The sequence below is a fragment of the Chromatiales bacterium 21-64-14 genome, from assembly GCA_002255365.1.
Taxonomy (GTDB): Bacteria; Pseudomonadota; Gammaproteobacteria; order 21-64-14; family 21-64-14; genus 21-64-14.
In genome coordinates, this window is the sequence record NCBI01000007.1 from 1 (window position 1) to 57,515 (window position 57,515).

At 65.7% G+C, this 57,515-nt stretch carries 51 protein-coding genes; 30 read left to right on the forward strand and 21 right to left on the reverse strand.

The genetic code is table 11. The annotated features are described in order from the left end of the window. A partial coding sequence (locus B7Z66_05660) for a hypothetical protein (protein ID OYV77074.1) occupies positions 1-200 on the forward strand: 200 nt, incomplete at its 5' end. A 209-nt stretch (positions 201-409) separates the two neighbouring features. On the opposite strand, the gene B7Z66_05665 is transcribed toward B7Z66_05660, so the two are convergent. The 3 genes from B7Z66_05665 to B7Z66_05675 all read right to left on the reverse strand — a co-directional run bounded on the left by B7Z66_05665 (position 410) and on the right by B7Z66_05675 (position 3,551). Beyond that, positions 410-1,888 carry a hypothetical protein gene (locus tag B7Z66_05665; GenBank protein ID OYV77075.1) on the reverse strand — a complete coding sequence of 493 codons (1,479 nt, stop codon included), beginning with the start codon at positions 1,886-1,888 and terminating at the stop codon, positions 410-412. A gap of 340 nt (positions 1,889-2,228) precedes the next feature. Continuing rightward, a complete protein-coding gene (locus tag B7Z66_05670; GenBank protein OYV77076.1) occupies positions 2,229-2,963 on the reverse strand; it encodes a hypothetical protein in 735 nt (244 codons plus the stop codon). 138 nt (positions 2,964-3,101) lie between these two features. Further along, on the reverse strand, positions 3,102-3,551 hold the full coding sequence (locus B7Z66_05675; protein OYV77077.1) for a hypothetical protein: 450 nt from the start codon (positions 3,549-3,551) through the stop codon (positions 3,102-3,104). Between the two features lie 408 nt (positions 3,552-3,959). Between B7Z66_05675 and B7Z66_05680 the strand changes: the two genes are divergently transcribed. Together B7Z66_05680 and B7Z66_05685 are read left to right on the forward strand one after the other, a co-directional pair. Further along, entirely contained in the window at positions 3,960-4,913 is a 954-nt protein-coding gene (locus B7Z66_05680) for a hypothetical protein (GenBank protein ID OYV77078.1), read from the forward strand. A 55-nt stretch (positions 4,914-4,968) separates the two neighbouring features. Next, positions 4,969-5,760 (forward strand): hypothetical protein, encoded by a 792-nt coding sequence (locus B7Z66_05685; GenBank protein OYV77079.1) that lies wholly within the window; start codon positions 4,969-4,971, stop codon positions 5,758-5,760. On the opposite strand, the gene B7Z66_05690 is transcribed toward B7Z66_05685, so the two are convergent. Together B7Z66_05690 and B7Z66_05695 are read right to left on the reverse strand one after the other, a co-directional pair. Then, positions 5,684-6,376 (reverse strand): haloacid dehalogenase, type II, encoded by a 693-nt coding sequence (locus B7Z66_05690; GenBank protein OYV77080.1) that lies wholly within the window; start codon positions 6,374-6,376, stop codon positions 5,684-5,686. The two genes, B7Z66_05685 and B7Z66_05690, sit on opposite strands and share 77 nt — an antisense overlap. A gap of 405 nt (positions 6,377-6,781) precedes the next feature. After that, complete coding sequence (locus tag B7Z66_05695; protein OYV77081.1) at positions 6,782-7,468, reverse strand: hypothetical protein; 687 nt, start codon at positions 7,466-7,468, stop codon at positions 6,782-6,784. A 164-nt stretch (positions 7,469-7,632) separates the two neighbouring features. Between B7Z66_05695 and B7Z66_05700 the strand changes: the two genes are divergently transcribed. Both B7Z66_05700 and B7Z66_05705 read left to right on the forward strand, forming a co-directional pair. Further along, positions 7,633-8,493 carry a sulfurtransferase gene (locus B7Z66_05700; protein OYV77157.1) on the forward strand — a complete coding sequence of 287 codons (861 nt, stop codon included), beginning with the start codon at positions 7,633-7,635 and terminating at the stop codon, positions 8,491-8,493. A gap of 56 nt (positions 8,494-8,549) precedes the next feature. Further along, positions 8,550-9,119 (forward strand): hypothetical protein, encoded by a 570-nt coding sequence (locus tag B7Z66_05705; protein ID OYV77082.1) that lies wholly within the window; start codon positions 8,550-8,552, stop codon positions 9,117-9,119. 74 nt (positions 9,120-9,193) lie between these two features. Here the strand turns inward: B7Z66_05705 and B7Z66_05710 are convergent, their stop codons facing one another. From B7Z66_05710 to B7Z66_05725, 4 genes are all read right to left on the reverse strand, one after another. Beyond that, on the reverse strand, positions 9,194-9,457 hold the full coding sequence (locus tag B7Z66_05710; protein ID OYV77083.1) for a hypothetical protein: 264 nt from the start codon (positions 9,455-9,457) through the stop codon (positions 9,194-9,196). A gap of 427 nt (positions 9,458-9,884) precedes the next feature. After that, positions 9,885-10,550 carry a hypothetical protein gene (locus B7Z66_05715; GenBank protein ID OYV77084.1) on the reverse strand — a complete coding sequence of 222 codons (666 nt, stop codon included), beginning with the start codon at positions 10,548-10,550 and terminating at the stop codon, positions 9,885-9,887. Between the two features lie 345 nt (positions 10,551-10,895). Further along, positions 10,896-11,375: a hypothetical protein gene (locus B7Z66_05720; protein OYV77158.1), complete on the reverse strand. Its 480-nt coding sequence runs from the start codon at positions 11,373-11,375 to the stop codon at positions 10,896-10,898. Positions 11,376-11,717: 342 nt separating this feature from the next. After that, entirely contained in the window at positions 11,718-12,020 is a 303-nt protein-coding gene (locus B7Z66_05725; protein ID OYV77085.1) for a hypothetical protein, read from the reverse strand. Positions 12,021-12,443: 423 nt separating this feature from the next. Here B7Z66_05725 and B7Z66_05730 point away from each other — a divergent pair, with 423 nt between their 5' ends. Then, entirely contained in the window at positions 12,444-13,820 is a 1,377-nt protein-coding gene (locus B7Z66_05730; protein ID OYV77086.1) for an amino acid permease, read from the forward strand. Between the two features lie 30 nt (positions 13,821-13,850). Here the strand turns inward: B7Z66_05730 and B7Z66_05735 are convergent, their stop codons facing one another. Continuing rightward, on the reverse strand, positions 13,851-15,299 hold the full coding sequence (locus B7Z66_05735) for a hypothetical protein (GenBank protein OYV77087.1): 1,449 nt from the start codon (positions 15,297-15,299) through the stop codon (positions 13,851-13,853). A 727-nt stretch (positions 15,300-16,026) separates the two neighbouring features. Between B7Z66_05735 and B7Z66_05740 the strand changes: the two genes are divergently transcribed. The 7 genes from B7Z66_05740 (at position 16,027) to B7Z66_05770 (ending at position 26,722) form a co-directional block, all read left to right on the forward strand. Beyond that, the gene (locus B7Z66_05740) at positions 16,027-17,727 is read left to right on the forward strand and encodes a hypothetical protein (protein ID OYV77088.1); all 1,701 of its coding nucleotides are present in this window, start codon (positions 16,027-16,029) and stop codon (positions 17,725-17,727) included. Beyond that, positions 17,724-18,599, forward strand: a complete 876-nt coding sequence (locus tag B7Z66_05745) for a hypothetical protein (protein ID OYV77089.1) — start codon at positions 17,724-17,726, stop codon at positions 18,597-18,599. The genes B7Z66_05740 and B7Z66_05745 overlap by 4 nt, the downstream gene beginning before the upstream one ends. Positions 18,600-19,131: 532 nt before the next feature. Continuing rightward, positions 19,132-19,359 carry a hypothetical protein gene (locus tag B7Z66_05750; protein OYV77090.1) on the forward strand — a complete coding sequence of 76 codons (228 nt, stop codon included), beginning with the start codon at positions 19,132-19,134 and terminating at the stop codon, positions 19,357-19,359. 895 nt (positions 19,360-20,254) lie between these two features. Continuing rightward, positions 20,255-23,764: a pyridine nucleotide-disulfide oxidoreductase gene (locus B7Z66_05755; GenBank protein ID OYV77091.1), complete on the forward strand. Its 3,510-nt coding sequence runs from the start codon at positions 20,255-20,257 to the stop codon at positions 23,762-23,764. A 237-nt stretch (positions 23,765-24,001) separates the two neighbouring features. Further along, positions 24,002-24,247, forward strand: a complete 246-nt coding sequence (locus B7Z66_05760; protein OYV77092.1) for a hypothetical protein — start codon at positions 24,002-24,004, stop codon at positions 24,245-24,247. 222 nt (positions 24,248-24,469) lie between these two features. Further along, positions 24,470-24,694 carry a hypothetical protein gene (locus tag B7Z66_05765; protein OYV77093.1) on the forward strand — a complete coding sequence of 75 codons (225 nt, stop codon included), beginning with the start codon at positions 24,470-24,472 and terminating at the stop codon, positions 24,692-24,694. Between the two features lie 348 nt (positions 24,695-25,042). Continuing rightward, positions 25,043-26,722 carry a hypothetical protein gene (locus tag B7Z66_05770; GenBank protein OYV77094.1) on the forward strand — a complete coding sequence of 560 codons (1,680 nt, stop codon included), beginning with the start codon at positions 25,043-25,045 and terminating at the stop codon, positions 26,720-26,722. Between the two features lie 138 nt (positions 26,723-26,860). On the opposite strand, the gene B7Z66_05775 is transcribed toward B7Z66_05770, so the two are convergent. From B7Z66_05775 to B7Z66_05790, 4 genes are all read right to left on the reverse strand, one after another. After that, positions 26,861-27,748, reverse strand: coding sequence for a hypothetical protein (locus B7Z66_05775; GenBank protein ID OYV77095.1), 888 nt, complete (start codon positions 27,746-27,748; stop codon positions 26,861-26,863). Between the two features lie 26 nt (positions 27,749-27,774). Continuing rightward, complete coding sequence (locus B7Z66_05780) at positions 27,775-28,140, reverse strand: hypothetical protein (protein OYV77096.1); 366 nt, start codon at positions 28,138-28,140, stop codon at positions 27,775-27,777. A 523-nt stretch (positions 28,141-28,663) separates the two neighbouring features. Further along, on the reverse strand, positions 28,664-29,086 hold the full coding sequence (locus B7Z66_05785; protein OYV77097.1) for a hypothetical protein: 423 nt from the start codon (positions 29,084-29,086) through the stop codon (positions 28,664-28,666). Continuing rightward, complete coding sequence (locus B7Z66_05790) at positions 29,061-29,489, reverse strand: glyoxalase (GenBank protein OYV77098.1); 429 nt, start codon at positions 29,487-29,489, stop codon at positions 29,061-29,063. The genes B7Z66_05785 and B7Z66_05790 overlap by 26 nt, the downstream gene beginning before the upstream one ends. 216 nt (positions 29,490-29,705) lie before the next feature. On the opposite strand from B7Z66_05790, the gene B7Z66_05795 reads away from it, so the two are divergent. The 7 genes from B7Z66_05795 to B7Z66_05825 all read left to right on the forward strand — a co-directional run bounded on the left by B7Z66_05795 (position 29,706) and on the right by B7Z66_05825 (position 37,847). Further along, positions 29,706-30,218 (forward strand): hypothetical protein, encoded by a 513-nt coding sequence (locus B7Z66_05795; GenBank protein ID OYV77159.1) that lies wholly within the window; start codon positions 29,706-29,708, stop codon positions 30,216-30,218. 271 nt (positions 30,219-30,489) lie between these two features. Then, positions 30,490-32,574, forward strand: a complete 2,085-nt coding sequence (locus B7Z66_05800) for a hydrogenase 4 subunit B (GenBank protein ID OYV77099.1) — start codon at positions 30,490-30,492, stop codon at positions 32,572-32,574. Beyond that, on the forward strand, positions 32,559-33,518 hold the full coding sequence (locus tag B7Z66_05805) for a formate hydrogenlyase (protein OYV77100.1): 960 nt from the start codon (positions 32,559-32,561) through the stop codon (positions 33,516-33,518). Before B7Z66_05800 ends, B7Z66_05805 begins: the two co-directional genes overlap by 16 nt. After that, positions 33,515-34,195, forward strand: a complete 681-nt coding sequence (locus B7Z66_05810; protein ID OYV77101.1) for a formate hydrogenlyase — start codon at positions 33,515-33,517, stop codon at positions 34,193-34,195. The genes B7Z66_05805 and B7Z66_05810 overlap by 4 nt, the downstream gene beginning before the upstream one ends. Then, positions 34,192-35,661, forward strand: coding sequence for a hydrogenase 4 subunit F (locus tag B7Z66_05815; protein OYV77102.1), 1,470 nt, complete (start codon positions 34,192-34,194; stop codon positions 35,659-35,661). The genes B7Z66_05810 and B7Z66_05815 overlap by 4 nt, the downstream gene beginning before the upstream one ends. A 5-nt stretch (positions 35,662-35,666) precedes the next feature. Then, the gene (locus tag B7Z66_05820) at positions 35,667-37,277 is read left to right on the forward strand and encodes a Ni,Fe-hydrogenase III large subunit (protein ID OYV77160.1); all 1,611 of its coding nucleotides are present in this window, start codon (positions 35,667-35,669) and stop codon (positions 37,275-37,277) included. Between the two features lie 24 nt (positions 37,278-37,301). Continuing rightward, positions 37,302-37,847 carry a hydrogenase gene (locus B7Z66_05825; GenBank protein OYV77103.1) on the forward strand — a complete coding sequence of 182 codons (546 nt, stop codon included), beginning with the start codon at positions 37,302-37,304 and terminating at the stop codon, positions 37,845-37,847. Here the strand turns inward: B7Z66_05825 and B7Z66_05830 are convergent. Further along, positions 37,835-38,416 carry a thioredoxin family protein gene (locus B7Z66_05830; protein OYV77161.1) on the reverse strand — a complete coding sequence of 194 codons (582 nt, stop codon included), beginning with the start codon at positions 38,414-38,416 and terminating at the stop codon, positions 37,835-37,837. The two genes, B7Z66_05825 and B7Z66_05830, sit on opposite strands and share 13 nt — an antisense overlap. Positions 38,417-38,559: 143 nt before the next feature. Between B7Z66_05830 and B7Z66_05835 the strand changes: the two genes are divergently transcribed. From B7Z66_05835 to B7Z66_05850, 4 genes are read left to right on the forward strand one after another with little or no spacing between them, the layout of a single operon-like run. After that, positions 38,560-39,699, forward strand: a complete 1,140-nt coding sequence (locus B7Z66_05835) for a hypothetical protein (protein ID OYV77104.1) — start codon at positions 38,560-38,562, stop codon at positions 39,697-39,699. A 1-nt stretch (position 39,700) separates the two neighbouring features. Then, positions 39,701-40,489 (forward strand): ABC transporter ATP-binding protein, encoded by a 789-nt coding sequence (locus B7Z66_05840; GenBank protein OYV77105.1) that lies wholly within the window; start codon positions 39,701-39,703, stop codon positions 40,487-40,489. Continuing rightward, positions 40,474-41,397, forward strand: coding sequence for a hypothetical protein (locus B7Z66_05845; protein OYV77106.1), 924 nt, complete (start codon positions 40,474-40,476; stop codon positions 41,395-41,397). Before B7Z66_05840 ends, B7Z66_05845 begins: the two co-directional genes overlap by 16 nt. After that, positions 41,394-42,116 carry a hypothetical protein gene (locus tag B7Z66_05850; protein ID OYV77107.1) on the forward strand — a complete coding sequence of 241 codons (723 nt, stop codon included), beginning with the start codon at positions 41,394-41,396 and terminating at the stop codon, positions 42,114-42,116. Before B7Z66_05845 ends, B7Z66_05850 begins: the two co-directional genes overlap by 4 nt. 62 nt (positions 42,117-42,178) lie before the next feature. Here B7Z66_05850 and B7Z66_05855 read toward each other — a convergent pair whose 3' ends face one another. Genes B7Z66_05855 through B7Z66_05865 form a run of 3 tightly spaced genes read right to left on the reverse strand, consistent with a single transcriptional unit; the run spans position 42,179 to position 44,489 of the window. Then, positions 42,179-42,754, reverse strand: a complete 576-nt coding sequence (locus B7Z66_05855; GenBank protein ID OYV77108.1) for a hypothetical protein — start codon at positions 42,752-42,754, stop codon at positions 42,179-42,181. 46 nt (positions 42,755-42,800) lie between these two features. Next, on the reverse strand, positions 42,801-44,114 hold the full coding sequence (locus B7Z66_05860) for an ammonia channel protein (GenBank protein OYV77109.1): 1,314 nt from the start codon (positions 44,112-44,114) through the stop codon (positions 42,801-42,803). 36 nt (positions 44,115-44,150) lie between these two features. Further along, positions 44,151-44,489, reverse strand: coding sequence for a transcriptional regulator (locus B7Z66_05865; GenBank protein OYV77110.1), 339 nt, complete (start codon positions 44,487-44,489; stop codon positions 44,151-44,153). Between the two features lie 231 nt (positions 44,490-44,720). On the opposite strand from B7Z66_05865, the gene B7Z66_05870 reads away from it, so the two are divergent. The 3 genes from B7Z66_05870 to B7Z66_05880 are packed head-to-tail and all read left to right on the forward strand — an operon-like array spanning position 44,721 to position 47,592. Further along, the gene (locus B7Z66_05870) at positions 44,721-45,404 is read left to right on the forward strand and encodes a hypothetical protein (protein ID OYV77111.1); all 684 of its coding nucleotides are present in this window, start codon (positions 44,721-44,723) and stop codon (positions 45,402-45,404) included. Between the two features lie 41 nt (positions 45,405-45,445). Next, complete coding sequence (locus B7Z66_05875) at positions 45,446-46,036, forward strand: hypothetical protein (protein ID OYV77112.1); 591 nt, start codon at positions 45,446-45,448, stop codon at positions 46,034-46,036. Further along, positions 46,036-47,592, forward strand: a complete 1,557-nt coding sequence (locus tag B7Z66_05880; GenBank protein ID OYV77113.1) for a hypothetical protein — start codon at positions 46,036-46,038, stop codon at positions 47,590-47,592. The genes B7Z66_05875 and B7Z66_05880 overlap by 1 nt, the downstream gene beginning before the upstream one ends. Positions 47,593-47,627: 35 nt before the next feature. Here the strand turns inward: B7Z66_05880 and B7Z66_05885 are convergent, their stop codons facing one another. Further along, complete coding sequence (locus B7Z66_05885) at positions 47,628-48,146, reverse strand: hypothetical protein (protein OYV77162.1); 519 nt, start codon at positions 48,144-48,146, stop codon at positions 47,628-47,630. Between the two features lie 305 nt (positions 48,147-48,451). Between B7Z66_05885 and B7Z66_05890 the strand changes: the two genes are divergently transcribed. The 3 genes from B7Z66_05890 (at position 48,452) to B7Z66_05900 (ending at position 51,744) form a co-directional block, all read left to right on the forward strand. Beyond that, positions 48,452-48,676: a hypothetical protein gene (locus B7Z66_05890; protein OYV77114.1), complete on the forward strand. Its 225-nt coding sequence runs from the start codon at positions 48,452-48,454 to the stop codon at positions 48,674-48,676. Positions 48,677-48,856: 180 nt separating this feature from the next. Beyond that, a complete protein-coding gene (locus B7Z66_05895; GenBank protein ID OYV77115.1) occupies positions 48,857-49,531 on the forward strand; it encodes a hypothetical protein in 675 nt (224 codons plus the stop codon). A 197-nt stretch (positions 49,532-49,728) separates the two neighbouring features. Next, positions 49,729-51,744, forward strand: coding sequence for a hypothetical protein (locus B7Z66_05900; protein ID OYV77116.1), 2,016 nt, complete (start codon positions 49,729-49,731; stop codon positions 51,742-51,744). A gap of 45 nt (positions 51,745-51,789) precedes the next feature. On the opposite strand, the gene B7Z66_05905 is transcribed toward B7Z66_05900, so the two are convergent. Together B7Z66_05905 and B7Z66_05910 are read right to left on the reverse strand one after the other, a co-directional pair. After that, positions 51,790-55,596: a hypothetical protein gene (locus B7Z66_05905; protein ID OYV77117.1), complete on the reverse strand. Its 3,807-nt coding sequence runs from the start codon at positions 55,594-55,596 to the stop codon at positions 51,790-51,792. Beyond that, positions 55,593-57,479 carry a hypothetical protein gene (locus B7Z66_05910; protein OYV77118.1) on the reverse strand — a complete coding sequence of 629 codons (1,887 nt, stop codon included), beginning with the start codon at positions 57,477-57,479 and terminating at the stop codon, positions 55,593-55,595. The genes B7Z66_05905 and B7Z66_05910 overlap by 4 nt, the downstream gene beginning before the upstream one ends. Positions 57,480-57,515: the final 36 nt, after the last annotated feature.

Consider the following 57,515-nt stretch of genomic DNA (forward strand, 5'->3'; position numbering starts at 1 on the left):
GGCTACCCCCCATCCTATCTCGACTGCGGGTCGAGCCGGCCTGCTGGCTGAGCCACATGGCGCGCTGCGGGCCGCGGTTCTACCATGCCATTGGGCGCCGCGATCGGCTGCGGGACATGGCGGCGACGGTCGGTCGCGCGTGGCTTTGCGGGCTCGCCGCGAGTGCACAGATGTTTCGGGAGGCCCGCGTGACCGTGTAGCGGAATACGTCTTCTGGTTTCGGGTCGGGCGTCAGCTTGAGGGCGATGAATTGTGGGTGTCCCAGTTTTACCTCCAGTTTTACCTATTACCAGTTTATGTCGAGCCAAAGCATTGGTCAGTGGTTGCACTGGTTATTGACTGCAAAGATTTGTCCGAGATGTGGTGCAGACTACTCTGGCCGTCATGTCCCAAGGAACGATGAAACGGGCTAGCGCTGTTTTTGTGAACCAACGGGGACACCCATTGGCCGGCCCTGTGTCAAGAGCGAACGGCGTCCAACGCCGCTGGTTGTGGCGGCGGCGAGGTTATGGGCGTTGGATTCGGCCTGACCGTCAGTCCGGTCCGAGCCCCTTTCTCCCACCTGACCGGTGTCGACGGCGGCGGCGAGGGTTTCCAAGTATTCGTGGGCACTGAACTGATTGCCGATCAGCCAACGCCCGGCGAGTACCAGTTCGGCGCGCAGAGCGTCATCGCGTAGTAGCCGCAGTATCGCGCGGGCCATCGCGTCGGCGTCGCGGGGTTCTACCAGCAGCCCAGTCCTGCCGTCCTTGATCCACTCGCCGATCTCGCCGACGTTGCTGGCGATAACCGCGGCGCCGCGGACCAACGCCTCCGCAGCGACGGTATTCATGGGTTCGCTCCACAGGCTGGGGATGAGCACGAGGTCCGCGGTGGCATACAGGGTGTCGCGTTGCGGATCGTCCAGGGTACCCACATATTGCACTTGGATCCGGTGGTGCGTGGTTTCCAACTGGGCGATGCGTTTTTGGCAATGGGCCCAGTAGCCAGCATCCGCGACTTGTCCTGCAATGGTGAACGCGAGGGTTTCCTGGGACGGCAGCAGGGACAGCGCGGCGATCGCAACGTGCAGGCCCTGCTCGTAGGCCAACCGTCCGTGGAATGCTATAACCGGCGTGGCACCGTTGCCACGACCGGGTGCGGTGGGCCGGCCACCGACGGGCGGCGTCACCAGATGGATGCGGGGTTCGATTTCCGGGAGGTTGCCGACGAGCATATTCTTGAGGAATGCATTGGATACGATGATGCTGTCCACGCAACGTACGGATTCCAGCAATTTCAGGCGCAAGAATAGCTCCCCCATCTGGTAGGTCCGGCCCGCTTGGGCGCTGACGCAATGGCCGCGTTCGGCGTCTAGCAGGCAGGACATCGAAAGCCGCCGGCGGCAGACGGGGGCCGCGGAGTCGCGTAAGGCGCGCATTGCGGTCAGGCAGGTGGGGAAGTGGTCGTGGATCTGCCAGAGCAATCGATAGTCCCGGGGCTGTGCCGCCAGGGCCCGGACGATACGGGCATCGAACACGTTGTGGAGGAATACCAGATCCGGGGAGAGATTCGCGACCCGTGCGCGGATCTGTTCCGCGACGGTGTCATCCGCTGCGGGCCGGTCGCCCAGGCCGGGGCATGCAGTCTGGGAGCTCAGGCTGTCGGACGTTATGGGCCCGCGGGTATCGTGTATCAGGTGAGAGCGCGTGCCCAGCGGGGCAAGAAGGGCGCTGAGGCGCAGGATGTCGGCCTGGGCTTCGGCGGACGCTGCGCCTCCCCCATCCACATGGACGATCTCGCGGACCCCGGGCAGGCCCCGTGCGAGCACCGGGAACCGGTCGCCGCGGGCGCGGGTGTCGGTGGGGCCGGCAGGGCGGGTTTGGGATCGGGGAGTGGCGCGTTTCATGGGCGCTCCTTGCGGCTCATAGTGGTCGGTCCGCCCTGGGCATCCCGCCTAGGGCTGCGGATTAGGTCGCGGCTCCGCTACGCGTTCCGTCCCATAACGGCGGGGGCTGATTGAAATTAAGGGCCAGTGTAGGTGCGGTCTATGACGGCTGCTTGAATCCCATGTGACGCTCCTATGACCGGCCCGGCAGATGTGTGCGTGCAGTTGCGCCGTGTGCCTGATCGGGGGCTCGTCATTAAGGTGTCACATGGAGATGTTATGCTTTCCGGCGCGTTGATCAGGTACGTTATGGTTAGCGGTCGAGTACCGCGGCATCCTGACGAAGCATGAGTGGTTGAACCTAGTGTAAGTGAAGCAACCCAGGCCGGTACGCCACATGGATGCGGCGGACCGGTCTTTCTCGTTGGCACGGTTTCTCCCGATTCCCCCGACCGATTGCTGAAGTGCGTCCACTGGGCGTTGTGCGCCGCGTAACCGGGCTCCGAACCCCCTGGGGCACGGATGGATGCCACTTAGGCAAACCAATAGACGATGACGCTGGGAACCGCGTGACCCATAGTGTCCGCCACGATGCCGGTCTGGTGTCGTGGATCGAAGTGGATCCGTAGCGGTCCCGGCGGTATCGGAGATTGCCCCGCGGTGCTTGGCCAGTTCTACGGAGGGGTAGGGCATGGAAACTCCGTTCAGCACCGGGCCAATCTCCTGGTCGTTTGGGGGATAGCACGGGTCCCGGGGTGGTTACCGGGAGCCCGATGGTGCCGCTGTTCCCGTAACCCCTAGAGATCCCAGGTATAGGGACGCGGCGCGTCGGTGTGCGGTGCAAGCACCAGGGTATCCGCGTGGCGGTGGCCCCAGTCCTCCTTGGTAGTGTGCCGGAGGGGGGCAGCGCGAGGCGGTAGCCGCTGAGGGGGGTAGGCGAGCCCTGGGCGCCGATTTGTGACCACAGGGATTGGGTTTGGTGGTCGTACATCAGGACGCCGTTGTTGTATAGGAGCCCGGATACACCGAAGTCCAGCGCGTGGCCGTGCACCGTGGCGTGGCCTGAAACGCCATCCCGGTGCCGCACAGGGGGCAGAAGTTAATCACCACCGGTGCGTCGCTGGCCAGGGATCATTCACGATCTCATGCCAAGTCGGAATTGCCACCGGATGGGCCTAGGCATCGCGGTTGCGGGCGATGCCTGGCACCCGGCCCTCGGGTGTGAGGCAGTGCGCTAGGCGGGCGCGGTCCAGGATCGGACGATGGTCAGCCGGTCGAATGCGATGCCCAGTATGCCGCCGTAGATCAGCTGCAGGGCGAGGGCGATCAGGGGCGCTTCGGGGCTCAATTGGCTCGCAAAAAGCCCGTGGCCGGCCAGTGGCATGACCACGATCATCAGGAACAGCCAGAGCATTCCACCGAAGAACATCCCGCGGGTGGCACAGCTGCGTCCCGGCAGGGCGTCCCAGAGGAGTGCGAAGAGGATGCCCCCGCCCAGGGTGCCGAGGAAGAAGTGCAAGAACCAACCCGTTCCCAGGCTGTGGGGGTGACCCGACAGCTGGCTCAGCATAACGATGGGATCCAGCGCGGGCACTAAACCCGACACGGTTTTGACGATCAACAATGCGGAAAGGGCGCAGGTCGCAAAGAATGCCGCGATCAGTGAGTTACCGATGTGATTCATTCCACTTTCTCCGATGGCTCAGGATCGGGTTCCGTGGCGGCCGGGTTTATCAACGACGTTCGGTCGCCACGAGATCGGTTGGATTCCAACCCGTAGTCGCCGGACCAAGTGCAAACCTTACACGCTGATATGCCCGATGTGTGCGGTTCCGGGGAACGATCGCGTCCGGTGGGCCACCCTTTGCCAGATCCTTGTCAACGGCGGTTCTTTGACGCGTGGTGACACGCGGGTGAGAACGCATGGGCCGATCGCCAAGTCCGGTTGATCGGCCTGGAGTCCCATTTCCGGCTTTGTTACGCTGCCCTTGCCGCTGGTTGGCGGCGGGTCAGGATGCCGCGCATGTTTTCCATGATGCGCGCTGGGCGCAATCGACCTGACCGACGGAGGACGACTGCACTTTAAATTGAGATGAAGATACGGATCGCACCGCTATGGCGATGGCTCGGGCTGCTCTTGTGGATGGTGCCCGTCGGCGCGGCGTTGGCGGTTTGCGGCACCGCGCAGGTGGCGGTGCAGGTGCTTGGTTCCGGCGGTCCGGTACCGGATGGCGACCGGGCCAGTTCCGGCTACTTGGTGTGGATCGACGGGCGCTCGCGGCTGCTGGTGGATGCGGGGGGTGGGACTTTTCTGCGTTTCGGCCAGGCGGGGGCGAAGATCGCGGATCTGGATTTCATCGCGATCACCCACCTGCACACGGACCACGTCGCGGATCTGCCCGCGCTGTTGATGGGCGGTTTCTTCGCGGACCGCGCCCGGCCCTTGCCCCTGAGCGGGCCCACGGGTGGCGGCGCCTTCCCGGGCATGCGGGAATTCGTTGTCGGCCTGTTCGACCCTAAACACGGTATCTTCCGCTACCTCGGCGGGTTCACGGACGGTTCCGGCGGATTGTTCGAGACCCCGGTGACGGAGGTGGATGCCTCGCGCACCACACCGCAGCGGATCTATGCCGACGCGCGCATGCAGATCGCGGCGATCGGCGTTCATCACGGTCCGGTACCGGCCCTGGGCTATCTGGTGACGGTGCGCGGCAAGCGCATCGCGTTCAGCGGCGACCAGAACGGACAGAACCCGCAGTTCGCGCGGATGATACGCGGTGCCGACGTATTGATCATGGACCACGCGGTTCCGGAATACGCCGGACCCGTCGCACGGCGGTTGCACGCCATGCCCAGCGAGATCGGCGCGCTGGCCCGGTCCGCCGGCGTCAAGGAATTGGTGCTCTCCCACTGGATGGCGCGCAGTCTCGTTACCTGGGACCGCGGCCTCGCGTTGATCCGCGAACGCTACCAGGGTCCGGTGGTGTCCGCCAAGGACCTGCAGTGCATCGTGGTGACGGCCGCGCAGGACCCGCGCGGAAAGTGAACGGCGGCTGCGCGCGCCACACCGGCGTGCCGCGGTGCCGCGGGAGGAGGCCGTAATGAGCGATGCGCAACGGCCCGAGCTTCGGGTCACGGTATTCTCGGACTACATCTGCCCGTTCTGCTACATCGGGTTCGTGCGGCTCGAGCGGCTGCGCACCGACTATGACCTCAAGGTCAACTGGTGCATGCTGGAGATCCACCCGGACAATCCTCCCGAAGGCCGTCCGGTGGCGGACCTGGGCTATTCCGATGCGCAGTGGGCGGACATGATGGGGCACCTCGGGGACATGGCCCGCGAGGAAGGCGTCATCATCAGTCCCCACACCCGCACCACCAACTCGCAGCGTGCGTTGCGGCTCGCCGAGGCGGCCAAGGAGGATGGCCCGGCGGTCTTCTATGCCCTGCACCGCCGGTTGTTCGAGGCGTACCTGGGGGAGGGGCGCAACATCGGGGATCCGGAGGTGCTGAGGGCGATCGCCGAACAGACCGGGGTGGGGCCGGAAACCCTGGAGCGCGCGTGGAGCGATCCGCGTTACGGTGCGCGGCTGGAGCAGAACTTGGCGGCTGAGGGTGGCGGTTCCCGGCGCCTTGGGCTGGTGATTGCGGGCGCGTCGGATGCTACCGGGGTTGCGGCTATCCCGTCGTCTGCCCACGATTCCTACGTGCCGCGCTACGCGCAGATTGCTCGCGTAGGTGCCGCAGGTGTTTTCTCACCGATCTTGTGTCGCGGCCGACGCTGCCCGCGTCACGAGCACCGGCAAGAAACCCTGGCTAGGCCTGAAGGACGCGTCCCGTCCCGTCCCGCTCCAGGATCTGTTCCGCCACATTGTCCAGATCCGGGCCGGTGATGTCGGGGATCTCACCGATTGGACCTGGAACGGTCCCGTCCCGAGCCACGTAGGCGGCGGCGCACCCGGCCCGGATGGCGCCGGTGGTGTCCCATTCGTGGGCCGCCACCAGCCGGACCTGCGCGACATCGACGCCGAGGCGGTAGGCGGCCATGCGGTAGGGCTCCGGGGCGGGCTTGTAGCGCCGTACGTCGTCCACCGAGAAGATGTCCTCGAAGTAGGGTAGCAGCCCGGCGTTGTGGATCTGTGCGTGGGCGGTTTCCGGCGCGGAGTTGGTGAGACATGCCAAGCGCAGCCCGCCCTCACGCAGCCGTGCGAGGGCTCGGGGGACCTCCGGGTGCGGCGGCAGCGTGCGCATTCCACCCAGAATACGGTCCCGTTGCGAGCGCGACAGGCCCACGCGATGGCGCGCCGCTATCCGCTCCAGGGCCGCCGCGGTTACCACGCCGAAGTCGGCATAGGCGCCGGTCAGGCTCGTGGTCATGGCACACAGCAACACCTGCGCGAACCATTCCCGGCGCACCTCGGCGTTGCCGAAGGCGGATGTGAAGAGCGGGTCCAGGGCGGCGAGGTCCAGCAGGGTCTCATTGACATCGAACACGATCACACGGTTCATGGCGCGAGTCTCCCTGGGGAAGTGACGGCAGAGCTGGGGGGAGCGATTCCGGTTCTCAAAGCATTCTTGGCAGCGCGTATTATCCATGAGGAGGCGGGTTCGGGGCCTGGACGAATCCTGCCCCGATACCGGATCGTGCGCCCGCCGCGCACCATGCACCGGAACGGAGCTTGATCACCAGCACAGACGTGCGCTTGACATCCGTTCGATTGGAGCGATGCCCGGTGGTTTGGTTCCGCGCCGCGCGGGAGAAAACCGGAGGCGGTTGTTGCCGGTCCGCGCGTCGGGGCCGACGCCGTTCCAGCCTTCAGTGCTGCGGTGGTCTGGTGCGCCGCGCACTCCCGGCGCTTCCATGCCGGCTCACCGCTGCGCCGGGAGGCCACCGGAACGACGGCGATCCCCGGTCTACTTGACTGCCTGCCAGGAGCCGTTCGGTTGACGGCAGGCGGTGCCATAGGCTTGCTGTTTGCGACCACCCACGTCTACGTCGGTGACGTATTCGCGGCAGTAGCGCCCGTTGTCCCGGTAGGTTTTCACTGGCGTCACGCTGTAGTCCGCCCCGGTATCCGGATTGCGCCAGCGCACCGGCTGGCGGGTCTCGCCGTACTCCAGGGTCTGACCCAGGCAGTACCGATCGGTGCGGTCCATGTCGCGGCCGATGGAATTGCCCAGCAGGGCCCCGATGATGGCACCGGCCACCGTGGCTGCGGTGCGCCCGTCCCCTTTGCCGACGGTGGAGCCCAGCACCCCGCCGGCGACGCCCCCCAGTAGCGTGCCGACTGCCGCTCGGTTGCAGCGGCCCCCTGCGATGACCACCGGGGCCGGCGCATGCCGATCGCCCTCTTGGCCATCGTAAGATCGGCGGTAGTTGTCGTCAGACCGCCGGTAGTTCCCGTGGTCCTCGTCCTCGTTGTCATCCTCGCCATGGTCGTGCTGGTGCCGGTAGCCGTAGGCCGGTGCCCAGGGAGGCGGATCCGCGAAGGCGACGGTTGGGGCCACGAAGAGCAGCGCCAGCGGCGCGCAGGCCAAGGCGGACACCGCCGGGGCGATGAGGGCCTGGAGACGACGAAGTAGTGGCGGGTTACGGCGCATATTGGAGACTCTCCCGGAAGGTTGAACCTAGTAGCTTATATCGGTTGGCAGGGCGTTCCGCCGAAGGGGAGGCGGTGACAGCGGAATTTGTGACGGTGTTCACGCAATGGCTGGGACCTGGGCGGGGGGGACGGTCGCTGCGGGCCCGACTATACTTTATCGTGATGCCATATCCGACCCTCCTTCCCCCTGCCATTCTGGCCGCTCATCTCACCGACCCTGCCTGGGTGGTGTTCGATTGCCGGTTCAACCTCGCCGACCCCGGATCAGGGGTTCGCGCCTATCGGGCGGGGCACGTCCCGGGGGCCCATTACGCCGATTTGGACCAGCACCTCTCTGGGCCCAAGGCGCCCGGGTCCGGCCGCCACCCGCTGCCGGATCCGGCTGCGTTGGCGGCCCGGCTCGGTGCATGGGGTGTTGGCGCCACGACCCAGGTGGTGGCCTACGATGATCAAGGCGGTGTCTTTGCCGCCCGCTTGTGGTGGTTGCTGCGCTGGCTCGGTCACGACGCGGTGGCGGTGCTCGACGGGGGCTGGGCGCGGTGGCGGAGGGAAGGGGGCCCGGAGGCAACCGTCGTACCGGTCGCGTCGCGTGCTGATTTCCCGACGCGACCGCGGCCGGATCGGATCGTGGATGCGGCGGCCGTGCACGCCAGCCTGAGTAGCGGGCGCTACCGGGTGGTGGACGCGCGCAGCCCGGAACGGTTCAGGGGTGAGGTGGAGCCCCTCGACCCGGTGGCGGGCCATATCCCCGGCGCGCGCAATCACCCCTATCAGGCGAACCTGGACGCGGACGGGAACTTCCTGTCCGCCGACCGCCTGCGGGAAGGATTTGCGCACTGCCTGGAGGGTTGTACGGCGGCCCAGGTAGTGCAGATGTGCGGCTCCGGAGTCAGTGCCTGCCATAACCTGTTGGCCATGGAACGGGCCGGATTGTCCGGGGCCCGGTTGTATCCGGGGTCATGGAGCGAATGGGTCGCAGACCCCGGACGCCCGATCGACCGCGGCGTGGGTGATCGGGGGTGACGCGTCCCGGGACGACACACGCCGGTTCCTGTTATCGACAACGAGGGGGAACGGAGATGCAACTTCCGCTGCAGGTCACTTATCGCGATTTCGAACCTTCCAAGGCCGTGACCGCGAGGATACGCGGGAAGGCCGACAAGCTGGAACATTTCTATGATCGGATCACCGGGTGCCGGGTGGTGATCGAGGCGCCGCACGCCCATCATCACAAGGGCCGGCTGTATCACGTGCGGATCGATCTCACCGTGCCCGACGGGGAACTGGTCGTGAGCCGCGACCATCACGACCGGCCCGCGCATACCGATCTCTACGTTGCGATACGGGATGCGTTCGAGGCGGCGCAACGCCAGCTCAAGGCCTATGCCCGGCGCCGCCGGGGCGACGTCAAGGCCCACCAGATGTCCCGTCACGGCGATGCCGCGGAAGCGGCTGCGCAAGAATCCGACGCCGGAGACACGGAGATCTCCGGCGATCACAAGGTCGACCCCCATCGCACCACATCGCAGGGCCGCGGTCCGGATCACCCGGGTACGCGCGCCAAGGTCCGTGCCGCGAGGGAGCGCGCAGCGCGAGCCTCCGGTAGCGGCGCGGTGCGCGCGCTGCGCAGAGGTCTAGCGCCGGGGTGACCCGATTTCCCACGCGCCGCGCTACGCGCGGATTGCTTGGTCAATGTGACGGGCGGTCTCAGCCCTAAGGCCGATCAGGGTTGATGGGAATAGAATTGTTTTGCCTGGACCTTGTCGTCCAGGAACTGAATCGTGATGGTGGCGCCGTCCCGCGCTTTCCAAGTGGCGGAGGTGCCGGAGAAATCGCCGAACTGGATGCCAGAGGATTCCGTCGGTTTTCCAAGGATCCCGCGCACTTGCTCCAGCGTCATGCCGGTCTTTACCTGGTCAAAGTTGGATTGGGTGATCTTTGATGCGCAGCCCGTGAGGGCCAGCGCCAGCAGGACGGGGAGGATCACGAGCCGCAGGGTTATCTTCCATCGGTCCGTAGTCCCACCCGACCCGATGCGTCCCCGCACGAGGGTTACAGGTCCGCGCGGTATAGGCGCGGCGGATCGAACGGCGCCGGTGCCGGAGAGTGGGCGGGCGGTGCGGACGGAAGATGGCTGCACGTATCAGACCTCGAAGACGATGAAGGACGGTAACGCCCAGTATAACTGGAGGTCGCGTGCGGTCCCAGGCTCATGGGGGTCTGTCTGTATCCCGTGGCGAGCGATGCGAGCCGAAAAAAACGTTCTGTCGTCGTTTGGCACTTGCACGGGAAGAATTGCCAAACCGCCTCTGTTAACGTAATCGATCAGACATTCCGAGGGTTGTTTAGCCACAAAAAAAGGGGCCGCGGCGGCGGCCCCTTGTCAGGACAGACCGGGAATGCCCGGCGGGCTGTTATTTGACTTCCTCGAACGCGGAGAAGTCCACGACGGTGCGCCGGTTGGGCGCCAGGCAGCCGATGAGCGCGTTACCGCGTTTGCCGTGGCAGCTCACCACCGGTGAGGCATCGCCGGCTCCGGTGACGGTGATGTAACTCGTCGGGATGCCCTTGCTTACCAGGTAGCTCTTGACCGCTTCGGCGCGGCGCAGGGAGAGCTTCTGGTTGTAGGGTTTGGAGCCGATACGGTCCGTGTAACCCGTGATATGAATCTGCGGTTCCTTGACGTCCTTTTTCAGCGTCGCAACGATGTCGTTCAGTTTATGTTGGCCAATGGTGGTGAGGGTCGCGCCGTTGAACGCGAAGTACGCGTCCGCACCCAAGGTGATCGGCTTGAGTACCGTCTTCGGTGCCGGTGGGGCGGTTTCCACTGCGGCCATGGGTACCGACTCTGGAACCTTCGCCATCAGCCCCGGGTCGCATTGGGCGTTGGCATCGGCACGGACCCATTGCGAGGTACGTACGCACTGACCGGCGCTGTCGCGCACGTAATGACCTTCATTGTTGACGACATAGCCGGTGGGGCCGGCCGCGACCGCGGTGCCTGCGACTATACTGAGGCACGCGGCGATCGCTGCGCTGACGATGGCGGGACGTGTTGCGGCTCTTCTGTGAACTTTCATGACGCTCTCCTATTTCAAAGATATTTTTTTGTAGTGGGTGGATTGCCCCGCTGCGCTCGGGGCCAGACAGTTCGAAATCTTGCGCCGGCATTACCCGCTGCATTTGAGGATTCGATGGTGAAGCTGCGGACCAGGAAACTACGCGATGGACATTGCTTTAATTGTATCCGGTGGACGTATCGCGGCGAATGGCAGGGAACGACGCAGTACGGCCTCGGTCCCCTCACGGTAGAAGCTTACACCGGGGATTGGCCCTGTCAATATGCGTCGGCGGCACCAATAGCGGGTTGCGCGCCGTCAAATTTCCAGCGGTTCGCTAGCAGGGGAATTCCGGTACCGTGGGATTCAGGAAGTCGTGGCGCAGTGACTCAGGACGAGCTTGGGGGGGTTGGTGGAAAAGACGAACGGCGCGGTCTTCTCCAGGGCGCTGAGTCCCAGCAGGAGCCGCGTACGCTGGGGAAACACAGCGGCGTCTACGTTATGCAACACACAGTCGCCACCCAGGGTCACGGCCTTGATCCGATACACCGGGACGGTGCGCCGGGTACCGTCCGCCATGATGCCCGTGAGGTCTTTGACATACACGGCGTCTCCGGAGCGTTGGAGTACCGCCAGGGTATCCTCGTTGATGGTCATATAGCCCGAACCGGTATCGACCATGAACTCCACCTTTCCGTAGCCGGTGATATCGCCTCCGACATAATAGGTGGAGGCGCCTCGATGGATCATGGGGATGGTGTGGCCGAATTGCCCCGCCTGGGTTGCCAGGACGGCCATGGCCAACCCGAGGAACACCAGGGCCTTGAGTTTAGGTTGCGGTCGCATGCCCATCTCAGCGACCGATTCCCGCGCTTCTGAACCCTTTCCCGCGCGGCAGCGACCGGTCCGGGTGGCGCACGGGGCGCGGGTCGATGATGGGTCGTTTAGGTGCCCATCGTCGGCGATATGAAGCACAAACTGTGGATTATGACCTATTTAGTGTGGACTGGCCGTTGCGACCAACACGCTATGGGTTTGGGGTGCAAGCGCGTGGCGCATCAGGTCCTACCGGGCGGGCCGCGCTTGATCCAGGACTCCGATGCAGGCGCGTTTAAAAAGAAGCCGCCCGCCCGGGGGGATTTCGAAACCGGGGGGCGGCAAGAGGCAGAACGGTATTCCCGGGGCCGATTACTCGGCGGGGTGGGAGTAGGTGCTGGACGCGGGTTTCACCCCATCCTCCGGCTTGCGGGCTTCCCACGCCGCAAAATCGGCCTCGTCCATCTTGCCGTCTTTGCTGACCTTCGCGAAGTCCTGATCCAGCGATTTCAGATGTTTCGCTTCGGATTGGTCGATATACCCGTCGTGATTGGCATCCAGTTGCTGGAACTGCTGATGACTGAGGGCCTTTAGACCGGAATGATCGGATGCCGCTAGGGCTACACCGGTGGAAAGGGCCGTGAGGGTCAGGGCAAACAGCAGGGATTGCTTCATCGTACGCTCCTCCTTCCTCTTACTTTGCGTCCTTTCGTGACCGGACCTACCCATGCCGCCGGGGTGGGTCACGGTACTCCGAAGAGCTATAGCAACTCTCATGCCAGTTCATATAAAATTATATTTAACAATTAGTTAATATAAATTAGCCCGACGGGTTTGGCCAGAATCTGTTACCCATGAGCGACACCAGCCCGGTGCGGGTACTCACGCTATCCAACCTTTCGCGTTTGAGCTCAGTACCGTGCGGCGGGTTTACCCGCTGTTGCCTATGAGCGACAGTAGGACGGACGCCGGTGTTACCGCAGGTGCGATTCGAGGACGGGCTGTGTAAAGTCGCCAAGGGCGACGCCGAAGGGTTTGTTAGCGCCCGTCCGCGGGATTTCCGAAACGCCGCGACCGTCCACCGGAGACCGATACGCCATGACCTTGTTCCGTACCAAGCCGATCAGCGCCGATACCGAAGACCGCGACGGGTCCCTGAAGCGGGTGTTGGGGGCGACAGATCTGGTCCTGATGGGCATCGGCGCCATTATTGGTGCTGGGATCTTCGTGTTGACCGGCCAGGCGGCCATCCAGGCGGGCCCCGCCATCGTGGTGTCCTTCGCGGTCTCCGGTCTCGCCTGCGCCTTCGCGGCGCTTGCCTACGCGGAACTGGCCTCCGCCATCGGTGGTTGCGGCAGTGCCTACGGTTACGCCTACGCGGGACTCGGGGAGTTCGTGGCCTGGATCATCGGCTGGGACCTGCTCCTCGAGTATGGGGTGGCGACGGCGGCGGTCTCCATCGGTTGGTCCGGCTATGTGAACAGCGCGTTGACCGCCATCGGGATCCCGTTGCCTGCGGACCTGCTCAATGGGCCCCTGGGCGGGGGCATCATCAACCTGCCGGCGGTGCTGATCATCCTGCTGCTTGGGGTCCTGCTGGCGGTGGGTGTGCGCACCAGCGCGCGATTCAACGCCGCCATGGTGTTCGTGAAACTGCTCGCGATCGGCGTGTTCATCGCGGTCGCCACGTTTCACGTCGATCCAGCGAACTGGCATCCGTTCTTTCCGGCGGGTTGGAGCGGGACGATGCATGGGGCGGCGCTCATCTTCTTCGCCTACATCGGCTTCGACGCGGTGTCCACCGCGGCGGAGGAGACCCGCAATCCGCGCCGCGATTTGCCCATCGGAATTCTCGTTTCCCTGGCGGTCTGCACCGTACTCTACATGGTGGTATCCGGTCTGCTGACCGGTATCGTGCCTTACTACACCTTGACCGGCGCCTCGCCGGTGGCCGATGCCATGCTGCATATCCATGAGCGTTGGGTGGCGGCGATGATCTCCGCCGGCGCCATCGCCGGGCTCACCACGGTGATGTTGGTTCTGTACTACGGGTTGACCCGTATCTGCCTGGCCATGTCCCGGGATGGCCTGCTGCCGCCGCTGTTCTCTGCGGTCCATCCCCGCACGCATACCCCGGTACGGGTCATCCTGGTAAGCGGCGTGTTCATGGCTGCGGTCGCCGGTTTTACCCCGATCGGTGACGTGGCGGAATTGGTGAACATCGGGACCCTGGCGGCGTTCGTGCTGGTGTGCGCCGGGGTTATGGTGTTGCGCCGCACCCAACCCGATCTTCCGCGTCCGTTCCGTACCCCCTGGAGTCCCCTGGTTCCGCTTCTGGGAATCGGCTTTTGCATATATCTGATGGTGAGTTTGCCGCTGGTGACCTGGATGCGTTTCGTGATCTGGATGGCCCTCGGGCTGGTGGTGTACTTCAGCTACTCACGGATGCACAGCGTCCTGGCTACGGAGCCGTAACGCCTCGCTACGCGCAGATTATTTGGACGACTAGAAGCTGCGTAGTTGCTGGCGGGTGGGTTCGGCGCAGCAGTACCAGGCCTCCGAAAGACGCGGGATTGCCGTGCCGAAGCCGCGTTCCGGCAGCGCTGGGGCGGGTGTGCCGAGGGCCGCGTGGGCCAACTCCCAGATGCGGAGAAAGACCGCGCCGCGCGCCAGTCCCTGTCCTTCCGCTTGGGCCGCCCAATCCTGAACCGCCTCCTGCAGGGTGTCCACGCGCGCGTCTTCGTGGCGCCAGGGATAACCCAGGATCTCGGGTTCGAAGTCACCGAGTCGTGCCCGGAAGCCGGGGATCTTCAGCAGGTGAGAGCCTTCGGGGACCAGCAGGCGAATGCTGAGTTGCACCGGCGGTACGCTCTCCACCAGCCGCAAGGCCACCAGGCGACGCAACAGAGTAACGTAGCCCTCCAGGCTGGTCCACGGGGTGAAGGGCACGAAGGTCGGTGCCAGGGCGATGCCTGCGGATTCCAGCAGCGCCACGGCACGGTCGAGGTCCGCGCCGCTGTGATGTTTGTCCAGGTGCTTCAGCACCTCGTCATCCACGGATTCCACGGCGCTGGTGATGAACAGGCAGCCGGTTTGGCGCAGTTCCGGCAGCAGTGCCGCGTTGTCGATCAGATGCTGGATCTTGATGGTCGCATCGTAGGTCAGCTCGGGAAACTCCCGGTGCAGTGCATGGACCAGCTTGCGGGCGTGAGTGGGACCGTTCAGGAAGTCCGGATCACCGAAGGAGATGTGCTGAGCGCCCGCGGCTACCTGCTGGCGGATGTCGTCCAGCACCACGTCCATGGACACCACCCGGAACCGGCCCTGGTAGACCGGTACCACCGGGCAGTGGCGACACAAATGTTTGCAGCCCCGGCTTGCCTCCGCGAAGCCCACCACGCGGGTGGCGCCGTCGGGCAGCATGAGGTGGGTGTAGCGCTTGAGGGGTGGGAGTCCGCTGCGGTCCGGGGTCCGGAATTCGATCTTGCCCAGGTCCACCATCGGGGTGGGGTCGGCGGCGGGGCGGCGCCCCTCTTGCACCGCTTGCGCCAGTGCCAGGAGCCGGGGTTCACACTCACCCCCGAGGATGGTGTCGATCCCCAGCCGGTGGAGCAGACCCGCATTGACCGGTGCGTACAGTCCGTAGGCGCACAGGTGGGCGTCCGGGGCCAGGGCGCGGATCCGGGGTAGCGCCTCTACCGCGATCCGGGTGGCGGTGTGCATTCCCAGATAGAGCGCTACCAGTTTGGCGCCCGCCAACACCTGCGGCTCGAGCCGCTGCAGGGACAGATCCAGGCAGGCCACCTCCAGACCCGCTGTGTTCAGCCACGCGGCGGGTTGCGCCAAGGCAAAGGGCTGGCGGCCGAGTTCGTAGGGGCTGATCAGTACCACCCGGCATCCGGTCGCGGTGGGTTGGGTGGGGGAATCGGGCTGTCGTAGGGGGCGTTGCGGCATGGGGGATCGTCCGGGTTCTGAGGACAGGCACGCGCACGCGCCGGGAAGCTATTGTACCGGATCCTTCCGCGCCTGTGGGGCGGCGGACCGCAACCGCGGGGAAAAAGGCGGGGTGCCTGCGGGGGCACCCCGTAAACATTTCAAGAAGGATCCAAACGGACTGCAGAACCGACCCGGCAGGCGTCCGTCTGCCGGCCCGAGTTTGAGATGCAGCAGAATTCATGCCAGCTGATTATTTTGGCGCCCGGAGGGTGCGCCCGCGATCCGTAGGCCGGTTAGCGCTTTGAAAACCTGGGAAACCCCCATGGGTGTGGGCGTATTGCAGCACCGTCGCTTCGCAGCGCGCGTTGTCGTGGGAAACATCGGTTCCTGGTGGCGTGTCGGCGTAGTCGGCTAGGATTGGGGCGCGCGCGGAGGGGGGGCCGCCGGAGCTTTTGACCTGCGCGGGGTTGTGGGCGCCCGGGACCGCCGGCGCGCACGGGGTCCGTGCCCTCGCGCTTCGAGCCGCTGAGCTCCCAGGGCAACGATCCGCAGTGGACATGACCCGGGTGCGTGGGAGTCCGGCTGCCGATGGATAGGACGGATGGACGCGGATCCTGGGGGTGATCAAGCGGTTGAGATCAAGAGTACCGTGCCGGAGCCGATATGACGTTGGGTGGGTTCCGGCGTGGCGCGGGCCTCAGGGTGCGTCGATCCGGACGGATCCCCAGGACAGGAGCTCAGCAGCGTGCTGCAGCGCGCTGCCGGGGCGGAGGGAACAGACGTGATGAATCACAGGGAACGCCCCGCGGATCGGGAGCACGGATCTGGCTGGGACGTAGCACGTTCGCTGGCGTGGATCGTATTGGGACTGACCTGCGCTTTCGCTACCATGGCGGGGCCGGCCGCGCCGCAGCGCGGGATCGACGCGGTGCTGGTGCTTGACAGCTCCGGGAGCATGCGCCACAACGATCCGCTGCGGTTGCGGGTGCCCGCCGCGAAGCTGTTCATCTCGCTGTTGAGCAAGGGGGACCGGGTCGGGGTCATCAGCTTCAGCGGCGCCGGCTGGCCGGTGCTCGGACTCACTGCGGTCACTCATCAGCAGCGCTTGTTCCACGCCGTGGACAAGGTGTCGTCCCGCGGCGCGTATACCAACCTCTACGCCGCGTTGGACAAGGCCCACCAGATGCTGGACCGGGAGGGGCGTGCGGGCGTGCGCCGCTACATCATCCTCATGTCCGATGGTCAGATGGATGTAGGCGATACGAAGCGCGATCAGGCGCTCACCCAGCAGTTGTTGGATCAGGAGTTGCCGGCGCTGGCCAAGGACCATATCCAGGTCTACACCATCGCGTTTACCCGCGCGTCCGATGTGAAACTGCTAGAGAAGATCGCCCGCGCCACGCACGGATTGTTCCGGCTCGCGGCCCTGGACAAGGACCTGCATGGCGTGTTCACCACGCTGTTCGAGAGCGCCAAGGCCCCCGAGATGCTGCCGATTCAGGGCGGGGAATTCGTCGCCGACGGGTCCATCCAAGAGGTGACCATCGTGGCCTCCAAGCAGGACCGGAAGGTCACCATCTACCTGCAGGCGCCGGACGGGACGCGGTACTCCGAGTCTCAGAAGGGCGCGGGCATGCGCTGGTTCGCCTCCGACCGCTTCGACATGATCACCGTGCCCAAACCCCAGCCCGGCAAGTGGAAGATCCTCTCCAGCCAAGGCCAGAACAAGGCCTACATCGTGACCAACCTGAGTCTCGCTACCAATGTGGGAGAAAAAGACCTGCCCCTGAACTCCAGCGAGCAGATCGAGGCGTGGCTCGCCAAGGACAAGACGGTGGTGACTCAGCCCGAGGTCCTGCGCGATACCCATTTCCTGGTGGAAATCCAACGCCCGGACGGGATCCTGTCGCGTTTCACGCTGTTTGACAACGGTCAGTTTGGCGATGCCAAGCCGGGGGACGGAATCTTTACCACGCAGGTCCAGTTCTACAAGCCCGGTGCCTATACCCTGCGGCTGATAGCCATGGCCCCGACCTTCGAACGGGAGATTACGCGCTATTTCCATGTCACAGCGCCGCCGCCGGCGCCTGCGGTCGAGCCTGCGCCGCCACCCCCGGCCAAGCCTGCGCCGCCGCCAGTATCAACCCCCAAGCCGGTGCCCCCGCCTCCCAAGCCGGCGCCCCCGACCCCCAAGCCGGTGCCGAAGGTGGTCTCACCGCCGCCGCCGTCACCACCGCTCCCCCCGCCGGCTCCAGCGCCTATGAGCGTCGGTCGGTTGTTGGAGGTCTTTGTGCTGGGCAACTTGGTGGTGTTCGGCCTGATCGGTGCCGGATTCCTGGTCTGGCGCCGTCTGCACCGCAAGTCCGGAGCAGCGGGGGCGGACCCTGGGGCAGGGACGCCGGAGAAGGCCCCTGCATCCCGAAAAGGCGAAGGCAAGTCCCGATGATCGTTTTGCATCCTGTCGTCTTTCTGCTCCTGACGGAATTGCTGGTGATCTTCGCCGCGCTCACCGCACTCTTGTTTTGGCGGGCGCGGCGTCGGAAGGCCCCCGAAGCAGGACCCGTGACGGCACCGTCAGCGGCACCAGCACACGGCGCGCGGCTCGATGTCGGCAATTATCTGGGCAAGGAACTAGAACAGACCCGCGCACGGCTGCACCATCCATTGCCTGCTGCGGGCGCGGCGGGCGAGAACGCTGCCCGTCCGTCACCGCCTGGCTGGCTGGCGCTGCGCGCCGAGTACCTGCAAGTCGAGCTGGACCTCGCCAACCACGAGCCCGGCGACGCGGCCTGGGAGATGTTGGAACGACGCTTGACTGAGATCGCGGGTAAGCGGCTCGCGCCTACGGAGAACGGCGGATCGGATTGGAATTCTGACCGGGTCAAGACGCTGCTCACGGATCATGACCAGCACATCGGTGATCTGACCGGGTTCCTTCAGGACCTGGAGGTGCACCCGGAGAAGGCGGTTGAGCTGGAGCAGCACCTCGGAAAGCTGAAGCACGTGAACGAAGAGTTGGCCGGGTGCGTGTCGGTGCTGGAGGGGGAGAACGATCGCTTATGGCAAGAACTGCAAGCGCAGCGCGCCGGCACGACGCCCGTCGCGCCGCCCGCCGTTCCGGGCGGATCACCACCGAAGCCGGCTGCCCAGGGCGCGGTATCGTCCACCGCGCCGGTGCCGCAGCCCGCGGAATCCCCCGAATCCAAACGCGCGACTTCCGTGCCGCCACCGACCGTGTCCCGCGCAAGCGAACCCGACGCCCCTGCTAAGGAGCGCGCGCCAAAGCCGGCGGACCAGCCCCCCAAGTCCGGTTCATGATCTGAGGCCCACGGGCGCCTCTGCGGCATTCCGTTTCCCGTTGCATCCCGATCGACCGGCGTGTCGGGTGTTCCGATGACACCGGTTCCGGTGCCAGCCCGGATACCGGTGGTGCCGGGGTGCGTAGTCGACCGGGCAGCGTGCGATCACGGTGCCCGGTGCCGGGTGATGGGCGGTTTGGATCCCCCCGGGAGATGCCCCGGGGAGCGGTTTTCAGTGGGGTCCGGCGGAGGGGACGTCGGGACGCCGTACCGTTGAACCCGGGGTGTCGAAGGTCCTGTCCCGCAGCCCGGTAAAATTTAATAAGATATTGAAAATAATATATAATAAAATACTAACTAAAATTGTCCGGAGGCGTCTGCACCGATATGGTGCGTTGAAAATCTCCTGCTCGAGACCCCCGGTCGTGGTATGCTTGCGTCGAAGAAGAAAGGGGCGGCTCGCAGGCCGCCCCGTCGGTCTCGTAGAGTGACAGGCACCTCTCCCGAGGCCTGTCGGATACCGAAGTTACTTCTTCCGGCGAGCTTTCGATTTGGTCGCCGACTTCCGTTTCGTGGCCGCTTTCTTCTTTGCGGTCTTCCTCTTGGCAGCCGGCTTCTTGGCTGCCTTTTTTTTGGCCGCCGGTTTCCTCTTGCTGGTACCACCGGCCTTCTTCTTGTCGACCTTCCGCTTCACGGCGGGTTTGCGTTTGGTGGTCGCCTTCTTTCGAGTTACACGTTTTTTCACAGCCATCGTCAGGTCTCCTTTAGTTGTACGATGAGCCATCGTCGGTTCTACATCGACCAATTTTTCTGAATCCTTTAATAATTCATTTGTTCATCAGGCTGTTCCATTGGATTCTTCGCGCGGCGGAGGACACTGGTGAACGGAAAGCAGGCGGAGTGGCGGCGCGTGGATGGCGCATCGCAACCCCGCGGTATTACGCGCGCGGCCGTGTGGCGAGTGGCTTCACGGTGACCGTAGCGCGGCCACGGTGTGGATCACCTGCACCGGTGCGGGTCCCGCGCCCCGGGTCGGACATCGCCCCAAGGACGTCTCCGAGGTAGAGGCTGCGCGCCGGCGATACGTGGCAACCCGGGAAGCGCGCCGTCAGTTCCACCGGCCCGGGCCTATGAGGGCGCCTTCCACATGCAGTGTGATGTCCCCATCAGTGGAGCCGCGGCCGGCGGATCGTGCCGCCCGGGGACAACCCGAAGTCCAGCAGATACACGATCACCTGGAGCAGCGCGCTGCGGATCCGATTGGAGCCGCCGGAATCCATGGCAATGTGGAATTCCTGCTCGGTGGCGCGGTGTCGGTGCGAAGAAGTCGTACACCGCGCTGTCTCCTGCGGCGCTGTGGACCAGCAGGAATCCTCCGCCGCCCCGGGGCAGGCACTGGCTCCGCGACGCAAGCCGCGAACTGGGCGGCCAAGGTCGCATCGAAGGCATTGCCGCCGGACTCCAGGACGACGCGCGGTGGCGCTCGCCACATGTCCGGCGGACACGACGGCGTTGCGGATCATGACCTGGGCGCGGGTCGTGGACGGCGCCGGGCGGAGGGCATGACCGTGGGTGACAACCGGTATCCACTCGCGGAACCGTCACGGCTGGCGCCGCGCGGGCGAGGAGTATGGTAAGGTGTGCAGTCAATTTGATTCGATTGAAGAAAACAGGATGAAACGTGTGAATGAGGATCCGATTCGACTCCCCGGCTTGACGTTCCGGGACCTGTTCCAGGTGGATGGATTGCGGCGTCTGGATCAGGCATTCCAGGATCATCTCGCCGCTCACGACGCGGGTTTGAAGACCCGGCTGGCGGACCTGCACGAGGCCGCGGCGCCGCCGCCGTCCCTGGAGTACAGCGAATTACTGCTCGCTTTGGCCCCCCATCTGGAGTCTTTCATCGGGATCCTGTTCGGAATCGAATCAGAACTCGCCGCTCAGCAGGAGCGGGTCCTCGCCCACGACCCGGTGATGGCATTCAAGAAGGAGTTCGTGCTCAAGCGCGCGCGCCGTTACCGCGGTGCCTTTCCGGAGACGTTCGCCGCGCTGGACGCCTGGCTCGGCAGCCGGTTGCAGACGGCGGAATCGAATGTCACGGACCGGGAACTGGCGGTAGCGCGGTTCGCGGTGGAGGCGCTGCGCGAACCGCAGGTCAACGCCGATACCCTGGACCGGCTGACCCGTTGGTGCGCGCTCGCCCTCAACGCGCCCGAGGCGCGCGCGCGCGTGACCGGCTGGGTGGCCTTCCGGCTGCCGCAGCCGGTGGATCCGGGGCAGCTCGTGACGTTGCAGCCGGTGCCGGGTGATCCGGCGGGCCGGATGGAGAGTGATCCCACGAAGTTCCGCAAACGCGACGGGTTCAAACTCACCGACCTGCGCATGCCGCTGCGCGCCGTCCAGGCCGAGGTCCACTACTGTGTCTATTGCCACGACCACGACGGCGACTTCTGTTCCAAGGGTTTTCCGGAGAAGAAGGGCAAACCTGAACTGGGTCTCAAGGTCAACGCGCTGGGATCGGTGCTGACCGGCTGTCCCTTGGAGGAGAAGATCTCCGAGATGCACTGCCTGCAGCGCGATGGCCACACCCTCGCTGCCCTGGCGGTGGTGATGGTGGACAACCCCATGGTACCCGCGACCGGTCATCGGATCTGCAATGATTGCATGAAGGGATGCATTTATCAGAAGCAGGACCCGGTGAACATTCCGGAAATTGAGACCCGAGTCCTGACCGATGTGCTGAATCTCCCTTGGGGCGTCGAGATCTATGATCTCTTGACCCGTTGGAACCCGTTGCGCCATCGCCAGTACCGGATGCAGGCCTACAACGGGCGCAAAGTGCTGATCGCGGGCCTCGGCCCGGCCGGGTTCACCATGGCCCATCACCTTACGATGGAAGGCTGCGCTGTGGTGGGTATCGACGGGCTGAAGATCGAGCCGCTGCCGGAGTCGTTGCTGCAAGGTCCAGTCCGGGATTACGGGGACTTGGGGGAGTCCCTGGACCGGCGCATCAACTACGGCTTCGGGGGCGTGGCCGAGTACGGTATCACGGTGCGTTGGGACAAGAATTTTCTGAAGTTGATCTACTTGACTCTGGCACGGCGGCCTACGTTCCAGGCCTTTGGCGGGGTGCGCCTCGGCGGGACCGTGACTCTGGAGGACGCCTGGCAGCTGGGCTTCGATCACGTCTGCAACGCCTGCGGCACTGGGCTGCCCCGGGTGATTCCCATGGGTAACAGCCTGGCACGAGGCATGCGCCAGGCGAGCGATTTCCTGATGGCCCTGCAGCTCACCGGCGCCGCCAAAGCGGATAGCCTGGCAAACCTCCAGGTGCGGTTGCCGGCGGTGGTGATCGGCGGCGGCCTGACCGCGGTGGATACCGCTACCGAGGTGCAGGCTTACTACATCGTTCAGGTGGAAAAGCTGCTGGCCCGGCATGAAGAGCTCGTCGAGCGGTTCGGCGCCGAGAAGATCCTGGCGCGCCTGGACGACGAGGGACGCGCCACGCTGGAGGAGTTTTTGGAACACGGGCGTGCGGTGCGCGCCGAGCGCCGGCGCGCCGCAGCGGCGGGCGCAGTACCCGACTTCGTCCCGCTGCTGCGTGAATGGGGCGGCGTCACCCTGGTTTACCGGCGCGGGATGAACGAATCGCCTGCCTATCTGCGCAACCACGAGGAGATCATCAAGGCCCTGGAGGAGGGCGTCTACTACGCCGAGGGGCTGGAACCCCTGCGGGCGGAACTGAACGCCTACGGGCACGTCTCCGCGCTGGTATGCCGGCGGCGTAAGCAGCATGAAGGGCGCTGGCTGGCGACCACCGAGGAATCGAGCCTGCCGGCGCGGGCTATCTTCGTGGCGGCGGGGGCGGTGCCCAATACTATCTACGAACGCGAGCACCCCGGCACCTTTGAACTGGATGGCAACCATTTCCTGCCCCACGTGTGCCACCGCCGGGACCTGCAGCCGGTGCAATCCGTGCAACACTGCAAGGAGGCCGAATTCGGGCCGTTCACCTCCTACCGGGACGAGAGCCGCTGCGTGACCTTCATCGGCGATACCCACCCGGCTTTCCACGGCAGCGTCGTCAAGGCAGTGGCCTCCGCGTTGCGCAGCTATCCCCAGGTCATGCACGCCCTGGAGGAAGGGCGGCCAGCGGACGATTGTTCGGAGGCGGCGTATCAGGCGTTCCGCTCGGAGTTGGCGGACCTGCTTACCCCGCGGGTCCATCGGATCAACCTGGATAACCCGTCGGTGGTGGAGTTGGAAATCCGTGCGCCACTCGCCGCGCGCAACTTCAGGCCCGGGCAGTTCTACCGGCTGCAGACCTTTGAAGGGCTGAGCCCGGTGGTGCACGCGACGCGCCTGCAGATCCCGCTGCAGACGGTCAGTGGGGCAGGCGTGGACGGTGACAACATCCGACTGTTCGTGTTGCGTGGCGGCGCCAACCCGCGGCTCGCGGCCGCGCTGAAACCCGGGCAGCCCCTGGTGCTGATGGGCCCCGCGGGGGCGCCCACGCCGATCGAGCCGGGCCGTACCGTGCTGGTGATCGCCGGGCGCTGGGGCGCGGCGGTGATGTTTTCCCTGGGCCGGGCGTTGCGCGCCGCTGGCGACCGGGTGCTGTACATGGCGACCTTCCGCAGTGCCGATGAACTCTACTACCAGGAAGAACTGGAGGCCGGCGCCGACCGCATCGTCTGGGCCACCGCCCAGGAACCCCGGATCGAGTCCCGGCGTCCCCAGGACATCAGTGTCGTCAACGGCAACGTGCTCGACCTGATCCGCCGTTACGGTGACGGCGCCCTGGAGCCGGATGGCGCGTCGCCGATTCCGCTGCAAGCGGTGGACGAGATCATGGTAATGGGTTCCACGGGCCTGCTGCGTGGTTTACAAGTCGCCCTGAAGGGCGAGTTGCAGCGCTATTTCCGGTCCGACGTGCAGGCTATGGGCACGGTGGGCAGCCCGATGCAGTGCATGCTTCAGGGGGTATGCGCCCAGTGTCTGCAATGGCAGATCGATCCGGAGACCGGTGAGCGCACGCGCGCGGTGTTCTCGTGCGCCATGCAGGATCAGCCTTTGTTCTGGATCGACCTGGACAACCTGGCGGCGCGTCAGTCTCAGAACCGCTTGCAGGACTACCTGAGCGACCTGTGGTTGAGCCATGTGCTGGAGCATCAGGCGCGCTGAGCCGGGGACCGGACGAGATGCGCCGGGGGGGTACGGAGTTAATGCTACGGGAGGCGCGCCATGACTCTTTCGAAGCGAATCTGGGGAGTGCTGCTGTTGGGTGCCGGTCTTGCCGCCACGCCTTTGGTTCGGGCGGAGGGCTATGTCGGGGTCAACCTGGGCCAGTCCGACTAGCATGCCAGTTCCGGTGATCTGGATGCCGCGCTGGCGGGCGCCGGTGTCACCGCCATCAGTTTCGTGGACGATACGGATTTTGCCTACAGGCTCTTTGCCGGCTACCGGTTCAACCCGAACTTCGCCCTGGAAGGAGGCTACGTGGACCTGGGGAGTCTGCGATTCGTCTCCAATGTCCTGGCTCCTCCACCCGGGGGCGTCGCCAGCGGCGACATCAGGGCCGACTATGGTATGTATGTGGATGCGGTTATGGGGCCGGGAAAGTCCGGGCGCCTGGCGCGGTTCTCGGCCGGGGCGCTGCCGTCCTGAAGCGAACCCCATCGCCGCCGCTATAGAGTGAATCGGGGCCAGCGGGTCTGGGTGAGAATCCGTCAGTGCCGGGACCGGCGGACCGCGTGTAGTGCCACTGGTGGGGTGTGTCGGGCGGCTCCACATTGCGCGTCCCAGCGCACCGCTGGGACGGTGAGATCGGATGCGGGCGTGTTCCCGCGACCACGCCCCGGGGTTTGCACGAGGGGCAGGGGCGTGACGATGCGGTATTGGCTGGCCGGCCCCTTTGTGTTGGTCGCCCTGGTCTCGGCAGGCTGCGGGAGCGCGGGAAACCACGCGCTCTACGATACCCTGCAGCAGACCCAGCAGCAACGGGACAAGCGTGTCCACAATGGCGCCAACAACTGCTCTCACCCTTTGAGCTTCGATCAGTATCAGCGCGAACGCGATGCTGCGACTGCGGACGGCAGCAGTGACGCGCGGTAGCTTGGTCGCAGGCCGCGGCCGGTGCGGCGACCCGTGCGGCTGGACGCCGCTGTGTTTGGGTCGCGGTGGGGGAGTTCGTGCCAGGGTCCCGGCGCGGGTGCCGGGTGTTTGGCGATTCCCGGGGCGTTTCGGGATGGCGTGTTTGCAGGGCCGGCGGAGGAATTGGAACGCTTCTTGCTTGTTCCTTGCTTGCATTGCATCGATGGGATTCCCGACCCCGAACCCGAGTGTTGCCGCAGGTCGGTTGGCAACGGATCCCGGCGCCGCATATTCCTGTTGCATGAACGCCTTGGTGCCGCATAATACGCTGTCCCCGAGGTCCGGGGCCGATCGTCACAACCCAACGGAATGGATGGAACCGGTATGAAGTGGAACAATTCTCCGATCGGTATCATGGGAGCCATAGGGCTGTTGATCGGCCTTGCCGGGTCCCCGTCCGTCTTGGCGGCGCAACCTCAGCCCGTTACCTCTCCGGTTACATCTGGAGTATCTGGCGCCACCGCGCCGCAGGCTCATACCGCAGCGGACCTATTCCCCGTGCCGCCGATGCTGAAACCCAACGTGGCGTTCTGGCGCAAGGTGTTCGGCGTGTGGCGCGAGGATCAGGTGGCGTTGCACGATATGGACGATTTGCGTTTGGTATACAAAGTCGTCGAGATCCCCGGCCCCGTCGGCGATGCGCTGACGTTCAGCCAGCGCCGTTTCGTGCGCGAGCAGCGCAGTGAACTGGAAGACGAGCTGGCGCAGTTGCAGCATCGCGTCGATCGGCGCGAACGCCTGAATGCCCGCCAGCAGGCCCTACTTGCCCGGATTATCGCCCTGGCCGGCCCCCAGGCCCTGAATGGTGCCGCGGATCGGGTACGCACCCAGCGCGGATTGCGCGAACGTTTCCTGCGCGGCCTGGAGATCAGTGGGCGCTATGAACCCGGCTTCCGGGCGATCTTCCGGGAAGCCGGCCTGCCGGCGGACCTGGCCTACCTCCCGCATGTGGAATCTTCATTTATGCCTCGTGCCCTCTCCAGTGCCGGCGCGGTGGGGATGTGGCAGTTCACTCGCGCCACCGGTCGCGTGTTCATGCAGATTAACCGGGCGGTGGACGAGCGCCGCGATCCCTTCGCATCGGCGCGGGCCGCAGCGGGTTATTTGCGCACCGCCTACGAAGCCCTGGGTAGCTGGCCTTTGGCGATCACTTCCTACAACTACGGCATCCTCGGCATGATGCAGGCTAAGGAGCGCTATGGTGCGGACTTCGGCCGCATTCTGCGCGACTACCGCTCCCGGACCTTCGGATTCGCGTCGCACAATTTCTACGCGGAGTTCCTTGCGGTCCGGGAAATCGCACGTGATCCGCAGCGCTATTTCGCCGGGCAGATTCACTATGAAACCCCGGTGGCGCGCGACCGGGTGGTACTGACCCGCCCGATGCGTGCCTACGTGCTGGCAGAGCGCTACCAGGTCAAGCCCGCGCGGCTCGCTGCGCTGAACGCCGCGTGGACGTCGGCGGCGGTGCATGGCCGCGTGCCGCTGCCGGCGGGGACCACGGTGTGGCTGCCCGAGGGCCGGTTGGCGGCCCTCGGTGTCGGGGACTGGGCATCGCTGCAACGCCCGGGGCCGGTTGCGCACCCGGTACCCGTCGCGCTGCGCTTCGTGCGGGTGGCTGATGCGGGGCCCCGTCCGGCGCGAGCTGCCGGGCTGTATCACGTAGTCCGGCGCAACGAGACCCTGATCACCATCGCCAGGCACTATCGGATGAAGGTGTCCACCCTGCGCGCGCGCAATGGGATCCCTGCCCACGATCACCTGATCCGCATTGGGGAGAAGCTGTTGATCCGCTCGGTGCCCCGCCCGAATCATGTGGCGCAGACGGCGCGGTCCGAGGCCGTCCACGTGGTGCGTCCCGGCGAAAGTCCCAGCGTAATCGCGCACCGCTACGGCATCCGCTTGGCAGCGCTGTTGGAAGTTAACGACATGAGCCGCCGCGCGGTGATCTATCCAGGGCAGCGGTTGGAGATCCCGGTTCGCAATTGATCGGCTGGGTAGGCTTCACCGCGGCACCCGATTGCCCGCACATAGCCGGTCTGCGCGCGGTATACCGGCGCCGGATTCCATCAAGTCTCGCCCCGCGCTGAGGGCCGTTGGGAGGCGAACCCTGGGTGTTGGCGGCTGTTATTTTGCCCCGCGTACCCAGATTCCATGGATCGGACGGGTCTGGGCGCTGTGCCCCAGGGGTGCCAGTCCGTACAGGTCTTCCAAAGTACGCAACACGCGGTAATGGTCGATGGGCGTGGGGTAGACCCCGGGCGTTACCATTGGGCCGACGAAGAGCGTCGGGATGTGGTTGTCGCTCTGGCGGTCGTCTTCGTCCCAGGTCAGGATCAACAGGCTATTGTGGTTCTGCGCCCAGCGCACGTAGGCGTCCAGATGCTTGCGCAGCCACCGGTCACCTTGGCGGACCGTGCCATCGTGCATGTCGTGCATGGCGTTGGGGATGACCAATGATACGGTGGGCAGCGCGTCGAAATTTGTCGGGAAACGGGTGAACGGCAGGTTCATGGTCTTGCGCACGTTGACGCCCTGCCAGTTTACTGCAGGGTTGTGTTTGCGGTAGTAGTCCCCCGAATGGCAGCCGGTGTATCCCACTGCCGGCATGGATTCCGAATAGGTGGCGAAGGATTGCTTCCGCCGTACCAGTTCGCTGGCCAGGTTGCGACCGGTGTAGGTGTGGGGGCAGGAGTCGCTGCGCAGCCCTTGGGTGGAACCAGAGAACAGCGCCAGATAGTTGGGCTCGCTGGGGTGGGTCACCGCATACGAGCGGTTGAAGAGCGCGCCGCGCGCGGCCAGCGCGTTGATGTATGGGGCGTCGGGGTTGCCGACGATCTCGTCGTAGGCGTGGTTTTCCTCGATCACGATCACCACATGGTCGGGCCGTGGCAGAGTCGGCGGTGTGCCGCCAAGTTCACCAGACCAGGCCACGAGCGGGATGCCGCCGAGTACCGCCAACGCCACGGCGAGCAGCCCAAAGGGGTGTTTCCACCGGAGTTTACTCTGCTGCATCTGGTTCCTTCCGCTGGCGCATTAGTTCAGATTTCGCCACGGTTCCAATTGCTGAAGGCGAGTACCCACGAGGAGATTCCCGGGTGCGCACGTCCGCTTGCCATCAACATGGCGCCGATGTCCATCAGGATCTCCCGGATCTCTCGTACCCGATCGCGCCACTGCGCGTCTGGGTGGCCCGGATTCGGAGCCAGGGCCGCGCTCGCCAGGGAACCGGCGCCGCCCCACACATCACTGGAATCCAAAAGTTTCCAGAACGCGGCCTCATCCTGCGATGCAAGCTGCAAGAGGCGGTGCACCAGGGCGCCGGGGCCCCCCTCTATGCCGTCCAGGAGCCGTTCCAGACGTTGCAGGTCGACCTGCACGCGCGCGGCGTCAGAGGCAACACTCACCGCCCGTCTCCTGATCCGTTCCGTCCTGCGCAGGCTACCCGCCGGTGTGGTTGCGCGGCCCGTGAAGGTTCAGTAGTGGTGCGCAGTGTGGATATTGCCACCGCTTACCTCCTGGTAATGTGTCGGCCGCATGGACGGCGATGCCCGGATGAAACCACCAGACCCCAGATGGCGCGATCTTCGTAGGCGGTTCCCCAGGCCGGCATCCCGGTCATCGCAAGTGTCTTCATCCGCGGGATGCCCAGTGGAGGTTCGGGGCCGGGGCATCCTGGGAACGGTTCATGGCGCAGAGGCGTGGCCCGCCCGTGGAACCGGGCGTGGTGAACGCCATTATCCCAGTGGTGGTCCACGGTCACAAGTGGGCGTCCGGACCGGACTACGGTGATTCGCGCGACGCAGGAGGCGCATAGCGTACCCGCATCCTTCCCGGTTCGAATGACAAGGTGCTGTGGTGGCCGCGGGTGCCGGGGTTCGGAGGCAGGCGCAGCGCGATCGCTGCGTCGTGGCGTACCCTCGCTCCCACCTATTCCAACCCGTCGCTGCGGACCGCTTCCCCCGGACGCGGAGATTCAGAGAGCACCAGACCGATGCCGGCTCCGTCCCCATGGACGACCCGCATGGGCAGCGTGGGCGCCTCCTGGGGCAGACCCTGCAGTTGGACCTGGACGACGCTGCCGACCGGCGGAGCCGGTACATCCGCCAGCACCAGGAACAGGCCCGTCCGGGAAAAATCCCGGGTCTCGACCACCCGCGAGCCGAAGGTGGAGTGGGTGAGTTTGACTTGCATCTCCATACGGACTCGAGGCTGCCGGCGGCGTTCGTTCATCGCGTGCTGTGGTCTCCGGTGGAACGGTTGTGGGTTCGGTACCGAGGTCATCCGGTGCGTGCGGCCGCGGTCCCATGCTAGGTCCGCGCAGGATTCAGCGGGCGAACAGGCGGCTCGCATCCCGAAACGATTTAAACTCCAGCCCGTTGCCGCTGGGGTCAGTGATGAATAGGGTGGCCTGTTCACCGGGCTGACCCCGGAAGCGCACGTGGGGCGGGATCAGGAACGCAATCCCGGTGCCGGATAGGCGTGCGGACAGGGCGTGCCAGTCGTCCCAGGGCAGGATGACACCGAAGTGCCGTACTGGCACCGGGTGCCCGTCCACCGGGGTGGTGGACGCCGCGCCGGCTTGCTCAGGCGCCAGATGCCCGGTGATCTGGTGCCCGTAGAAATCGAAGTCGATCCACCGGTTACTCTCGCGGCCCACCCGGCAGCCCAACACCTCCACGTAAAATCTCCGGCTCGATTCCAGATCGGTCACCGGGAAGGCAAGGTGGAACCGCGGGGTCCCCGGATGGTCCATAGCGTCACGTCCATTCCCGCCCCCATTGCGGGTGCGCTGCGCCATGAATTAGTGCAATGTCGGCGAACTGTCAAGGGCCGGAACGGAATGCGTAGACCGGGTGGTACGTCTGCCCCGATGTGTTGGGCCGGGAGTGGCGGGACACGGGGCCGCCCGAATGGACCAGGACGCGTTACCATGATCGAGTCGCCTTTCACCTGTCAGGAGGAAACCAACATGAACGCTAGACTGCGCCGGATTGCGGGGCCGCTGGGTTGGGCATGGATACTCACGCTGTTGCTGTCGACCACTGCGGCACAGGCCGCGCCGATCAACGATGCCGCGGCTCTCGCCGGACTGAAGTCGGCAAAAGCGGTTTTTCTGGTGGACTTGGGCAACCCAGAGCGCGCCGCTCATGTGCTCAATCTGGCGGGGAAGACTGCCACCAGTATGGACAAGCAGGGCGTGAAGGCCCACGTGGTGGTGGTGATAGTGGGGCCCACCGTGGCGTTTCTGACCAAGGACCGCCGCGGAATCAGCTACCAGGACCAGCGTCCGGTGGCGGAACTGCAGAAAGCGGTGCGTCATCTCAACGCCATGGGCATCCGCACCGAGGCCTGCGATGTGGCGCTGCGCGGGCATGATATCCCGCCCCAGGACGTGATTCCGGAGGTGCACGTGGTGGGCAACGGCTATATCTCAGTGATTGCCTACGAGGCCAAGGGCTACAGCCTGGTGCCGGTGTACTGAGCCGTGGATCCCGGCACCGCCGGCGTGCCGCCGGTGGTGCCGGTCCCCCAGGCGTGGAGTCCAGGCCGCGGGATCCTCCGATCTCCGGCGCGGCAGGTCAGTGTCGCGATCGGTTCGCGGCTGCGGATGGTGCGTTGCCCCAGGCTGGATCGTCATTGACGGGACGGTTGTAGGGTATTTATAATTCGTCGCGTCATCCAACCCGGCGGCGGGTGTGGCGTCCCCCCCGTGCTTTCCCTTGCCAGCGCCGGTTCCCGAGCGAATCTCGGGTATGAGGTGTAGGCCTTGCTACTGCTGTCTGTTTTGCGCTCCGCCGTCTGAAGGAACCGCGTTGTCCCTCACGCTTGCTGAATGGGCGGTCCTGGGCGCGCTCGCCTCGGGGCTCTTCGGTTTGGCGGCCGACCGTTATCCGGCGCCCGCCAAGTTCACGTGTTTCACGCTCCTGGGCCTGAGCGGGCTCGGCGCGCTGCTTGCGGGCGGCGCTGCGCTGTTACACGCCACCGTGGTGGCGGGGACCGTCCCTCTGGGCCTGCCGTGGCTGCACTGGCATCTGCGGGTGGACCCGCTGGCGGGCTTTTTCCTCGCGGTGATCGGCGTGGTTACCGTGGCGGTGGCCTTCTACGGGCCCGGCTACGTGCGCGAGTACGAACACGGCCGCCAGTCGACTGCGGTGCTCTACGTGTTCACCGGCCTGTTCGTGGCGGCCATGGAACTGGTGGTCCTGGCGGACGACGCCTTCGTGTTCATGGTGGCGTGGGAATTGATGTCACTGGCCAGTTATTTCCTTGTGGCCTACCAGCACCAGCACGCCGCGAACCGCCGTGCCGCCTTTCTCTATCTGTTGATGGCGGAGGTCGGCGGACTGGCGATTCTGCTGGCCTTCGGTGTGCTGGCGGGATTCGGCGGCGGGTTTTCCTTCGACGCGATGAGCAGCGCGGTCCTGACCCCCGCCTGGGCGTCGGTGGCCTTCGCCCTGGCCCTGTTCGGGTTCGGCATGAAGGCGGGGTTGGTGCCTTTGCATGCCTGGCTGCCGGAGGCGCACCCGGTAGCACCGTCTCACATCTCCGCGCTGATGAGTGGCGTGATGCTCAAGGTGGCGGTCTACGGCTTGATCCGTTTCACCTTCGGGCTGCTCGGTCACCTGCAGTGGGGTTGGGGTCTGGTGCTGTTGGTGGCGGGGAGCGCCGCGGCGCTGTTGGGGGTCCTCTATGCCCTGATGCAGAACGACTTGAAACGCTTGCTCGCCTACTCCTCAGTGGAGAACATGGGCATCATCTTCATGGCCCTTGGGCTGTCGGTGATCTTCACCGGCAGCGGCTTTCCGCGCCTCGGGGTGCTGGGCTTGCTGGCGGCCCTGTACCACGTCGTCAACCACGCGCTGTTCAAGGGGCTGCTGTTCCTCGGATCGGGCGCCGTACTGCAACGCAGTCACGAAGGCGACCTGGAGCGCATGGGTGGACTGATACGGCGCATGCCGGTTACCGCGCTGTTCTTTCTGGTGGGTTGTATCAGTATCTCCGGGCTCCCGCCTTTCAACGGCTTCGTCTCCGAGTGGCTGACCTTCCAGACCGCCTTGCAGGCTCCCGCCCTGCACAGCGGCGTACTGCGCGCGTTGATACCGGTGACCGCGGCGGTGCTGGCCCTGACTGGCGCTTTGGCGGCGGCGTGCTTTGTCAAGGTCTACGGCGTGGCGTTCCTGGGCCGCGCCCGCAGCCGCCATGTGCGCCACGCCCGCGAGGTGGGCCTGGGGATGCGCCTCGGCCAAGGGCTGCTGGCGGTGTTGTGCCTGGGATTCGGGGTTTTGCCGACCTTCGTGGTGCGCGCCCTGGAGCCCATCACGCGTCAACTCCTCGGGCGTGGATTGCCGAGCGCCTCCGCGCATGGCTGGCTGTGGCTTACTCCTGTGGCGCCGGACGTTGCGTCCTACGGCGCGCCCCTGGTGCTGGCGGGCATGGTCCTGTTCGGGGGACTGATGTTCGCGTTGCTCAACGCGCGCGCCCATACCCGATTAGTGCGCCGCGTCCCTCCCTGGAGCAGCGGCTTCGGCCCGCTGGACGCGCGCATGCAGTACACCTCCACGGCGTTCGCCGATCCGATCCGGCGCATCTTCCGTCCGGTATGGGATCTGCGCGAGCAGATCGAGGAGACCCGGGACCCGGTTCAGCCGCTGCGGACTATCGGCATCCGCCACGAGCTGCGTGTCGAGGACCGCTCCTGGCGCGTGCTCTATGAACCGGTCGGGCGGTGGGTAACGGCGGCGGCGCGTCAGGTCGGGCGCATCCAGACCGGCAGCGTCCGCACCTATTTGGCGTACTCGTTCTTTACCTTGCTGGTGTTGCTGTGGCTGATTACCTGACGAGCTGGCTGCTGGCCCTGGTGCAGACCGCGCTGTTCGTGGCCAGCGCGCCGTTACTGGCGGGCTGGATCAAGCGGGTCAAGTGCCGGTTGCAGAACCGCCGCTCGCCACCCGTGATTCAACCCTACCGGGATCTGGTGCGGCTGTTCCGCAAGGAAATGCTGCTGGCGGAGGAATCGTCCTGGTTATTCCGCGCTGCTCCCTATGTGATCTTCGGCGCCACGGTGCTCGCGGCGGCGGTGGTGCCCCTGGTGGCCGTGCGATTGCCCACCTCGGCCATCGCCGATGTCATCGTACTGGTGGGTTTCTTTGCCCTGGCGCGGTTCTTTCTGGCCCTGGCGGGTATGGATGTGGGGACCGCGTTTGGCGGGATGGGATCTTCCCGGGAGATGACCATCGCGTCGCTCGCGGAACCGGCGCTGCTCATGGCGGTATTCACCGTGGCCATGGGGGCCCATACCACGGATCTGTCGGTGGTCATCGAGCGCATCCTGAGTCATGGTCTGATGATCCGGCCATCTTTTGTGTTCGCTGCCCTGGGCCTGATGCTGGTGGCGGTGGCGGAGACCGGACGCATCCCCGTGGATAACCCGGCCACCCATCTTGAGTTGACCATGATCCACGAGGCCACGGTGCTGGAGTACAGCGGCCGGCACTTGGCGTTGATTGATTGGGCGTCCCAGATCAAGCTCATGATCTACGCGGTGCTGATCGCCAACATCTTCCTGCCTTGGGGGGTCGCCGTGCAGTTCAGCGCTGGCGCGCTCTTATTAGGTGCAATGGCGGTGTCTCTCAAGCTGGCGGTGTTGGCGACCGTGCTGGCCGTGAGCGAGACCCTGTTCGCCAAGATGCGCCTGTTCGCAGTGCCCCAGTTCTTGGGCTTTGCCTATCTGCTGTGTCTGTTGGGCATGCTCAGCCACGTGATCCTGGAAGTGGGCGGATGACCGATCTGCAAGGCCTGGACATCAGTCAGCAACTGATCCTGCTGCTGGCGGCTCTGGTGTTGTTTACCTCGTTTGCCATGTTGGCCCAGTCGCGGCTCATCAACTTGGTGCGGGTCTTCGCCTGGCAAGGGGTGTTGCTTGCGGCCACCACCGCACTGGTGGCCCATGTCTCGGGGTATTCCCACCTCTACATTTCGGCGTTGCTCACCTTCGGGCTGAAGGCGCTGCTGATTCCCTGGGTGCTGCATCGACTGGTGCTGCGCCTGGGCATGGAGCGCGAAGTGGAATCAGAGGGCAACCGGACCCTGGTGCAGCTGGGCGGCGCGAGTCTGGTGATCTTCAGCTATTACGTGGCGCTGCCGGTGGTTCGCCTCTCCACGCTGCTGACCCGCAACACCATCGCGGTGAGCCTGGCGGTGGTACTGTTGGGCATGCTGCTGATGATCGCGCGCAAGGAAGCAGTGACCCAGGTGGTGGGTTTTATGTCCATCGAGAATGGGCTGTTCTTCGCGGCCGTGGTGTCCACCTACGGAATGCCCATGGTGGTAGAGCTGGGAATCGCCTTCGATGTGCTGGTGGCGGCCATCCTGTTCGGCGTGGTTTTCCTACAGATCCGCGCCAGCATCGATACCCTGGACGTGGATCGGCTCAATCGCCTGAGCGAGTCCGAGCCGTGAGCGCACTGTACCTGACACTGCTTCTGCCGTTGGCGGGCGCGGTGCTGCTGGGCCTTATGGGCTACCGTTCCGTTGCCGGCTGGGTGAACGTGGCGGTCTGTGCCGCGACCTTTGCGGCCAGCCTCGTGACGGCTCTGGAGGTGTTGCGGGTTGGGCCGCTGCTGAGCCCCGGCCGGATGTTCTATATCGACGCCTTCAATGTCTACCTGGTGGTTCTCACTGCCCTCGTCGGGTTCACCACTGCGATCTTCTCGCGCCCCTACATGGCCCATGAGGTGCACCGGGGCCGGGTGAACGCACGGCGCATGCGTCTCTACCACAGCATGTACCAGGGGTTTTTGTTCACCATGCTGCTGGCCTTGTCCACCAACAACCTGGGGATCCTGTGGGTGGCCATGGAGGGGGCGACCCTGGCGACGGTGCTGCTGGTGAGCCTGTACCGCACGCCGGAATCGGTGGAGGCGGCCTGGAAGTACTTTATCCTGTGCGGCGTGGGTCTTGCCCAGGCCCTGTTCGGTACCGTCCTGCTTTATTTCGCGGGGTCGCGGGTGATCCACAACCGTGACGATGCCCTGCTGTGGACCGTGCTCCACCAGGCGGCACCCAGCCTGGAGCCGGCGGTGGTGGGCCTGGCGTTCGTGTTCCTGCTGGTGGGCTACGGAACCAAGGTGGGGCTCGTCCCGCTGCACAGCTGGCTGCCGGAAGCACACTCCGAGGGGCCTACCCCCATGTCCGCTATCCTGTCAGGCCTGTTGCTGAACGTGGCCCTGTACGCGGTGGTGCGGATGAAAATGCTGGTGGACCCGGCCCTGGGCACCGCCCTGGCTGGGCACCTGATGATGGGTTTCGGCATGCTGTCGTTCCTGGTGGCAGCCTTTTCCCTGCATCGCCAGCGCGACATCAAGCGCATGTACAGCTACTCTTCTATCGAACACATGGGGTTGATGACCTTCGGGTTCGGCGTGGGCGGGCCCCTCGCCACCTTCGGCGCGTTGCTGCACATGACGGTGCACTCCCTGACTAAATCCGCGATCTTCGTTACCGTGGGCCACGCCGCCCACGTTGCGGGTACCCAGCGCATCGAGCAGATCCGCGGCCTGCTGCGCACCCAGCCCGCGGTGGGTTGGGGCCTGCTGCTGGGTACCGCGGCCATCGCTGGGTTTCCCCCGTTCGGGGTCTTTACCAGCGAGTTCTTGCTCCTCAGCGCCACCATGAAGAGCTGGCCATGGCTGACTTTGCCGCTGCTGCTGGGTTTGGGGGTGGCGTTCGCCGGGCTGTTCCGGCACCTGCATCCCATGGTGTACGGGGACCGGCCTGCCGGGCAGGACCCGGTGCCGGCCAACATGTTGCCGGTGGCCTTGCAACTTGGCCTGGTACTGTGGCTGGGACTCGCGATTCCGGGGCTACTGGCCCACTGGTTCGATCAGGCTACTCGCCTGATCGCGGGCAGTTCCCTGCTCGGGTGAGCACCGTGGTCGACTCGACTCAAACGCGAGGTGTCCCGTTCGACTGGCTGGACCGGTTCCTGGAACAGTCGAAGCACGAGAATCTGCTGGTGGAGGCAGTGCCCGGTACCGCGTTGCGCCCCGCCCGCGAACTGCGTGTGGATCCCGAGGACTGGGGCGGGATCGCGCGCCTCGCAGCCCGCACGGGACTGCGCTGGTGCGGCGTTTGGGGCGAGCACCGCGGGCCGCAACTCTGGGTGAGCGCCTGTTTCGAGCACCAGGGCGACTATCTGGTGGTGCGCACCGTGGTAGACGTGGCGACGCCTATCCTGCCGTCCCATGTGCCCCACTATGCCGCGGCGGACCGCCCCGAGCGCCACCTGCAAGATCTGTTCGGGATCGCCTTCATGGATCACCCGGACGTGCGTCGGTGGGTGCGCCACCAGGCTTGGCCGGACAAGGTCTATCCCCTGCGTAGCGACTGCCCGGCCGCAGGGGAGCCGTTGCCGGAGACCCGCGGGGACAATACCTATCCATTTCTGCGTGCCTACGGCTCCGGGGTGTACGAGATTCCAGTGGGTCCGGTGCACGCGGGGATCATCGAGCCCGGGCACTTCCGATTCCAGGCGGTGGGCGAGACGGTGCTCAATCTGGAGGCGCGGTTGGGCTATGCCCACAAGGGGATCGAGAAGATCGCGGAGGGGCGTGACGCGGTGGGCCTGGCGCGGCTTGCCGCCCGGGTGTCCGGTGATTCCACTGTGGCCCATGCTTGGGCGGCCTGCATGGCGATGGAACGTGCCGCGGGGATCGAGGTGCCGGGCCGGGCCCTGGCGGTGCGCGGGGTGCTGGCGGAGCGCGAGCGGGTGGCCAACCACCTTGGGGATATCGGAGCGATCTGCAACGACGTCGGTTTCGCCTTCGCCTGGTATCAATTCAGCCGGCTGCGGGAGCTGTGGCAGCGCGACAGCGCGCGGGTGTTTGGCCATCGTTTGTTGTACGACGTGATCGTTCCCGGTGGCGTGGTGGTGGACGTGGCGCCGGAGGAGCGCGCGGAGCTGTCGCGGCGCGCCGCGGACCTGAGACGGGAACTGGAGGAGCTGGCGGTCATCGTGGAGGAGAACACCGCCTTGCAGGACCGTCTCGTCGGCACCGGGGTGCTGACGCTGGATGCTGCGTCGCGCCTCGGTGTGCTGGGGTACGTGGCGCGTGCCAGCGGGATCGGGCGGGACCTGCGGCACGACGCGCCGTACGCGCCCTACCAGGATCTGGACGTGCGCGTCCCGGTGTTCCAGGAAGGCGATGTGGCGGCACGGGTACGGGTGCGGGTGGACGAGATCCGCGTCGCCTTGGGCCTGCTCGAACACCTGCTGGACCGGTTGCCGGACGGCGGCGTACGGGCACCGTGGCAGGATCCCGCAGAGGATGCCGAGGGGCTGGGGCTGGTGGAGGGCTGGCGCGGCGAGATCCTCTGCTACGTGCGCTTCGGCGCCGGCGGCAGGGTGAGCCGTTACTTCCCGCGCGATCCCAGCTGGCTCAACTGGCCGGCCTTGGAGGTGCTGGTGCGGGAGAACATCGTGCCGGATTTTCCGGTATGCAACAAGTCGGTGAACGGGTCCTACTCGGGTCACGACCTGTAGCCGGTATCCGGTGAGGAGCTACAGATGCTGAGGACGTTGCGCAAGATCGCCCGCGTGGGCGTGGTCACGGAGCCGGTGCCGGACGGTCCGGCCCTGGAGGCGGTGGGCGAACGGCTGCATGCCGTGGTCATGGCGCGCTTCGCCGGCAGCCTCGCGATCCGGCAGGTGGACGCGGGCTCCTGCAACGGCTGTGAGCTGGAGATCCAAGCCCTCGACAACCCGTACTATGATATCGAGCGCTTCGGCGTCCACTTCGTGGCTTCCCCGCGCCACGCGGACCTGTTGCTGGTCACCGGTCCGGTATCGCGCCATATGGAGGCGGCTTTGCGCGCCACCTATGAGGCGATGCCGGAACCGAAGCGGGTGATCGCGGTGGGCGACTGCGGTGCCGACGGGGGGGAATTCGGGATCTCCTATGCCAGCTGTGGTGCGGTGGCCAACGTGATCCCGGTGGACGGGGTGATCCGCGGTTGCCCCCCGGAGCCGGGGCGGTTGCTGCGCGGTATCCTCGAGCTATTATTGCGGAGTCCCGTCCCCGCGCACGCCGGCGTGGCCCATCAGCCGAAATAGTCCGGTCCGTTACCCGGTTTCCACTTGATGTTGCACCCGAGACTCGCGCGTTGCTCCGCGGGGACCGGCCGCCCCGCCAGTACTGCCTCCACGGCGGCGGACAGGTCTTTGCCAGTCACCGGAGTATCGCTGCGCGGGCGGGCGGCGTCGAACTGGCCGCGGTAGACGAGCCGCCGTTTTCCGTCGAACAGGAAGAAGTCCGGGGTGCACGCCGCCCGGTAGGCCTTCGCCACCTCCTGGCTCGCGTCGTACAGATACGGGAAGGTATAGCCGATGGTGCGAACCTCTTCCACCATCTTTTCCGGCGCGTCGTCAGGGTAGTGGTCTACGTCGTTGGCGTTGATGCCCACCGCCGCCAAGCCCTTCGGTTGGTAGCGGCGCACCACCTCGGCGAGTTTGTGCCGCAGGTGCTGCACGTAGGGACAGTGGTTGCACAGGAACATCACCAGCAAGGCCGGCGTATCCTTGAAATCCTCCAGCGCGATCTCCCGGCCGCTGGCCGGTTCGGGCAGGCGAAACGCCGGCGCCGGCGTGCCGAGTTCCAACATGGTCGATTCGGTGCGTGCCATGGGTTCCTCCGTGGCGGTCCCGCGCTTCGTCCGGTTCGCGGGTCCGATCTGTTCCAGATCCATTCTAACAGGAATTCCGGCGGCGGAACGGCGCACCGGAAAACCCTTGCAAGGCGCGCGGGTGCGCGCAACACTCTGCGGCCATGAGCCGACCGTTGGAAACCGGGGGCGCTCCGGCGCCCGACATCCGGCGGGTCGCCGGCCAAGACACGGTGCAGTGCCTGGGGGATTGGACCGTGGAACGGCTCGGCATCCTGCAAGCCCGGATCGACACCATCCCCTGGCCCGATGGGCGCGTGGTGCTGGATGGCGCCAACGTCAGTTCCATGGATACGGCCGGAGCCTTCCTGTTGTGCCGTACGCTGCGTGGTCTCGAACAGGCGGGGCGGCAGGTGTCGGTAGAGGGCCTGCGCCCGGAGCTCTCCGACTTGCTGATGCTCATCCGCAGCCCGGCGCTGTCCGAGGTGGAGATGCCGGCGCTGCCGCGGACCGGACGGCTCGAGCATCTGGGGCGCAACACCTGGTCCCGGGTGGAGCAGGCGGCCGGCCTGTTGACGTTTCTGGGTGAGATCTTCGTAACCCTGCTACGCTGGGTCCGCCACCCTGGGCGGGTGCGCGCGCGCTTGGTGCTCAGCGGGATCCAGGTGGCGGGCTGCAACGCGCTGCCGATCCTCGGTCTGCTGACGTTTCTGCTGGGTGTGGTGATCGCCTATCAGGGTGGTGCGCAGCTACGCTACTACGGGGCCAACATCTTCATCGCGGATCTGGTGGGCTTCTCCATGCTGCGGGAACTGGCCCCGCTGATGACCGCCATCATCGTGGCGGGGCGCACCGGTTCGGCCTACGCGGCGCAGATCGGCACCATGCAGGTGAACGAGGAGATCGACGCACTGCGTACCATGGGCGTCGCGCCCATGGAGGTGCTGGTAGTACCCAAGCTGTTGGCCCTGATCATCGCGCTTCCGCTGCTCACCGTGTATGCGGACGCCATGGGTGTGCTGGGCGGCATGGTCATGGCACAGTTGCAGCTCGGCGTCAGCATGACGGCGTTCCTGACCCGGTTCGAATCCGCAGTGACCTTGCCGTCCTATCTCCTGGGGATCTCCAAGGCGCCGATGTTTGCGGGCATTATCGCCGTCGTGGGTTGTTATCAGGGTTTCCGGGTGACCGGCAGCGCTGATAGTGTGGGGCGCCAGACCACAGTCAGCGTGGTGCAGTCCATCTTCCTGATCATCGTGGTTGACGCAGCCTTCTCCGTGGTGTTCAGTTGGATGGGAGTGTGAGGTGACCGGGAAGGAGGGCGAGCCGCTGGTGGAGGTGCGGGAGCTGACCACTCGCTTCGGTTCCACCGTCGTCCACGATCGCATAAGCCTGACGGTTCGCCGCGGGGAGATCTTCGCTATCGTGGGGGGTAGTGGATCGGGCAAGTCTACCCTGTTGCGGGAGATGCTGCTGCTGCACCGTCCGGTGTCCGGGATTATCCGCTTGTTCGGGCAGGACGTGGCGAGCTTGGGTGACGGCGCGTTGTTGGCACTGCGCCGGCGTACCGGAGTGCTGTTTCAGCGCGATGCCCTGTTCAGTTCCATGACGGTGCTGGAGAATGTCGGGATGCCCCTGCGGGAGCATACGCGTCTGGCCGATACCCTGATCGACGGGATTGCTGCTATGAAGATCGCCATGGTGGGTCTGCCGGCGGACAGCGCGGCGAAGCAGCCCAGCCAGCTCAGCGGCGGCATGCGCAAACGCGCGGGGCTCGCGCGAGCCCTGGCCTTGGACCCGGAACTGGTGTTCCTGGACGAGCCGACCTCGGGGCTGGATCCGGTGAGCGCCGGGGAATTGGATGAACTGGTAGTGCAACTGCGTGACAGTCTGGGGCTGACCGTGGTAATGGTCACTCATGACTTGGATAGCCTGTGGCGGGTGGCGGACCAGGTGGCGATGCTGGGCGCGGGGCGCTTGGTGGGAGAGGGTCCGGTGGCGGAACTCTATGCCTCGGAGCATCCATTGGTGCAGGCGTTCTTCCAGGGTGCGCGGGGGCGTGGAGCGGCGAGCCAGCAATGGAACCCAAGGTAAACTACGCACTGGTGGGGCTGTTCGTGGTGCTGCTGGGCGGCGCGCTGATCGGCGGCAGCCTGTGGCTGGCCACCGGTTCCCTGCGCCAGACCTACGACCCCTATTACATCTTTATCAACGAGTCGGTATCGGGACTCAACAACGACGCCCCGGTGAAATACCGCGGTGTTGCGGTGGGCCGGGTGCGCCAGATTGAACTGGCCCCCGGCAACCCGGAGCAGGTGCGGCTCACGGTGGAGATCCGGCACGGCACCCCGGTGAAGGAGAACACGGTGGCGAGTCTGCGCCTGCAAGGCCTCACCGGTATTGCTTATGTGGAACTGAGCGGCGGGACCCGGGACGCGCCACCGCTCACGGCGACTGCCGGCCACCGGATCCCGGTGATCCGCAGCGAACCGTCGTTTTTGGCCCGTCTGGACTCGAACTTCTCTGAGCTGCTGAACAACGTGACCTCGATGTCGCGGGAACTGGCCGATCTGCTCAATGGGCCGAACCGCAAGGCGATCGGCCAGACCCTGCAACACGTGGAGACGGTGACCGCCAACCTGGCCCGGCAGACCGACACGCTGGATCGGGCCCTGGGCAACGCGGCCAGCACCCTGCAGCATACCGCGACCGCTACTGCGGGCTTGGATAAGACCTTCCGGAGCATCGGCCAGAGCGCGGCCTCCCTCCAGCGCATGTCCGATACCCTGGCGCATACCGCTGATGGTTTGAGCAAGACGTTGCAGACCACCAGCCCCGGGCTGGAGCAGTTCACCGACACCACCCTCCCGGAGGTGCAGGGATTGGTGGTGGATCTGCGCCGGCTGGTGGCGAACCTGCAACAGACCAGCGACGCCCTACGCCGTGACCCGCGGAGCCTGCTGTTCGGGCGTCAGCCGGCGCCACCGGGGCCCGGCGAATGAACGCGCCTTACCAGGGCACGGGAGAGAAGGCGATGGCCCGGCATTACACCTGCGGTGGGCGGCGTGCGGGTGCGTTCCGCGGATTCGTGGTGTTCCTGCTCTGGGTGGTCATTCCCCTGGGGGGGGGATGCAGCGTCCTGGGTCCCGTGCCCGCCCCGAACCCCAAGCAGTATCTGCTCACCTTGCCGGAGGCGCACGCACCGGCCGCGGTGGGTGGCACGCTGGTGATCGCCGTGGATCCGCCGTCTGCCTTGCCGGGTTTTCAGGATCGAGGCATGGCCTACGTGCCCCGTGCCCAGGAGTTGGACTACTACGCTCGCAATCAATGGGTGAGTGCCCCGGCGCGGATGTTAGAGCCACTGCTGGTGCAGGCCCTGGCGCAGCACGGCGGTTTCCGCGCGGTGGTGACCGCGTCCACCGGAGTGCCGGCGGATCTGCGTTTGGAGACGCAGATCCTGCGCCTGCAGCAGGAGTTTACGGTGCGCCCCAGCCGGGTCCGCTTCACCCTGCGCGCTTGGCTGCTGGATGGCCGTACACGCCAGATCCTGGCGACGCGGGTGTTCGAGGCGGTGGCGCCGGCGCCCGGGAACGATCCTTACAGCGGTGTACAGGCGGCCAATCGCGCGGTGCGCCAGGTGCTGGGGCGGGTGGTGACCTTCTGCGGTAACGAGGCCCGGTCGCTGCATGGGGACGGCTCGGCCGGGCGGTCCTCGAAGTAGGGCGATCTGTCCAAGCCGAATGCGGCCCTGGCCTGCCGGGTCGCCCTGCGCGGTTTGAATCGTCAGCCCAGAAAGGACAGGATCCGCTGCAGACGTCCGGGCGGGGACGCGGAATTCCGCGGTGGCGCCGGATCCGGTGTGCACCGCCCCCGGCCTTGATCGCGGAACGATGCCAGCTGCGCGTCGGCATAGGCGTCGGCGGCGATCTCGGTGTTGCGCCCCGGCACCTGACGGGTGGCGCGCAGGTAATGGAACGCCTCGTGGGCGAAGATCCATATCAGGGCTTGATCCAGGTTCCCCAGGCGGGTACGGCCGCGGACCTGGACCCATTCGCGCCCGGTCTTCGGGTCATACAACCACGCACCCTTGCGGCAGCCTTTGGGCACGGCAGGGAACGATCCGTCGGCGTCCCGATACAGGGGCGGCTTGCGGGTGGTGGTCGAAGTGGGGAACGGTCCCGGCAGTTTGCAGGAGATCCGGTAGGTGGGCCGCTCCCGGGTGGGTAGCCAGCAGCAGCCGTACACCCCCTGGTAGCGGGCGCTACCGTGGTCGATGCGGACCCATTCCAGCGCGCCGGTGTCGTAGCGGGCGAGCATCGCCTGCATCCAGGCAATGCCCGCCTCGGCGGGTTCGTTCAACCGGATCCTTAGCAGCATGGGGCGGGTGCCTCGGGGCGGCGCGGGCTCACAGGTTGTATCCGCTCTCCTCGTGGAGTGCCACGTCGAGCCCTTCCGCCTCCTGCTCGGGGGAGACCCGCAGGCCGATGACGGCATCGATCACCTTCAGCAACACGAAGCTGACGCCGCCGGACCATGCCAGGGTGGCCATGACCCCGATGAACTGCACCCATACCTGGTGACCCACGGTAACCCCGGCTGCCAATCCAACGCCCCCCAGGCTCGCACTGGCGAACACCCCGGTGAGCAGAGTGCCGATGATCCCGCCCACGCCGTGCACGGGGAACACGTCCAAGGAGTCGTCGATGTGAAACCGTCGCTTGATGAGGTTGGTGGCCACGAAGCACACGACCCCGGCGCTGGCGCCGATAGCCACGGCCCCCAGCGGACCGACGAAGCCGGACGCCGGGGTGATAGTGCCGAGCCCCGCCACCATACCGGTGACAATCCCGAGCACGCTGGGCTTGCCGTAACGCAGCCACTCACTGATCATCCAGGCCAGGCACCCGGACGCGGCCCCGATGTGGGTGACCAGCATCGCCATGCCGGCGGAGCCGTTGGCGGCCAGGGCGCTACCCGCGTTAAAACCGAACCAGCCCACCCACAGCATGCCCGCACCGGTGACTGTCATGGTCAGGTTGTGGGGTGGCATGGGCGTCGAGGGAAAGCCGCGCCGCCGTCCCAGCACCAAGGCGGCCACCAGGGCGGCGATACCCGCATTGACGTGTACCACCGTGCCCCCCGCGAAATCCATGAGTCCGAGTTGCGCGAGCCAGCCGCCGCCCCATACCCAATGACACACCGGCGCATAAACCAGCGCCAGCCATAGGCCACTGAACCACAGCATCGCGGAGAAACGCATGCGTTCCGCGTAGCCGCCCACGATCAAGGCTGGGGTGATGATGGCGAAGGTCATTTGGAACATCACGTACACGGTCGTCGGGACATCCCCCTTGAGGGCGTGGATCCCGACACCGGAGAGCATCGCCTGGTGCAGGCCGCCGATCCACCGCTGGAGGGAATCGCCGTTGCCGAATGCCAGACTGTAGCCGAACAGCAGCCACAGGACCGAGACCAGGGCGGTGATGGCGAAACACTGCATGAGTACCGAGAGGACGTTCTTGCTACGCACCAGTCCGCCGTAGAATAGAGCGAGGCCCGGGATGGTCATGAACAGCACCAGGGCCGTGGCGGTAAGCAGCCACGAGGTATTGGCGGGGTTCAGATGGGCGCCGGTTTGAGCCAGGGCGGGGAGCGGAACGGTGGCGGAGGTCAGCAACAGATAGCGGAGTCCGCGCAGGTGATGCCTGCAGGGGGTCATGTCGGGCCCTTTATTCTATTGAATGGGGTGGTTTTACTACAGGGCGTCCGGTCCGGTTTCGCCAGTACGGATCCGAACCACTTGCTCCAAGGGGTGGACGAAGATCTTGCCGTCTCCGATCTTACCGGTACGGGCGGAGCCGATGACGGTCTCCACGACGCGCTCCACCATGTCGTCGTCCACGGCCACTTCCAGCTTGATCTTGGGCAGGAAATCCACCACGTACTCCGCCCCGCGATAGAGTTCCGTGTGGCCCTTCTGGCGGCCGAAACCCTTGACCTCGGTGGCGGTGATGCCCTTTACGCCGATTTCAGAGAGCGCCTCGCGGACGTCGTCCAGCTTGAACGGCTTAATGATCGCGGTCACCATCTTCATCCAGGCATTCTCCGTTGGCCGATGCCGGGTAGACGGCTGCGTTCCCGCAGCGCGGGTATACCCGGTCGGTCAGTGTGGGCACGTAGGTATTGTCCATCATAGCCCGAAAACAGTGCGTTTGTTAATCTTCCGTGTCCGTCGGGTGACCAACACGCATTCCGCGGTGCTGGCGAGGGGAGGATAACGGATGGTGGCTCGTCTAGATAAGGGAACGGAGCACCTGCAGGTGCCCTGTGTGGTGGGTGTAGGCTGCGCGGGATCCGCGTCCCCGGCCGCCGGCCGCCGTCGTTGGACGTGGGGCCGCGGGCGGTGAGGGGCCTCGCGCAAATCCTCACGCGTCCACCGGAACAATGGTGGCTTTGGACCGCTGCCGTGGCGGTGGTGTTCATTGCATTGCTGATCCTGCGGCGATGGTGGAGACGTAGCGCCGAGTCACGCCGGATCCGTCGTATCTTGCGTCGGCTCTGTGCCGACCTGCTGCGCGATGTGGTGATCCCCGACGGTGTGGGCGGCGTGCTGCAGCTTGACTGGCTGCTGTTGGTCCAGGGAGGCGTCGTGGTGCTGGATATCAAGCCCTACCCCGGGATGCTGTTCGGCGCGCAGCATATCAACCAATGGACCCAGGTCATCCGGGGCGGCAGCTACAAATTTCCAAATCCGCTCCACGCCAATCGGACACGGGTACAAGCGGTGCGCGAGGCGATCCCCGGTATGCCGGTGGACGGCCGCGTGGTGTTTCCCCGCGACGGCCAATTTCCGAAGGGACGCCCGGATGGGGTTTCATCCCTGGACCACCTGGCCCAGGATCTGGGGCCGTGGGCGGGAATGGAAGTCGGAGCGCCCTATCGCGCCCTGTGGGACCAGTTCAAGGCGAGCCTGACGCAGGCCGATAGGCCCTTGCAGACGCGGGCCTAATTGGTGGTGGGAGGGACGGTGACCACGACCCCGGAGTTCCCATGGATGCTCCCACGGTGCTGGAGACACAGATACTGGATCGCCTCCAGGAGGTCCTGGAAGCGCATCCTGCGGGCCTCAGCGAATATCTCCTGTTCAAGCGCCTGAAGGAAGAGGGCAGTCCCCCGTTCGCTGCCGCCAGCTTCGATTCCTCCGTGGGCCTCTATGCGGCCCATTTTCTGTTGTTCCATTGGCTGTACCGGTTACAGGACCGCCGCTGCCGGGAGCGGCGCGGTGGTCTGGAGATCCACTGCCTGAAGATCCGTCTGCTTCCGTTTCGGAGCGCGGCCGGGGGGTTGCCGGCACCGCATGACTCGCTGCGCGATTACTACCTCGATCTGGAGCATCTGCGGGGCATTACTCCTGGCGACGTGGATCGGCTGTTAAACCAGTTCTGGGCCCGTTTCCGCAACCGGGACCGCTGTCACGACGCCCTCAAGGTATTGGGGCTGGAGGCTGGGGCGTGTGCGCGCGACATCCAACGGCGCTACCGGCGCCTCGCCATGAAACATCACCCGGACCGCGGCGGAGATACTGCCCGCTTCCAGGAGATCCACGCGGCCATGCAGGTGTTGGCAGGACGACGTGGTTAATGGGCCCCGGGGTGCCCGTTGCTCCGGTTAAAGGGGGTCTGGGGGGCGCCGATATCTACAATGAATCCATTCACGCGCGGCGCCCGGACCCATGCCGCCGGGGGTGGCCGGTGGCGATATGCCCGGCGACTGGCGCGCATCCTTTAGGTGGAGAATTCATGGCGATTCCGGACTCCGTAACCCAGTACCTGCGGCAGCGGGCGGTCCCATTCCGCGAGTTGCCGCACGCCCCGACGGAGACTCTTCGGCAGGCCGCTGAGACGACTCAGACCCCCCTCGGGCAACTCGCCCGGGCGGTGCTCCTCAAGGGGCCCAAGCGTATGTTGATGGCGGTGTTGCCCGCCACCCACATCCTCGACTTCGATGCCTTGTGCAAGCAGTTGGAGTGCGATCTGGAGCCGGTGGGCGAGGATGAGGTGGGGCGGATTTGTCAGGATTGCGAACTCGGGTCCGTCCCCCCCTTGGGGCAGGCCTACGGCATCCCGGTCATCCTGGATGAGAGTCTCCTGCAAACGGGAGAGGTCTATTTCGAACCAGGATCCCGCAGCAGTCTGCTGGCGGTCCAACCCACCGATTTCCTCAACCTGCAGCCCAACGCTTGGCGCGGCAGCTTCGCGCGTCCGGTGGTGGATTTGGTGCGCCCGGATTTCGATCTCGACGACGTGGCCAGCCAACCGGATGGGCCGCAGCAGTTCACGCCCTTGCGTATCCGCGACCGGATCCAGGAAATCCACGATCTTCCGCCGATTCCGGAGATGGCCCACCGGCTACTGGAACTGAGTCTGAACCCGCTGGCGGACGCCGACGATCTGGCCCACGTGGTGCAGCTCGACCCCAGCTTGGCGGCCCAGGTGGTGAGCTATGCCACGTCGCCGTTCTACGGGTACCGGGGACGCGTGGATTCAGTGCGCGACGCCATCACCCGGGTGCTGGGATTCGACATGGTGATGAATATGGGGCTCGGGATCGCTATCGGCAAATCCCTGCGTATCCCCCATGAAGGGCCCCTGGGAATGAAGGCCTATTGGCGTCATGCGATCTATACCGCCGCCCTCACCGAGCGGCTCGCCACCTCGTTGCCGCGGGAATTCCGGATCCGTCCGGGTATGGCGTACCTGGCGGGGCTGCTGCACGATTTCGGACACCTGCTCCTCGGCCACGTGTTCAAGCCCGGCTTCATTCTCCTGAACCGCTTTATCTCGGTGAACCCGGAGATTCCGATCACCGATCTCGAGACCTATGTGCTCGGCGTGCGGCACGACCAGATCGGGGCTTGGCTGATGCGTTCCTGGGGCATGCCGGAGGAATTGCTGGTGGCAGTACGCTGGCATCATCACGAGGCGTATTGGGATCAGCACGCGCTCTATTCCCATTTGGTTCTGGTGGCGGATCGCCTGCTGAAGCGCCAGGGGATCGGGGACGCGGCGGACGGCACGCTGCCCGCGGCGGTGTTGGAGATGCTGGAACTGACCGAAGAGCAGGCGTTGGTGGTCCTCGGGTACGTCATGGAATCCTGCGAGGCCCTGGATACGCTGGTGAGCCAGATGGCCGCCTGACCGCGCGGGGAGGCGGTCATGGAACGCCGGCGGGTTTACTGCGGCCCCGGTGGGTGGCCGGCCAGCAGCGCGCGCTTCAAACCCCCGTCGGCAGGATGATCCCCAAGCCAGATCCGTAGCAGTGCGCGGTAGAAATCCGCCCCCGGGATCACGCCCCGCTCCCGGCCCCGAACTGTCACTCGCGTGCCGATGCCCGGCACATAATCCAGCAGCACCGCATCGCCCCGATGCAGGGTTTCGAACATCGCGTTGAAGGCGGTGATGCGCGCGCTCAGGGCCTGAAATTCCGTGCTGCCAAGGTTGGCTCGGAAGCCTTCGAGCCAGCCGCCCACCAGTTGGCTTCGGCTGACCCGGTAGTAGAGAAAGTGCATCCAGATCCGCTTCGGTCCGGGCTGGGACAGTACCCCGTTCAGGGAGTCGGCGGGCCGGGGCAGATAGAGGGCCGCGACGTAGATCCGCAGGAAGTATTTGTGGCGCACCCCGACCCCATTCAGGGGCAGGACCGGGCCGTCCGGCACCGGGCGGGCACTGGTGGGTACCGGGATGCCGGCAATTTCCGCAGCGGTCGCCGGAACTTCGAGTGCCGCAATCAGGGCCGCGGCGATAAGCAGCGGCAGGGCGCGGGTCACGGGTTTCTCCTCCGGGGATGGGACGCTGTGCCCATTGTATAACCCGACGGCTTCAGTTGAAGGCGTCCGTGTCCGATGTAACGGGTAAGGGCCGCGGGCGCGTTGCCGCGCGGCCTCACGGGAGACCGCGGCGTTTCGGGAACGGCAGCGCCGGTACGGAACCCGAGCGGCGTCACCGCCGGCGCCACTCTAGGGTGTATGTAACCGCTTTAGGAGTAGGGAGTAGTCCTATGAAAAAGCAGCCTTTGCAAATGGTGGTGATCGACCTGGAGAATGGCAGGCGCGGGGTATTCATCGGGCGAGCCCTGGTGCTCGACGATTGGTCCGACGAGGATTTCCAGGTGGAAAACGTGTGGTTCACCGACGTCCAGGAAATCCCCGAGGACACGACCCTGGAACAGCTCACGGACTTCACCTTGGAACAGGTGGACTATCTGACCCAGACCCGCCAGTAACCCGCTCATCGGCCGCGTCCCTCGGGGTTCGCGCCAACGCGCTGTGCCCTTGATGGTTCCTACGGGCGCCACCCCCTCCCGTGTCCGGGTTTGCACGACATCCATAAAGCGTTACAATCGGGTCCGCGGGCAGGATGCCCGTGACCGAAAATCCGTTATGGATCTACAAGGAGGTGTTCCATGCGCACGCGATCCGCAGTGAGCGTTCTAAGCGCCCGTTCGTGGTGTACCCGCCTGACTTCCCTGGCCCTGTTGTTGGTTGCCGTTCCGGCGCACGGGTCTCTGTTGCTCTCGGAGGTGCTCTACGACGCCGTTGGGAGTGACAACGGCGGGGTTTTCGTGGAGTTGTCCGGTGCCCCCGGCACGTCTCTGGCGGGGGTGAGCCTGGAGGGGGTGAACGGTGCCGATGGCCGGGTCTATCTCACTCTGCCTTTGAGTGGTGTGATCCCGGCGTCGGGGTTGTTCGTGGTGGCCGACGATGCGGGCGATGGCTCCTCCGGGGTGGCCCGAGCGAATCTGATCACCAATTTTGACTTCCAGAACGGTCCCGATTCGATTGTTTTGCGGATGGGCGCCACGGTACTCGACGCCCTCGGTTACGGGACCTTCCCGGCGGGCTCGGTGTTCGCAGGGGAAGGCAACGCGGCGCCCGACGGGGCCGCTGGACAAAGCCTCGCCCGCATCCCCGGGATGCCTGATACCGGGGACAACCGCGCCGACTTCCGGCTCCGGGATCTCCCCACACCGGGTTCCAATGGGGTCTCTGCGGTACCGATTCCGCCTGCGGGGGCACTGTTTCTGACCGGAGCGACCACCCTGCTGGTGCCCTTGCTGGGGCGCCGACGGCGCGCCTGAGCCCGGCGCTAGGCCTTAGTCCTTTGGAGCGCCCCGGGGGTAGGGGCGCTCCCATTTTGCAGCGGCGCTATCCTTAAGGGAACGGGGAAGTCCTGCCGGTATCCGGTCCGCCGTGGCTTGTGCGGGGCGAGATCCAGGATTTCAAGGACCTTGGGGGTGAACGTGGATTTGGCTTTCATTTCCCCGCGTAACATCCTATGATCTCTTCGAATAAGAACATGTGTTTGTCATTTCGCACGTCCAATACGAACAATTTTGTTCCGTCTGGAATGCAGGGGATCCCGGAGGCCGGGCCATTGCGCTCCTCGCGGGTTCGGAGGGTCACCATGCGGATGATCAAGGGGATTGAAGGGCTCGCCGGCCCGCCAGCGGAACTGATATTGGAGCGTGACGCCTTGAGCGGCGCGCTGCTTTCCGTAACCGCGAGCCTCGCCCAGGGGCGGGATCCCGAGGCGATCCTGCACGTGATGTGTGACCAGTTGGTGGCTGCCAGTCCCCATCTGCGCTTGGCCTGGGCCTACCTGGGGGATCCCGACGTGGAGGTCATCGCGCCCACCTATAGCGCGGGGGCGGCGCGCGACTACGCCGAGTATCTCAGTCGCGGCGAGAGCCCGGAGCTGCGCTTCGGCCCGATCCGCCGCTCCCTGATGACCGACCACCCCAACGTCAGCCATATCCAGTTCGACGGCCACATCGACTCGTGGCGCGATCGGGCGTTGCAGAGCCGGCTCCGGGAGCGGGCCTGCATCCCGTTCGGGGATGCGGATGCGACTTCTGCTTCCCGCGGCGTCCTGGTGGTATATGCGGACGAACCGGATTACTTCGAGCGCATCGGCCTGGAGCCGTTTTTTGCGTTTGCGCGCCTCGCGGAGATGGCCTTGCAGCAAGCCCATCTGCGCCTGCGCCTGCAGGAACTCGCCACGGTGGATCACCTCACCGGGCTGCTCAACCGCGGCGCCCTGCAGGAGGTCCTGGACCGGGAGCACGCACGCGCGCAGCGCAGTGCACGGCCCTATTGCACGCTGCTGTTCGACTTGGACCGCTTCAAACTCATCAACGACAGTTATGGCCACGCCGTCGGTGACCAAGTGCTCACCGCGGTGGCGGCGCGTGCCCAGGAGGTGCTCCGGGAGGGGGACTGGCTGGGGCGTTGGGGTGGGGAGGAGTTTCTGTGCCTGCTACCGGAAACCGATCATCACGAGGGCTACCTGGTGGCGGAGCGACTGCGCCTGGGGATTGGCGAGACCCCCGTCGTGGCCGACGATCGCAAGCTCGACATTACGGTGAGCGTGGGTCTGGCGAGCTTCCGGCGCGACGGTGATACCTTGGCTGAACTACTGACCTGCGCCGACGCGGCCCTGTACGAGGCCAAACGCGGGGGCCGTAATCGGTTGGTGAGCAGCAACGGCCGGGCGCAGGGCATCTTCTTCATCGGCGGACAGGTCGAGGAGGCACTCAAGACCGGGCGCGTCCGCCCAGTGTACCAGCCGATTGTCGACCTGAGCAGCGGCGCGGTGGTCGCGGACGAGTCTCTGGCACGCATCGTAACCGATGACAACGGACTGCTGGAGGCCCGGGAGTTCATCGAGGCCGCCAGCCAGCTCCAGCTCATCCACCGCATCGACTATCAGATCATGCTCCAGACCATGCGCCACTGCATGAATCTGGCGGCCGGCGGCGAGCGGCGTGCCCATTTCGTGAACGTCTCGGCGGACCTGCTGCGCCACCCGGAACTGGTGGAGCGTCTGCTGGAGCAGGCACGCATCTATTGTTCCTGCGTGAAGGGTGATGGTCTGGAGAAACCACTGGTGATTGAGATCACCGAGCGGGAACTGCTCGAGGATACCGCCCACGCGCGGCGCGTGCTTACGCCCTTTCTGGACTTTGGTCTGCGGCTGGCAATCGACGATTTCGGCAGTGGCTATTCGTCGTTCCAGTATCTGGCGGATCTGCCAGTGGCGTTCCTGAAGATTGAAGGGAATCTGATCCGCCGGGTGGCCCGCGAACCGCGGGTGCGGGCGATCCTGCACGGCATCCAGGACACTGCCCGCAGCCTCGGCCTGACGACCCTCGCGGAATCGGTGGAGAACCCGGAGACCGTGGAGGTCCTGAAAGAAATCGGCGTGGACTGGGGTCAGGGGTACCATTTCGGGCGGCCCCAGGCGGTGGACACTGCCGACGATCCCGCGTTCGCCACCGTGGGGCCGGCGTAACGCAGCCGGTGCCTGGGCGTCTGCGTGGCCGTTTTCAACGGCCTCTTAACGTTCGATGGTATAGAGAAAGTCGATTCCGCTCTCAATCCCGGTCTCGGTCTCCACGCTCCAGCGGGTGCTCAGCTTATAGCGCACCCGGAAGATGTTGCCCGGCTGAAACAGCGCGGTCGTGTATTGGACGTAGAGTCGCGGAGACAGATATCTTCCCAGCACCAGAGAGGCCACCGGCGTGGTGGCGGTACTGGTGGGGGGGATCCCCGGCGTGCTGGTCACCGGCGTGGATCCGGGTAGGCTTTCCGACTCGATCTGCGCCTCCTGCAGGCCGAATTTCGAGCCGAGCTGGCCCAAGAGCAGATTGCCGCCGCTGAACCCCACACTGGACGCCGCCCGGTACAGCAGCGCGCCCTGGGAGGAGGACGCTTGGCTGATCGGACGCCCGATCAACAGGTAGGAAAGGATGTCCGATTGATCCATGGTCGGATTGGAGAACAGCGACAACACCGGTTTCTGTACGGTGCCGCGCACGCGGATTCCCGCCGTCACGTCTCCGACTTGGCGGGTGGATTCCACGTCCAGCCCCGGATTCTGGATCGGCCCTCCGGCGAACAGCAACCGTCCCTGGGTGATCTTCAGGTCCTGTCCATACGCCTTGTAGGTGCCCTCCGCGACGCGGAGTTCGCCCTGGCCCAGGGTGACCTTTCCAGGTTCATCGATGGCCAGCACCTGCCCGGTGATCCGACCCTTGAAACCATAGCCGCGCAACCGCACCTTGTCGCCCAGGATCAGGCGTACCCGGGCTGACACGCGCCACGGGGATTTCGTGACCTGGCGGGGCCCGGCGTTGACGATGACGACGTCGGGGGAGGTACGGACCACCCGTTGGGACGTGTGTAGATTCAGGGATGCCGTGGGGACCGTCACGTCGCCGCTGACCCGCAGGTCGTGGCCTTCGGTGACGATATCCAGCTTGGGTGAGACGGACACGCGGGCAACGGGGATGTTCGCGGCCTGAAATCCACTACCCGTCACTTGCAGATGGGTCTTCCAGACGGCGCGCGGCCCGGGCCGCGCCGTGCCGGTGAGGTTCAACGTGCCGGTTCCGGACTTCGCGCTGGCGTTCAAGTCCAGTCCGTTGGATCCCTGGCTGCGGGCGGCGATCTGTACTGCGCTGAGCTGGAGCCCGAGGCGCGGGATTTCGGCGGTGCCGTCGGCGAGGATGCCGCTGCCGCTGAGTATCGGCCGTGCGGGGGTCCCCGCGACCGTCAGATCCAGGGTGAATCGGCCCGCCACGTGCTGTATCTCCGGGAACAGCATGCCTAGCCATGCCAGTTCCCGTAACCGCCCGTGCAGTTCGCCGTGGATCGGACGTTGCCGCCATGTGCTCCCCGGGGTGCCGGCCGCCATCTGCAGGTGGGCCTCGAGACGGTCCGCGGCGTTGAGGTTGAGTTGCACTTGGCCCTGGGCCGCGCCCTGCGCGAGCCGGATCTGGGCCTGAAGGCTGCGGTAGGCGGTCTGTCCCGCGCCGCCCCCGGATAGGTGATAGCGGAGCACGCCGGGCCCCGCCTCCAGTTGCGCCTGCCCGGTAACCGGGGCGTTTGCGGCAGCGCCTACCGTGGCGTTTAGATTCAGGGTGCCGGACACGGCGCTGGTGCCGGGCAGCAGCGCGTCCAGGGCGCCGAGAGGGAAACGCTGGGCCCGCAGCGTCCCCTGCCAAGCACTGTGGCGGCGCCAATCCAGCGCGCCGCAGAGCTGCGCGTTGCCGGCTTCCCAGCATGCCATCCCGATATCCACCCCGTGGCCGCGAACGCGCACCGGTACCGGTGCGCGCAGGCGCCACGGCGGGCCCTGCGTCGGCGCCACCTCGGCGCGGCGCAGCGCTCCCTGCCAGCCATCGGCCGCGCGCCCCCCGGTCACCATCAACCGCAAGCGCGCGTGGCTGGAGTCCACGCGCGCTTCCAGGGTGTGGTGCCGCGCCGTGCCGTGAGACGTGATCTCCAGGTGTTCCACGCGCAGGGTTCCGATCCGCAGACCCTGCGCCGTCAAGGCCGTCTCCACCGGTTGAGTTCCCTGCGTGCCGATGCGCAGATGTGCCTGCAAGGCCTGCATCCCAAAGTCCGGTATGCGCACGGACTTCGCGCGTATAGAGGCGCTGAACATCGGCGCGTCACGGGGACCGGTGAGACGTCCATCGGCGGTAAACCTACCGGTGCCATCGGGGACCAGGGCGCCCAGGTGGGGCGCATGCAGCTTCCAGTCGAGGTCCCAGACCCGGCCAACGCTACCGGAGAGCTGCAATCGGGCGTCACCGCTGTCCAGAGTCAGTTGCGCGACCCGGGCGTCGTGGCCCTGCAGGACGAGGCGTCCCTGGCCGTGCACCGGATAACCGCGCAATTCGCCGCGCAGCGCGTCTATCCGCAACTCACTGTGCACCCCACCGGCGCGTTGCGATCCCGTGGCGGCGATGGTCCCATCCAGCGTGCCGGGCCAGTCGCGCCAGCGTACCCCCGGATTCAGATGGGAAGCCCGCAGGGTCAAGTGCCAGCTGGGTTGCGGACGCCAAGTCGCGGCACCGGATCCGGTGATCGTCCCGTTCAGGACGTTTCCTTCCAGGGTTTCGAACGTGACGCCGTTGTGGTCGCCTTGGCTCTGGCCGCGCCAAGTGCCGGGGGGAATCCCGGCGCCACCCACCGCCGCGTTGAAGCGCAACCGGTAGGCGGCCAGGGTACCCGCGGCGTTCAGGGTGCCTTGAGGACTGGTGAACCGGGGTGCGCCGCTCAGTGGCCAGTGCAGCTTTGTCCAGTGGGCGTCGAGTTTCCCGGTGCCCGCGGAGAGGCCGCCGTGCCACCGGCCGGTGGCGGCGGCGCGCAGGCCTCCGGGGCCGCTGACCGTCAGGTCCTCCACCTGCCAACCGGTGGCTTGGTGCGAGATCTGCAGCTGGGCTTGCAGGGTTTGGGAAGCGGCAAGGGTGGCGGCGATGCTGCCCTCGGCTCGGAATTCGCTTGCGCGGCCTTGGGTCTGGAGCGTGCCGGACACTTTTACTTGGGGCCAGTTGGGTTGCCACCAGCGGATCGGGAACCCGGCGAGCCGCAGGTGCGCTTGCCAGCGGCCCCCGCGCAGGGGTGTATTCCATGTGCCACGCAATTCCGCGCGGAACGGCACTGTGATCCGTTGCCGCAACTCAATGCGCCGCAGCGTGCCCTGCACCCGTCCGGCGCCCTGCACCGGTGTGCGTCCTCCGGGCGGACGCACGGTCCAGTTCATTCGGAGATCCACGGGATAGGGCCTGCGCAGCGCGATGGTGCCGTCCAGGTGAGCCCGGCCCTGGGGCGTATCCAGGTCCAGCCGGGTGATCCGCACCCGGTCCCGGTCCGCCTTCCCCTGTAGCACTAAGTCGTTTAGTCGGTACGGGACACCGGACCCGCGGCTCAGGGTCATGGAACGGAGCCGGAATTCATCTACCATCACGTTGGCCGGGAGCCGGATCGCCTCCGGGAGCCGCACTGGACCAGCACCGGATGGCGCGGACCCCGGGGTGAGATGCAGTGCCAACCCATCCAAGCGCAGGCGGGTGATGTGGATGGTCTCCTGGAACAGGGCGCGTGGGCGCCAGTCCAGTTCCATGCGTGCCAAGGTCACGCTGGTCTGGCCGTGGCGATAGCGCACCTCCCGCAGTTCCAGGGGACCGAGCAGGCGCCCGGAGACGGCGCCCACCTGCAGGTGTCCAGGCAGCAACGCGGCGGCCAGCCGCAGCGACCAGCGCGCCCCGGCAGCGGTGCTCACCAGGAAGCCGGCGCCGGCCAAGGCCCCCACCAGCGTCGCAAGCAGCGTGATCCCAAAAACGCGCCGCTTCACAGGTCCGGCCCCATGGAGACCTGTACCCGCATCGGTGTCCCGGGGCTGTCCAGCGCCCAGGCCAGATCCAGCCGCACCGGCCCCACCGGCGAGTGCCAGCGGATGCCGAACCCGGCGCCGCGCGCGAGTTTTCCGTGCAGGGAGTCCATGGCGTTGCCCGCATCGTAGAACGCGGCGATGCCCCATTTGCGCCACACCTGATGTTCGTATTCGATGCTGCCTACGATCAGATACCGGCCCCCGATCACCTGGCCGCTGGCGTCCACTGGTCCCAGGGCTTGGTAGGCATAGCCGCGCACGCTTTGGGCGCCGCCGGCGAAGAAGCGCTGCGACGCGGGCAGGGCGCTGAACTGGGGCACCGCGCTCAGCCCCAGTTCGCCGCGCAGCAGCACGCGCCCGGCCCCGAACAGGGGGTATATGGATTTCCCCTGCAGGAGGGCCTGCAGGAAGGTGGCGTCGGATCCCACGTTGCGCAGGCTTCCGTGCACATCCAGGTTCAGCCGGTATCCGCGTAGGGAATACAGCTCACCGCGGCTCTTTACATATCGCCATGTGACCCCAGGCATGAGCAGGAGCGAGGAGCCGGATTGATCGCCGACCCGGAACTGTTCGTGCTGGAAATTGAGATAGAGGCTTTCCTGGAGCAGACCGCGGACCCGCTGTACCGTCGCCGACAGGATCTGGGCATGGCTTACGCTGGTACTGGTGCGTAGATTGTTGATGCCCGCGGACGCCACGAACTGATCGGTCAACGGCTTTCGCAACGGGATGATGTAGCGTGTGGTGAGACTGTTTCCGATCTGCGAGACCTTCAGCGTTGCGTCGGCCCGGTGACCATACCGGTTGAGATAGCGCCGTTCCCATCCGAGGCTGATCCGCGCGCCGGTGTCGGTGCCATAGCCGATCCCCGCGGTGTACTTGGAGGCGGGGCGTGGCTTGAGCTGTACCTGGATCGGGACCACCGTGCCCTGCGCCAGATCGCGGCGCGGTCGGACCTCTACCTGAGAGAAATAGTCGCTGTCACTAAGGGCGGTCTGTAGCGCCTGCAGCTCTGCGGTGGAATAGAACTGTCCGTCGTGGAACGGAAGGTAGCGGCGCAGGAAACGCGGATCGAGGATACCCTGCTGGAAGCTCACCGGACCGAAACGATAACGCGGCCCGGTGTCGAACACGAGGAACACATCCGCGTGGTAGGCTTGGAGGTCGATGGCAATTTCGTGGCGTGTGAAGGCCGCGTCCAGGTAGCCGCGGACCGCAGCCAGTTGTTCCAGCTTTTCTTTGGCATTGGTGTACTCGGATTGCACCAAGCGCTCACCCGTGTGCAGCGGGAGTGCCTGGATCAAGGCCTTGAATTTCGGGTCGTCGCGCCCCGGTCCACGCAGGTCCACCTCCAGGTGCCGGATGCGCAACGCAGGCCCGGGGTCGATCCGCAAACGCGCGATCCATCGCTGGCCGGAGTGATCGAGTTCCCGGTGGATGATCGGACGGTAATAGCCGAAGGGTTCCAGCGCGGTGCGGATCTGCGCCGGCGATTGGGAGAACAGTTGGCGCAGCCGCGCCTCGGTCAGCCCCGAATCCTCCTTCTGCTGCTCTATGGACAGCACGGCGAGCACATTGTCGCGCAGGGCGCCCTGTATGCCTTGCACCTCAACCGTGACCGGAATGCCGGCTATGGCCCGGGCGACGAACCCGGCCAGTAGCAACGCGATCCACACCCGGCGCGCGGGCGTTGCACGGCGGCGCGGTCCCACTAGGGGCTGCCTGGGCGCGCGCGATGAAATTCCCGGTCCGCGGGTTGCAGGCGGGATAGGCGGCGAGGTCTGATCATGGCGGTGCGTCGCGCCGTGGACGGATTGTTGCCGACCATCATGCCATGAATCCACCGCGTCCGGCTCACCGGTGCCCCGGCGTCACGGTGG

Bases quoted from the DNA above. Each gene is read 5' to 3' on its own strand.
- B7Z66_05665 (OYV77075.1), bottom strand. From the start codon at position 1,888: ATGAAACGCGCCACTCCCCGATCCCAAACCCGCCCTGCCGGCCCCACC.
- B7Z66_05675 (OYV77077.1), bottom strand. From the start codon at position 3,551: ATGAATCACATCGGTAACTCACTGATCGCGGCATTCTTTGCGACCTGC.
- B7Z66_05680 (OYV77078.1), top strand. From the start codon at position 3,960: ATGAAGATACGGATCGCACCGCTATGGCGATGGCTCGGGCTGCTCTTG.
- B7Z66_05685 (OYV77079.1), top strand. From the start codon at position 4,969: ATGAGCGATGCGCAACGGCCCGAGCTTCGGGTCACGGTATTCTCGGAC.
- B7Z66_05690 (OYV77080.1), bottom strand. From the start codon at position 6,376: ATGAACCGTGTGATCGTGTTCGATGTCAATGAGACCCTGCTGGACCTC.
- B7Z66_05695 (OYV77081.1), bottom strand. From the start codon at position 7,468: ATGCGCCGTAACCCGCCACTACTTCGTCGTCTCCAGGCCCTCATCGCC.
- B7Z66_05700 (OYV77157.1), top strand. From the start codon at position 7,633: ATGCCATATCCGACCCTCCTTCCCCCTGCCATTCTGGCCGCTCATCTC.
- B7Z66_05705 (OYV77082.1), top strand. From the start codon at position 8,550: ATGCAACTTCCGCTGCAGGTCACTTATCGCGATTTCGAACCTTCCAAG.
- B7Z66_05715 (OYV77084.1), bottom strand. From the start codon at position 10,550: ATGAAAGTTCACAGAAGAGCCGCAACACGTCCCGCCATCGTCAGCGCA.
- B7Z66_05720 (OYV77158.1), bottom strand. From the start codon at position 11,375: ATGCGACCGCAACCTAAACTCAAGGCCCTGGTGTTCCTCGGGTTGGCC.
- B7Z66_05725 (OYV77085.1), bottom strand. From the start codon at position 12,020: ATGAAGCAATCCCTGCTGTTTGCCCTGACCCTCACGGCCCTTTCCACC.
- B7Z66_05730 (OYV77086.1), top strand. From the start codon at position 12,444: ATGACCTTGTTCCGTACCAAGCCGATCAGCGCCGATACCGAAGACCGC.
- B7Z66_05735 (OYV77087.1), bottom strand. From the start codon at position 15,299: ATGCCGCAACGCCCCCTACGACAGCCCGATTCCCCCACCCAACCCACC.
- B7Z66_05745 (OYV77089.1), top strand. From the start codon at position 17,724: ATGATCGTTTTGCATCCTGTCGTCTTTCTGCTCCTGACGGAATTGCTG.
- B7Z66_05755 (OYV77091.1), top strand. From the start codon at position 20,255: ATGAAACGTGTGAATGAGGATCCGATTCGACTCCCCGGCTTGACGTTC.
- B7Z66_05765 (OYV77093.1), top strand. From the start codon at position 24,470: ATGCGGTATTGGCTGGCCGGCCCCTTTGTGTTGGTCGCCCTGGTCTCG.
- B7Z66_05770 (OYV77094.1), top strand. From the start codon at position 25,043: ATGGATGGAACCGGTATGAAGTGGAACAATTCTCCGATCGGTATCATG.
- B7Z66_05775 (OYV77095.1), bottom strand. From the start codon at position 27,748: ATGCAGCAGAGTAAACTCCGGTGGAAACACCCCTTTGGGCTGCTCGCC.
- B7Z66_05785 (OYV77097.1), bottom strand. From the start codon at position 29,086: ATGCGAGCCGCCTGTTCGCCCGCTGAATCCTGCGCGGACCTAGCATGG.
- B7Z66_05790 (OYV77098.1), bottom strand. From the start codon at position 29,489: ATGGACCATCCGGGGACCCCGCGGTTCCACCTTGCCTTCCCGGTGACC.
- B7Z66_05795 (OYV77159.1), top strand. From the start codon at position 29,706: ATGAACGCTAGACTGCGCCGGATTGCGGGGCCGCTGGGTTGGGCATGG.
- B7Z66_05800 (OYV77099.1), top strand. From the start codon at position 30,490: ATGAGGTGTAGGCCTTGCTACTGCTGTCTGTTTTGCGCTCCGCCGTCT.
- B7Z66_05810 (OYV77101.1), top strand. From the start codon at position 33,515: ATGACCGATCTGCAAGGCCTGGACATCAGTCAGCAACTGATCCTGCTG.
- B7Z66_05825 (OYV77103.1), top strand. From the start codon at position 37,302: ATGCTGAGGACGTTGCGCAAGATCGCCCGCGTGGGCGTGGTCACGGAG.
- B7Z66_05830 (OYV77161.1), bottom strand. From the start codon at position 38,416: ATGGCACGCACCGAATCGACCATGTTGGAACTCGGCACGCCGGCGCCG.
- B7Z66_05835 (OYV77104.1), top strand. From the start codon at position 38,560: ATGAGCCGACCGTTGGAAACCGGGGGCGCTCCGGCGCCCGACATCCGG.
- B7Z66_05845 (OYV77106.1), top strand. From the start codon at position 40,474: ATGGAACCCAAGGTAAACTACGCACTGGTGGGGCTGTTCGTGGTGCTG.
- B7Z66_05850 (OYV77107.1), top strand. From the start codon at position 41,394: ATGAACGCGCCTTACCAGGGCACGGGAGAGAAGGCGATGGCCCGGCAT.
- B7Z66_05860 (OYV77109.1), bottom strand. From the start codon at position 44,114: ATGACCCCCTGCAGGCATCACCTGCGCGGACTCCGCTATCTGTTGCTG.
- B7Z66_05865 (OYV77110.1), bottom strand. From the start codon at position 44,489: ATGAAGATGGTGACCGCGATCATTAAGCCGTTCAAGCTGGACGACGTC.
- B7Z66_05875 (OYV77112.1), top strand. From the start codon at position 45,446: ATGGATGCTCCCACGGTGCTGGAGACACAGATACTGGATCGCCTCCAG.
- B7Z66_05880 (OYV77113.1), top strand. From the start codon at position 46,036: ATGGGCCCCGGGGTGCCCGTTGCTCCGGTTAAAGGGGGTCTGGGGGGC.
- B7Z66_05890 (OYV77114.1), top strand. From the start codon at position 48,452: ATGAAAAAGCAGCCTTTGCAAATGGTGGTGATCGACCTGGAGAATGGC.
- B7Z66_05895 (OYV77115.1), top strand. From the start codon at position 48,857: ATGCGCACGCGATCCGCAGTGAGCGTTCTAAGCGCCCGTTCGTGGTGT.
- B7Z66_05900 (OYV77116.1), top strand. From the start codon at position 49,729: ATGATCTCTTCGAATAAGAACATGTGTTTGTCATTTCGCACGTCCAAT.